Raw genomic sequence first — 57,671 nt, 5'->3', positions numbered from 1 at the left:
GTTTAAAATAGTTTTTTATTGATTGAAAAGTCATGTAATCGGCTTTTATCGTGACCATTTTATTGTATTTTATGAATGGGCTATCATTTTTAATTTTAGGTTAACATCTTAAAAAAAAGTTAGGAGATAATGAATAATGAAAATGTATCAAGTCGATGCCTTTAGTCAGCAGCTTTTTCAAGGTAATCCCGCTGCTGTACTTGTATTGGAACAATGGCTGGATGAACAGTTAATGCAGAAAATTGCTGCAGAAAATAATCTATCAGAAACAGCTTTTGTTAAAATACTTGATGCACAAAATTATGAAATTCGCTGGTTTACGCCAGTTAGTGAAATTGAGTTTTGTGGGCATGCGACGTTAGCCAGTGCATTTATCTTATTTCAAAAATTTACCGCTTTAAAAACCATTCATTTTCATAGCAAAAAATTGGGAATTTTTATTATTTCTCAGGCAGATGATGGCAAGATTTGTATGAATTTTCCAATTCGTAAGGCTGAAAAATTATCTGAATATCCTGAAATTCTGAATGAGGCATTAACGAAGCCCATCAAGGCAGTGTATCGCAATGCTCAGGCTTATATTTTGGAATATCAATCGGTTCAGGATGTTTTAGAGGAAACTCCGGATTTTAAAAAATTAGCAGAACTGGGAAATTTACGTACAGCAATTACAACTGCTGGTCTGGACGTTGCGATTACTGCTCAGGCACAACAATATGATTGTGTTTCCCGTTATTTCGCACCAGCATTAGGTATTGATGAAGATCCAGTGACAGGGTCAATTCATACGGCAATTGTGCCGATATGGGCTGAGAAATTAGGAAAATCTCAGTTAGTTGCTTATCAAGCTTCCCAACGTGGTGGTGCATTATTTTGTAAAATTCTTGATCAGGATCGCATTGAAATTGCTGGCTATGCATGTTTATTTTTTGAAGCAGATATTTTGTTACCCTGATGATCAATTAAGCGATTTTAATATGTATTTATTGAGATAAATGCGAGCTGCGATATTATTTTTCATAAATACAAGGGTTTTAAGTTGGTTTGTAAGTGTTCAGATAAATAATAATGGAAAGAATTATCATTTATTAGTAAGATGGTTACATATTTTAATCTATTTCATCGCAGTTATGTTATGGACTCTTTAACTCAACAAGCCGGTAAACGTTTCTGTCAGATTTATGCAGAGAATTACAATTGGTTAAGCCAATGGCTATATAGACATTTGAAGTCGAATATTCATCTGGAAGATATTGTACAGGATACTTTTTTAAAATTATTTATTTCTAATCAGGCACATTTGATTCGGGAACCTAGAGCTTATCTTGCTACGACAGCACGTTGTATCGTGGTTGATCAGGCAAGACATGCCATTGTTGAGAAAAAATATCTGGAGCATTTGCAGTATCTTCAGCAGGAGAATGTACAGAGTTCGCCGGAGCAAACCATCATGATCGTTGAGTTATTGCAAAGGATAACACTTGCTGTCAGTGATCTTGCTGAACGCCCACGATTATGTCTGTTATTATATTATCTGGATGGTATGTCACAGGAAAAAATCGCCCAGCATTTAAAAGTATCCAGACGTACTGTGCAGCTTGATTTGGTCAAAGCAATGGTACATTGTCACCAATGGATGATGCAGAATTAATTGATGTCAGGCTCAAACCATCAGCAACACAATAATCCTCTATCAGATACGGAGCTGATGGAGCAGGTTGCACTATGGTTATTAAAAATGCAAAGTATTGATTGTACTGCACAGGATCGACAAGAATTTCTAGACTGGCAGCAACAGAATCCACGGCATGTTGAAATGGTTAAGCAAATGCAGTCAACATTCCAGCCTTTTGAACAATTTAAACAACATACTATTTCACATCAAATTATTGAACAAGCAGTCGAACAAACTCAGCCAGATCATCTATTTAAAAAATCTCACAAAATTCTGTCTATAATATTTATCTGTATATTTACTGCTGTTATGGGATATTGGGCCAATACGCAATATTGGTTTGCGGATACTAAAAATCGTTATAATTCTTGGAATGAGCAGGTCTTACCAGATGATTCAGAGATCAAAATCAGTGGCCATACCGCCTATAACATTAAATTTAATCAACAACAGCGCGTTATTGAATTACTGGATGGTAATATTCTGGTTGATGTTGCAAAAGATGCGCAACGACCATTTATCATCGACACTGAATTTGCCCAGATCAAAGCATTAGGGACACGATTTATTGTACAACATCATGGTCAGGCAACGATTTTAACCATGTTACATTCCAGTACTGAAGTCACTACTACTTTGATAAATGGACAACAACAAATCGTCAAGGTTGATGCTGGTCAACAAATTATTATTGATTTACAAGGTATTCACCCTGTACAAAAAATTTCCATTCAACAGGCGGAAACGGCATGGCAACAGCACATGCTTGCAATTGATTTAATGCCATTGGATCAGGTACTGGCAATTTTGCAAAGTTATGATGATCGAACATTTAAATATGATGCTCAAGCATTAAATCACATTGAGGTTACTGCAATGTTGCCACTTGATGGCAGAGGATTAGTTTTACTGGAAAATAGTTTGCCGATTACAGTTGAAAAAGATTTTCTGGGAAGAACACTGATAAAAAATAAATAATTAAATAACAATTAATTAAAATAAATTTTACAAATATTTCTTATTTTGATTACGCAGTTTGCATTTTCATCCGACCTATAGAGAAACAAACAGCATCAATAAGTGTTATTGATATTTCAGTCTTCGATGTGGGGCAATGTGATGAAAAAGCAACAATCTTCTCAGAAAACACTATTAAAACCATTAGCGCTTTCTATTCATTTGGCAATTGGGGTAGGTGTATTACTTTCTACTCCAATTGCTATAGCAAATACGGTACAAGTTAAAAACTACCAGATTTCAGCCAGTTCACTTAATTTGGTACTTAACCAGTTTGCAGCACAGGCAGGGATAGCCATTGCAATGGATGGCAAACAATTATCCAAGATTCAAAGTGCTGGATTAAAAGGAAATTACTCAGTAGATGAGGGATTTGCTGAAATTTTACAAGGTACAAATTTACAGGCTCAAAAGCAAGCCACGGGTTATGTTATTACAATTAAAACAACACAAAGCCAAAAAAAGCCTGAACCAAAATATATAGGAGAATTAAAACAAATAGATGTCAATGCCAAAGGCAATTATCGTAATACTGATGGTGTTTCTATATTACCTGCAATTACTGTTCATGCTGCTCAAAATACCACAGAGGGTACAGGTTCTTATACTACAGGGAAAATGAATAGTGCGACCAAATTGAATTTGTCCATGAAAGAAACACCACAATCGGTCAGTATCCTGACCCGTTCGCAAATTGATGATCTAGGGCTAACAACGTTGGATGATGCGGTACAGAACATTACAGGATTGGTGACTCAGTCAGGTTATTACGTTGGTGATTCTGGCAGTTTTAGTGCACGTGGTTTTGCTATTTCCAATCTTAATGTGGATGGTTTAACACTGGATACAGGTGCCAATGGTACCTTCAATGCAGATAATGATTCTCTGGATATTTATGACCGTATCGAGGTCGTCCGTGGTGCTACCGGATTGACCACAGGGGCAGGAACACCATCAGCAACCATTAATCTGGTACGAAAACGGCCTACAACAGAAACACAAGGTACAGTTTCGATTAGTGCTGGAAGCTGGAATAACTATCGTGCTAGTGTTGATGTAGGTGGTGCATTAAATGCAGATAAAACCATTCGTGCCAGAGCAGTGGTTGCTGCACAGGACAAAGATCAATTCTATGACAATGCAGATGCCAGTAATTATCAGCTTTATGGCATTGTTGAAGCTGATCTCAGCAGTAATTTATTGGCAACATTGGGTGTTCACTATCGTAAAGTAGATAATAAGGGTGGAACTCAAAGTCTTCCAAATCATACTGATGGCAGTTTTTTTAATATTAGTCGAAAAACCAATTTATCCAATGATTTTGATTTCTGGAAACAGGAAGATTTAAGTATTTTTTCCGACTTGACCTATACTTTTGCCAATGACTGGAAACTAAAATTTGCAGGCAACTGGAAGCGACCTGAGCAGGATATTTTGTTTTCCACTCAAACCGGTAGTGGTAGTTTGTACGCCAATAATGCTGTTGGTGGCAGTCCATTTTATCAAAGTGTGCAGCATTACAAATTGGATAACAAAGCGGATAGCTATGAGCTAACACTGAATGGTGATTATAATTTATTTAACCGAAGTCATGAATTAATTGTGGGAGCGAACTATCGGGAAAAACATAATAAAAACTGGGGTGGCTGGTCTACGGATAGCTGGACCACGAGCGCTCCGACGGTTAACCCCTACGATTGGGATTCCTCAATTATTAGCAGACCTGATATTGATTTGACCAGATGGAATATTGATACCAAGACTAGACAAACTGGCTTATACACTGCAACCCGTTTGTCTGTGACCGATCATTTGAAATTTATTTTGGGTTCACGTTTTAACTGGTATAAAAGTGAAAATTTAAGAGCCCATACCAGCTATGATGAAAAAGGTGAAATTACCCCTTACGCTGGTGTGGTTTTTGATTTAAATCCACAACACTCAATCTATGCAAGCTGGACAGAAATCTTTGAGCCACAAAGTGATGTTGATCGTAATAGAAATCAGTTAAAACCGATTACTGGTACAAATTATGAATTGGGATTAAAAGGTGAGTATTTTGATGGTCAGTTAAATGCCAGTATTGCGACATTTTTGATTGAGCAACAAAATCGTGCAGTCAATGATTTATCAGGGCCAAATCCTTGTGCCGGTAGCACCAGCTATTGTAAACGTGCTTCCGGTGAAGTGGAAAGTAAAGGCTTTGAAACAGAAATCAGTGGTGCATTGACAGATCGCTGGCAAGTTACTGCCGGTTATACCTATGTAAAAACCAAATATTCTAAAGATGTTGATTCCACTATTGTTGGAACAATATTTAATCCAAGTTTACCTCGTCAACAATTTAAACTTTCCACCAGTTATCGTTTGCCTGGACAATGGGAAAAATTACGCATAGGCGGCAGTATTTATGCGCAAACTGCAACGCAAGCGACTGATAACGAATTGATTAAACAGGGTGGTTATGCATTGGTGTCATTAAATGGCGCTTATCAACTCAATTCAAATGTGGATATTCAGCTCAACATCAATAATCTGCTGGATAAAACTTATTACACAGGATTGGGTTGGGGCAGTGCCGGAACGGCTTATGGGACACCACGTAATGTTATGGCAACTTTGAAATATAGGTTTTAATAAGGTTGTATAAATAATAAATGCCGCTAATATCAGCGGCATTTATTATAGATCAGTGAATGACAGATAACATGAGATTGAGTTATTCAATTAAATCAATAGTTTTTGAATTTTATTGACATATGATCTCAGCTAATTTTGACATATAAGTTAAGACTTTTTAGAGTTTTTTGTCATATAAGTTAAGATTTTTTTACCATAGCCTGCTTCTAGCAGTTTTTTAACATCCTCTCGTTTAAATAACCTAACTGAGTAATTGTGATTGCCGTGAAGATATGGTTTGATCAATCCTCTAGAGACTAGATTAGTAATATGAGTTCTATGCATTCCAAGAATATCGTTAGCCTCTGATGCTGTACAAAAATCTTTGTGAATTTCTAAGACATGATCAACTTGCCTTTTTGGTAGTGATTGCCAATAACCTATATGTCGAAGTGTCAAATAGCCAGTCATGATCCAATTCTTCTGTAGTTGGTCAGCTGTGCAGTTGAGTGCTTTGAGTACATCATCTATATAGACAAAAGAAGGATCATTCTTTAATTGCAGTAATCTATCAATACTTCTTATTGGAATGCGGTATGGGCGCTCTTCAATATCGTCAATTAACAACCATTTGTATTTAATGAGTTGAGCTGTTTGAGCTGATGAAAGATTGAAAAGTTTAGCAGCGTCATTCAGATTAATGTAATCATTGTTATCGTTCTCTATTACAGTTCCTTTTTTCTTGCGCCCCAAATTGTTCTTGAAAGAGACTATATTCTCAATCGTAGATTTATCTATATGTTGAATGTCTTTTCTTGCATAAAAAGCAGGGTAAAGTTTATTGATATGGATTGGATCGATTTTTAAACTAGAAAGTTTATCTCTTAGTGTAAGTGGCGAAACGTCCAATTGTTTAGCAAGTGGACTTAAGAAAATATATTTTTCATTAAAATCATTGATGAAATCTTTATGAAGACAAAGCTGTGTATAATGATTGAGATACTTTTTGGTTGTTGGAATATTTGGAGTTTTAAGAAATAAACGTGTGTTTCTATTATTGATATCCAGTATTTTCATCATTTCAGGAATCGTGTAGTAATGATCGGATTCATCAGCTAGATGTGGTGGATGATGATATTCATATGTACCATTAATATTTCTTACTTCATTAATCAACCAGTCTTCAAGTATTTTGGCACTAAAACTATTTTTCTCATTATTTGCAAGCTGATCATGATATAGAATTCCTGCATTTAATCTTTTATGAAATGATGAAAAGCTGACTCCAAGTATATGTCTTGCTTCATTTTTATTGAATTTTTTATCAATGAGTTGTGGTGAAAATTGTTTATGATCCTCAAAGTGAGACAGGATCTTAGCCAATATATGCTCGAATTTAGACTTTTTTTGAAAAAAAGGAAGTAATTGAATACGAGGATGAGCATGAACTAGATTTTCTTCAATTTTCTCAATAAGGAAAGCTAAAAAACGTTTTTCATTTTTGAAATAATCATAAAATAGTCTCAAGATATAAGACTTATTCACATGGATGTTTAAGTTTGAAAAATACTCAAGTAGTGCGATCCATATGTCATAAAATATTTCTATAAAATTGTCATTATTAGAGTTTAGGTTGTCGAGAAACCAATGATTCGTATTGATATCATCTTGAGTTGATGATTCACTTTGATGTTCTCGAAGATCATAGCGACAATTAGTACATTCAAATAATGACCTACGATTTATTGATAATGGATCATGACAGTTTGGGCAGTTAATTGTTAAAGTAATTTTGTGTTCCAGACATATTGTTAAAGGATTTAATAACCAGTTTTTTCTCCAATAACCATTATTTTTTAAGCAGATTGGACAGAATTTATTTAAACCTAATGATAAGAGTTGAGGCTGAATTATTTGATTGTTATTCCACAAAAAATATTGAAATGTTGGAGGAGTCTTTCTAATTACTAGTTTCAACAAATCATCGGAAAAGTTTAAGTGTTCTATAACTTTTTTGAGTTTATTTTCATCAGTAAATATTGCTTCATAAGATAAGGTATAAATTGACATGCCAGTGCTATTTAACATCTGCTTTGGTGATTGGTAACCATTTACATAAGAAGCTCTAAGAAAAAATCCAGCTAAAAATTCATCTGAAAATGGAATTGGGGTATGTGTAAGTGTTGATTTTTTCATGATTTAAATAAATATTTCAGTAACTTGATTAGGGGTGAGTTGAAAAATATTTTTCAGAGTCGTTGGTTTATATAAGATGTTTTTCGAAGCATAGGCTTCATGAAAGTCGCTCATTGAGACAACTAGACGATTGTTATTCATTGTATTTAAGCAACTCTGATTTATAAGTTGCATAATATAGGCTTGGTAGACCATGTTATCAGCACATCGTTTTCAACTAATAAAAGAAATGGTTCTTTAAGAATATGTTTGATTTCGTTCATCTAAGTCACTTGATAAATTATTGAGGATTATAATCCTCTATTTGCGCATTATATCTAAAACAAAATTTGTAGTTAAGCATTCATATAAATTTATAGGGGCATTTGTTTGTTATCTGAGCATTCTGAGATTCTTTATTAATAGTATTTTTAGTTGTGGGCTGGACTATCACTTTGAAATTTATTAAATAATATTTAATGCCCTATGTCTAAGCTAACTATTAGTTTGCAAAGGTCAAATGAAAAGTAGACATTAAATGTGGTTATTGTTGGTTTAAGCTGGATATAATGTCTTTTATTGCTGATTTTTACTGAGAATTATATGAAGAAATCGTCAAGTCTTTTTATGATCGATGGCGTTGCTGAGTTACTTCAGCACGTTGGTGAGAATATTAAAATTGCTAGAACTCGTAGACGTATCACAATCCAAGAATTGGCGAATCGTGTGCATGTAGATGAGCGTACGATTAGTCGAATGGAAAAGGGCGATCCAAGTATAAATTTCAAAAATTTAGTGACGGTTCTAATTGTACTAAATATAGCTGATTCTGTAGTAGAACTAGTTCATCCAGATCATGATGAAGTTGGTAAGGCATTAGATATTCAAAAGTATCCTAAAAGGGTTCGGAGTCTTGATAAATTAAGTGATGATTTTTAGGCGGAATGGTGTCGGATGATTCAAATTTTTTATTTCTTAAAAGGGTTTAATACAAGAATAAATTAAATCTTAAAAAGTATAAATTCTACAATTTAAGTTTCTATGTGCTGAAAGTTTTAAATTTGATTTAAATGAGGATTATAAGCCGTGGATACTTAGTCCTCAAAAATGAATAGTTCTATTCTTTATGGGAATAGAACTTATGAACGATTTAGCACAAAAAATTGGACAAGCAATTAGGGTGTGTAGATCTGAGAAAAAGATTACCCAAGAAAAATTAGCCTTGCTGTGTAATATAGACCGTAGTTATCTTGGTCGAATTGAACGTGGTGAAGTGAATATTACTGTTCATAAGCTCTATGAAATTGCACATATCCTTGAAGTTGAACCACATGTTATTTTGCCGAAAGATTAAATAAGTGATGATTCTTTCTTTTAAAGCATTGATCCCATAATTAAGCATATTTATCTGAGTAGTGTAATTGGTATAGCCCCAATTTTCAGAGTATATTTATAATTAAATTATTCCAATTTCAAGGCTCTGCACGATATGTTAGAGTTCCCATATTATTGTTTTTATTAAATTTAAAAATAAATTTTTCTACTCTTTCATTTCATCTTTATCTATTTGCTGAACATACTGTGGCTGTTTGAATTTTGATATATCTAGTTGTTTGATTTGGCTTAGCAATGCTAAATATTCAGGTGAATTCAAAGCATTCTTAGTATCTTGACGTAAATCATCAATTTCTTGAGGTGTCATTTGATAGTCATCGGGAAATCTAGTCATAAACACAACTCCAAATTTAAAGATTATATGTTCAATTAACTAAAATAGAGGATTATAATCCTCTATTGTGCTAATCTTACTAAACTTAATAATATTAAAGATACCTGATTTTATATATGGTTGGAATTATCTAAATGAAAAATATAGATTTATTTGTAATTTTGAGTTTGTGTTTATCATTTGTAGGATGTGTAACAGCGAACTCGATTAAGCCCAGTGATGTAAAGGCTTATAAAACACCAAATGATTTAATAGCCGCTAAGTCTCTCAACGGTAAAGATGGAAATGGTAAAGAGTACTTATTTGAATCTTCTGTACCTGATGCTTTAATTCCTTATGTCTATATGAGTAATCTATGTGATACTCAAGATGGTCGTTTCTTTCAAGTGTCTAAGAGTCTGTTTCGTTATTTAAGAGGTACACGCATACCTGCTTTGAATAATCAACGCCTTATTTCAGCAACAGGTACATTTACATGTGAATCAAGAGCACCATGGAATGTATCCATTGAACCTGTCTTATCTCGTATTGGTGGAATGGGACAACCCTTAAACTTTGTAACCCTTAAAACAGCTGTTCTTTCTGATAATGAAGTACACAGCAATTTAACCGTATATCAGTCGAAGAAAAATATTGAAGAAAATAATAAAAAGCTGGCTGTTGAGAAACTCAAACTTGAACAACAGCGATTAAAAAATGACTATGAAAGAAATTTAGTGATCAATGCTCCTAAATCTAAGGATATTGGTCAAACGATTTGTAAAAATGCAGGATTGTCTGAATTTACTGGGACGATCGTTCTAGGGCAAGCCACATATCGTCAAGTTGATGGCTTGGTTATAGCTAGTTTAGAAGGTTTTTCAAATGATCATACCAATCTGAAAATCAATATTAAAGGCTGGTTGAATAATTTCAATCAAATCTCATCAGGGCTAAATGTTCTATATAAACAAACACCACTAGAGTCAGGGCGGGTTGTATGGGATGATAAGCAGGGTTGGTATAAGTGTACTTACTAAATAGTAACTAGGATTTGATGGGGTTTAAAATTTAGCTAATTAATTTGATGCTGCATAGTCAGTTTTTAAAGTTTTTCTTTGTTACTACTATTAAATCATTGATTAACTATCAAAACTTTGCAAAATTCTTTATTCTAATTATAAAGATCAAATATATGGCTTTAGAATGGATAAGAAGAAACTATCTGAGCGAGATATATGCAGTAAATTTATTAATCCTGCATTAGAACTAGCAGGATGGACTGCACATCAAATTCGTGAAGAGGTGACTTTTACCAATGGTCAAATCATGGTACGTGGAAAACTACATACTCGTGGTGAGCGTAAACGTGCTGATTATGTTCTTTACTACAAGAAAAATATTCCTTTAGCGATTATTGAAGCCAAAGATAATAATCATAGTCTGGGGGCTGGTATGCAGCAGGCTTTAGCCTATGCTGACTGTTTACAAGTGCCTTTTGTTTTTTCGAGTAATGGTGAAGGATTTTTATTTCATGACCAAACGGGTCTATTTGGAAAGGTGGAGCAAGAGTTAGGATTAGATGAATTTCCCCCCCCTGAGCGATTATGGAAGCTGTATGAGCAATATAATGGTTTGACTACCCCTGAATCAAAGCAAATAGTCGAATATCCATATTATGACGATGGCTCAGGACGTATACCTCGTTATTACCAAGTTAATGCAATTAATAAAACAATTGAAGCAATTGCGCGTGGGCAAAACCGCATTTTACTTGTAATGGCAACAGGTACAGGAAAAACCTATACAGCTTTTCAAATTATCTGGCGTCTATGGAAAGCTGGTGCGAAAAAACGGATTTTATTTTTAGCTGATAGAAATATTTTAGTCGACCAAACTAAAAATAAAGACTTTAAACCTTTTGGTCAGCACATGACTAAAATCTCTAAGCGTATGATTGATAAAAGCTATGAAATCTATTTGTCGCTTTATCAAGCAGTAACAGGTTCTGAAGAAGAAAAGAATATATACAAACAGTTTAGTCCAGAATTCTTTGACTTAATTGTGATTGATGAATGTCATCGAGGAAGTGCAAAAGAAGATTCAGCTTGGCGTGAGATTTTAGAATATTTTAGTTCAGCAACTCATGTGGGGTTAACAGCGACTCCAAAAGAAACCAAAGATACATCAAACATCACATATTTTGGTGATCCTGTTTATACCTATACGTTGAAACAAGGTATTCAAGATGGTTTCCTTGCACCTTATAAAGTTGTGCGTATCGATATAGATAAAGACCTACAAGGATGGCGACCAGAAAAAGGAAAGAAAGATCAACATGGCAATGAAATTACTGATCGTATCTATAATCTTAAAGATATGGATAAAGGGCTTGTTTTAAAGAATCGTACAGAACTTGTTGCCCAAAAAATTACAGAGTTTTTGATAAATACTGATCCTTATGCCAAGACAATTGTGTTCTGTGATGATATTGATCATGCAGAACGTATGCGGCAAGCTCTAGTAAATTTAAATCCCGAACGAATCAAAGAAAATCGTAAATTTGTCATGCGTATTACTGGTGATGATAAAGAAGGTAAAGCTGAACTAGACAATTTTATTAATCCTGAAGAACGCTATCCTGTCATAGCAACAACGTCTAAATTGATGACCACAGGCGTGGATTCAGAAACGTGTAAATTGATTGTGCTTGATCAGCATATTAAGTCAATGACTGAGTTTAAACAGATGATTGGTCGTGGTACGCGTATTAATGAAGAGTTTGGAAAAACTTGGTTTACGATTATGGATTTCAAAAAGGCGACAGAGCTTTTTAGTGATCCAGCTTTTGATGGTGAACCTGTTGTCATTTATGAACCTAAACCTGATGAACCTGTAGTACCACCAGATGAGCCAGATATTGAAGATGAAGGTGATGAGACAGATTATCCTGATGATGATTCAACAACAGGTGGTACTTCTGATGGTGACGATACTGGTGGGGGTGATGGCGAACCACCAAGAAAATTTTATGTAAATGATGTGGCTGTTAGTGTGATTGGGGAACGAGTTCAATTCTATGATAATGATGGAAAACTGGTTACTGAATCCTTAAAAGATTATACAAGGGAACATATCTTGAAAGATTATGAGTCCTTGGATGCTTTCTTGAGAAAGTGGAAAGGTGCTGATAAAAAATCTTTGATTATTGATGAGTTTAAGAAGCAAGGCGTGATTTTTGAAGCTTTAGAGGATGAGGTGGGTAAAGACTTTGATCCATTCGATATGGTTTGCCATATCGCTTTTGACCAGCCTGCTTTAACTAAAAAAGAACGTGCTAATAATGTACGAAAACGCAATTACTTTACGAAGTACAATGAGCAGGCACGTCAAGTATTGGATGCATTACTTGATAAGTATGCAGATCAAGGTATTGAGCCCATTGAAGATGTAAAGATTTTACAAATTCCTCCATTTAACCAAATGGGTTCAATCATTGAAATCATTCAGTCATTTGGATCGGTTGAAGCGTATACGAATGCTTTAAAAGAGTTAGGAGATCACTTATATGAGGATGCATCTTAATCACTTGATTGGTACAATTGCCGCCAAATTTTTAAGTTTAATGCAGTTGTAATATGAGCATTTCAGGAACAATTAAATCCATTCAAGATACCATGCGTGAAGATGTAGGCGTTGATGGTGATGTACAACGTCTTGGGCAGTTGGTTTGGATGTTGTTCCTTAAGGTTGTTGATGATCGAGAAAATGAACTTGCAACTTTAGCTTTATTGGAAGGACAAACTTTTCAATCTCCGATTCCTGAGAAATTTCGTTGGCGAAATTGGGCTGCCAATGATGAGGGAATGACTGGGGATGAACTGAAAGATTTTATTGATAATCAATTGTTCCCTGCATTACAAAATCTAGCCATTGAAAATGATGATCCTCGCACTCGTGTAGTGCAAAATGTATTTGCTGATGCATATAACTATATGAAATCAGGTGGTTTAATTCGAAAAATTATTAACCAAATTCAGAAAGGTTTTGATTTTAATAAATCCAAAGAACGTCATGCTTTTGGTGATATTTACGAACAGTTATTACGTGATTTACAAGCAGCGAAGAACTCAGGTGAGTTTTATACCCCACGTGCAGTCACAACTTTTATGGCGCAGATGATCGATCCTCAATTAGGTGAATCTGTGCTTGATCCTGCGTGTGGTACAGGTGGGTTCCTTACTTCTGCAATTGAACATAAGCGTGAAAACTATGTTCAAACTGCTGAAGATGAAAAGATATTACAAAATAGTATTTACGGAATTGAAAAGAAGCCTTTGCCGCATTTGCTATGTACAACCAATATGATTTTGCATGGTATTGATGTACCTGTACAAATCCGTAGAGATAATACTTTATCTTATCCTTTGATTTCATGGGGGACAGATAAACGTGTAGATGTAGTTCTGACCAATCCTCCATTTGGTGGTACTGAAGAACAAGGCATTGAAAAGAATTTTCCTTCAAAATTCCAGACGCGTGAAACTGCTGATTTATTTATGGTGTTGATTATTCAGCTTTTAAAAGCGCATGGTCGTGCAGCAGTAGTATTACCAGATGGCTTTATGTTTGGTGAAGGCATTAAAACTGCAATTAAAGAAAAATTAATGGCAGACTGTAATCTTCATACGATTATCCGTTTACCTAAGACAGTATTCGCTCCTTATACATCGATTAGTACCAATATTTTGTTCTTTACTAAAGGTAAGGAAACCGAAGAGGTATGGTTCTATGAACATCAATTGCCACAAGGTGTAAAAGCTTATAATAAAACTAAACCACTTCAGCTTAAGGAGTTCGACACTTTAAAAGCATGGTGGGGGAAAGAAAGTGATGGCTTTACAAGTCGTATAGAAAATGAACAGGCATGGAAAGTATCACTTCAAGATATTATTGGTCGCGGCTATAACCTTGATATAAAAAATCCGCATCAAGTTGAAGAGGATGTAAAAGACCCTGAACAGCTTTTGGCTAAATATGAGAGCCTTGAGAGTGAGGTTGCTAAAATTCGTCAGCAATTAAAAGCAATTTTAGATGAAGCTTTAGGTCAATAGTTCAGGATGAATAAAATGACAGATGTTAAAAAACTCATTACTGAGCATTTAGATATTTGGTTGACAGCAGAAACTGAAAAAAAGTCAGGACGTGGGCGGGGTTCAGGTTCAAATGATACGATTTATGGCATTCAGAAATTACGTCAATTAATTTTAGATTTGGCAATTTCAGGTAACTTAGTAAAAACTCATTCAATAACTAAATTTGAACAAGAGCCTTTAAACCTAAGTAAAAGTAATTCAAAAAAAATTGATACAAACTCTATTAAAGAAAAGCTTATAGATAATATATTTGAAATACCATCTGCTTGGGCTTGGGAAACCTTAGGAAATTTATTTTATTTTGAAAATGGCGATAGAGGCAAGAATTATCCCAATAAAGATTGCCTTGTTGAAATCGGAGTTCCGTTTGTCAATGCTGGTCATTTGAAAAATGATGGCATTGATACTCATGAGATGACATTTATCACTCAGGAAAAGTTTGATTCATTAAACAGTGGTAAATTTACAGGAGGTGATTTTTTATATTGTTTAAGAGGTTCACTTGGTAAGTATGTTGTTGTTCAAAAAGATTTGAAGGGTGCAATTGCATCATCGTTAGTCATATTAAGAGCTTATGATCCTAGCTTCATTGATTATATAAGCTTATATTTGCAATCTAATTTTGCAAAAAAACAGATCAAAATTTACGATAATGGTACCGCTCAGCCAAATTTATCATCAGCAGATTTAAGAAAATTTCTAGTTCCTATGCCATCTAAGGAAGAAAGAAAACTAATCGTTAACAAAGTTGATGAACTGATGCAACTTTGTGATCAACTTGAACAGCATCAAAATTTAAGCTCAGAAGCACATGATCAATTAGTTGATACGTTATTGAATGTTCTGACTAATTCATCTGATGTTGAAGAGTTCCAACAAAATTGGCGACGTATTTCAGAAAACTTTGATTTGTTATTTACCACTCAATACAGTGTCGAACAGCTAAAACAAACGATCTTGCAGTTGGCTGTAATGGGTAAGTTAGTAAAACAAGACCCAAATGATGAACCAGCAAGTGAATTGCTAGAACAAATTGCTGAAGAGAAATTGAAATTAGTAAAAGAAGGTAAAATTAAGAAATCTAAGCCTTTGCCTGAAATAACTGACGAAGAAAAGCCATATGAAGTTCCTCATAATTGGAATTGGGTTTATTTGAATAATATTGCCTATGTAGGAACTGGAGCTACACCTTCTCGTTCAAATCCTGAATATTGGAACCCGAAAGATTTAAACTGGTTATCGAGTGGTGAAACAGCAAATGATTTTGTTGAAAAAACTAACGAAATGGTTTCAGAATTAGCCTTAAAAGAAACCAATCTAACAATTTATCCTGTTGGATCATTAATTGTAGCTATGTACGGTCAAGGTAAAACTAGAGGGCAGGTTACAGAGTTAAACATTCCTGCTGCTACAAATCAAGCATGTGCTGGGATTATTCCTGTTTTAGAAGCATTAGAAAATAGAAGATATATCAAATTATTTTTTCAGAAAATTTATGATGAAATTCGTGAGATTGCAGAAGGTGGAGCACAACCAAACTTAAATTTGAATAAAATTCAACAAACAAAAATTCCTTTACCACCTATTAATGAGCAGAAACGGATTGTATCAAAAGTAAATCAACTCTTCTTTATTATTGAACAGTTTCAGGTTCTACAAAGTAAATTACGGAAAACTAAGCTTCATTTGGCTGATAGTTTAGTTATTAATGCATTGAATGATTCAAAAGATAATAATGAATCTGAAACAGAAGATAATATAATTCAGTTTGAAAAGCCAATTGAGGCTGTGAAGCAGTCGAATCAAAAAGTTACTGAGCAAATTGACTTATTTACATATGATAGTGTTGACGATGATTTGAAGCTTTTATCTTTAGCTGCTGAAATCACGTTTCAGTTGCATACAGAGCCAACTTTTGGTCATTTAAAACTGCAAAAGTTGATCTACTTATGCCAACAACTAAAACATATGGATTTGGCGGCTGACTTTAAACAACATGCCGCTGGTCCCTATGATCCAGTTATGGCTCGTTATTTAGATAAAGAGTTTAAAGATCGTGAGTGGTTTAGTTACGATCCTAAGCGAGATGTAAAATATAAACCTCTCACTAAGTGTAATGAACATAGATCAGCATTTAATAAGTATTTTGCTAAAGAAACATCAGATATTTATGCGCTAGTCGGACTTTTTAGAACAAGCAAGTCTGATCATATCGAAATAGTCGCAACACTATTTGCTTGTTGGTTACGTTTGTTAGAGAGAAAGTTATTTGTTACCGAAGAGCAGCTTCTGAAGGATTTTTATGCTTGGTCAAAAGAGAAAAAAGAATTTAGTCAAAATGAGGTATTGAATGGGTTGAAATGGATGAAACAGAATGCAGTTGTTCCACTTTAACTTAGTTAAAACTTTATAATTAATCTAAAGCACATTTATAAAAATGTGCTATTTTTTTATTATCAAACAAATCATTAGCTTAAAATCGGGGTATATGTGTCTAATCTTTCAAATAAAATAGAGGCATCTCATAAAACACTATATCAAGTACTAAATGAGCAAAAATATTCTGTTGATTATTTCCAAAGAGAATATTCTTGGCAGAAAATACATATCCAACAGCTTGTAACTGACTTAACGTCAGCTTTTTTAAATGAATATACGCAAGGTGATGCACGTAAAGATGTCCAAAATTATAATAGCTATTACTTAGGTCCGTTTGTTGTTTCAGCCTCTGAAGATGGTAGTTTAAGTATTATTGATGGACAACAGCGGCTAACTTCACTAACACTTTTCTTGATTTTTTTAAATCATTTTCAAAAAGATTTAAATGAGAATTTAACAATATCTTCTATGATTTTTTCTGAAAAATTTGGTGAGAAAACCTTTAATATTCAGGTTGATGAACGTCTAGCGTGTTTTAATGCTTTATTCGAGGATGGGAAGTTTACGGGTATTGATTCAGACGAGTCTTCTTTGAATATGGCTGCGAGATATGAAGATATTACTGAAGTCTTTCCAAACGAGATTACAACCTGTTTCGCTAACTTTATTGATTGGCTTAAAGAAAAAGTAATATTAGTTCAGATCACAGCTTATTCTGATGAAAATGCTTATACAATATTCGAGACGATGAATGATCGTGGTTTAAATTTAACTCCATCTGAGATGTTGAAAGGTTTTCTACTATCGAAATTTAGTGATAAAAATAAAAGAAAAAAAGCAGATGAATATTGGAAGTCTGAAATTCAAAACCTTAAATCTTTTGATAAAAATGAAGATCAAAAATTCTTTCAATCTTGGTTTCGGGCGCAATATGCCGACACAATTAGACAAGGTTCTGCGGGATCAAAAAATGAAGACTTTGAAAAAATTGGAACACGTTTTCACAGTTGGTTAAGAGATAATCCTGAAAAAGTTGATCTTAATAGTTCAGATACAGAATCTTATGAATCATTTGTAAATGTTAGATTCAAGTTTTTTCTAAAAGCATATTTAGTTATTTTAAATGCTCAAAAGAATTTAACTGAAGGTTTGGAACATGTCTTTTATATTCATAGATGGGGGATTGCACCCACTCTAAGTATTCCATTAATGTTAGCACCTTTAAAATTGACAGATGATATGACTGTCGTAAAACAAAAAATAGATTTAGTCGCTCGATATATAGAGACTTTTTCTGTTAGGCGCTCTCTCAATTTTAAATTGTTTTCGGCTACATCAATTCGTTACACAATGTATAGCCTAGTCAAAGAAATTAGACAGCAAGATTTTCAAGAGCTTAGAAAAATTCTTTCCGAAAAATTAGCTAAGATGGATCAAAAAATTGATGGAGTTCTTGGTTTTAGATTACATGGACAAAATTATAGATTTGTAAAATTTCTATTAACTAGAATTACTGTTTTTATTGAACAAATTTCAGGTATGCAAACTAATTTTGTTCAATATTATGAACCATCAAAAGGTAAACCATTTGAGGTTGAACATATTTGGGCAAATAAATATGAGCGCCATCAAGGAACTTTTGCTGATAAGCGTTCATTTGAAGATTATAGAAATCGTATAGGTGGCTTGATACTACTTCCAAATGGAACTAATCAATCATTTAGAGATATGTTTGTTCATGAAAAAATTCCTCATTATTTAAAAGAAAACCTTTTAGCACAGTCTCTAAATGAGGATGCATATATTAATAATCCAAATTTTACTAATGCTAAAAATGAATTCAAATTGAGTTTTCAATCTTACAAGGTTGAATTATTAAAAAGTCCTGATAATAAAGAGCTATTCGTTAAAGATTATCTTGATCAAAGACAAAGATTGTATTTAGAGATTTCAGAGAAAATTTGGGGTGATTTTTGGAAGTCAGATTCTCTAAATGAATTCCATACACCTAAGGATTTGTAATTATATTGCAATCTTAATTTTTTAATTCAAAAAAATAGAGCCTAATGGCTCTATTTTTTTGAATTAATGTAGTTGATGGGATTTGTAACAATCTCGTAATATATGTCAAAAATCTCGCATTATCTGTCATTCACTGAGATTTTAATAACTTACCAACTCAGCGCCCCGCCAGTTTGATAATCAGTCACACGGGTTTCAAAGAAGTTTTTCTCTTTGCGTAAATCCATCATTTCCGACATCCACTGGAATGGATTGTTTACACCCGGATATTGCTCTGGTAAACCAAGCTGTATTAGACGGCGATTACAGATAAATTTCAGGTACTCTTCCATCATGCTGGCATTCATACCTAATACACCACGAGGCATAGTGTCACGAGCATATTCAATTTCGAGTAAAGTTCCTTCCAGAATCATCTGAACGACTTCTTCCTGGAATTCTTTGCTCCATAGATGTGGATTTTCGATTTTGATCTGATTAATCATATCAATACCAAAATTCACATGCATAGATTCATCACGCAAGATATATTGGAATTGTTCTGCAACACCATTCATTTTATTGCGGCGTCCCATACTTAAAATCTGGCTAAAACCACAATAAAAGAAAATACCTTCAAGTACGCAGTAGAAGGCGATTAGGTTGCGTAATAAATCCTGATCGGTTTCAGGTGTGCCCGTACGAAAACTTGGATCACCCAAAGATTGCGTATATTTAAGTCCCCATGCTGCTTTACGGGCAACTGATGGAACTTCGCGATACATATTGAAGATTTCACCTTCATCCATACTTAATGATTCAATGCAATATTGATAAGCATGCGTGTGAATGGCTTCTTCAAAGGCCTGACGCAAGATATATTGGCGACATTCAGGGTTGGTGATAAGACGGTAAATTGCCAATACCAGATTATTTGCAACCAGTGAATCCGCAGTTGAGAAGAAACCAAGAGAACGTTTCACAATGACACGCTCATCATCAGTCAAGCCATTTTCAGACTTCCATAAAGCAATGTCATGATTCATGTTGATTTCTTGAGGCATCCAGTGGTTAGCACAACCATCCAGATATTTCTGCCAAGCCCATTCATATTTAAATGGAACCAGTTGATTGAGGTCTGCACGGCAGTTGATCATGGCTTTGTCATCGACTTGCACACGGCCAGCGCCCATTTCCAGTTCTTCTAAACCCGGAGCGATATCCAGATTGGCTAAGGATGCAGATGCTCGAGCCAACGGATCGGTTGAATCAGTTGCAATTCCTGCTGTTGATGGTTGATTGGGTTGAGCAGAGCCCACATTCTGCGTTTGTGATTCTGCATGAGATACCACTTGTGATGCAGACGCTTTTTGCGTTTGGACGGGCTCAGACTTCTGTGGCTGTGTAGATGGTTTCTGCTTATCATCTTCAAAATCGTCCCAGCTTAAGATTGACATATCATACTCTCTCTAGGTTACTTTAATAATAATTTTTTGATCGCTGAATGCTGTCATACAGCGAATCGGAGTAGTTTCATGACAAAACATAAAAGTTTTGCAGTTTGGGAGATAAGTTTTTGTAAATAGTCATTGAGGCGAAAACTTATCAGGATAGATCAACTTGATAACAAGTATGGTCAGTAGAGATCATTAAATGCTTAATGATCTCCAAAAGAAAATTATTGGCAAGCTTCGCAATCAGGATTGTCGATTGAGCAAGCTTGTGGTACTGGCGCAGCAGTTGTAAAACCCTCTTCAGAAGTTGCTGCTTGTGGTGCAGTGTCTACTTTCGTTGGCGCGGTAGTAGTAGATGGTGTAGCAACGGTGGTTTGTTTCACTGCATTTAATGCACCAGTATTAATGGTGGATTTTTCTGCAGATGTTGCACCTAAAGCTCGAAGATAATAAGTAGTTTTTAAGCCACGTAACCATGCCATTTTGTAGGTAATATCCAGTTTTTTACCATTTGCACCAGAAATATACAGGTTTAATGATTGTGCTTGATCCAGCCATTTTTGACGGCGTGATGCTGCATCAACAATCCAGCGTGGTTCAACTTCAAATGCTGTGGCAAAAATTGTTTTGATATCCTCAGGAATACGAGCAATCTTTTGGACAGAACCTTCATAGTGTTTTAAATCATTAACCATGACCACATCCCATAGGCCGCGAGCTTTTAATGCACGAACCAGATAAGGGTTAATCACAGTGAACTCACCAGAAAGGTTGGATTTTACGTATAAGTTCTGGAAGGTTGGTTCAATTGATTGTGATACACCACAGATATTTGAAATGGTTGCTGTTGGTGCAATCGCCATTACATTAGAGTTACGCATACCGTCTTTTTTAACTTTATTACGTAGGCTATCCCAATCCAGTGTTGTACTACGGTCAACATCAAACATGCCTTCAGGACGAGTTTTTGCAACATTATCCAGTGAATCAATCGGTAAAATACCTTGATCCCATAACGAGCCTTGATAAGACTCATAAGTGCCACGTTCCACAGCAAGGTCACTTGAAGTTTGAATGGCATGATAACTAATAACTTCCATCGAACGATCGGCAAAATTGACAGCTTCTGTTGAGCCATAGCCAATGTTTAGTTCGTATAGAGCATCCTGAAAACCCATGATTCCCATACCAACAGGGCGATGTTTCATGTTGGAATTACGTGCTTGAGGAACAGCATAATAGTTAATGTCGATGACGTTATCTAGCATACGTACCGCAGTTTTGATGGTGCGTTGTAACTTTTCTTCATCCAGTTTGCCATCATTAATATGGCGAACAAGGTTGATTGAACCAAGATTACATACCGCAATTTCATCTGCACTGGTATTAAGCGTAATTTCAGTACATAGGTTAGATGAATGAACGACACCAACGTGTTGTTGTGGAGAGCGTAGGTTGCATACATCTTTGAATGTGATCCATGGATGACCAGTTTCAAATAGCATGGAAAGCATTTTTCGCCATAAATCCTGAGCACGAACTTTTTTGTGCAGAATTTCTTTTTTCTCGGCTAATGCTTCATAGTGAGCATAACGTTCAGCAAAATCCAAACCAGTGAGATCATGTAAATCTGGCGCATCTGATGGGCTGAATAATGTCCAGTCGGCATTTTCCAATACACGTTGCATAAATAAATCAGGAACCCAGTTGGCTGTATTCATGTCATGTGTACGGCGACGGTCATCACCGGTGTTTTTTCGTAGTTCAAGGAATTCTTCAATGTCCAAATGCCACGTTTCAAGGTAGGCACATACCGCACCTTTGCGTTTACCACCCTGATTGACAGCAACGGCAGTATCATTTACTACTTTTAGAAAAGGAACAACACCCTGTGATTTACCATTTGTACCTTTAATATAAGAGTTTAAGGCACGTACAGGCGTCCAGTCATTTCCAAGACCACCTGCCCATTTGGACAGTAGGGCATTATCACGAATGGCACTATAAATACCATATAGATCATCCGGTACGGTGGTTAAATAGCAACTAGACAATTGTGGACGTAATGTGCCTGAATTAAATAACGTTGGTGTTGATGCCATATAATCAAAGCTGGACAATAAGTTATAAAATTCGATGGCGCGTGTTTCACGGTCTTTTTCATTAATTGCCAGTCCCATTGCCACACGCATAAAGAATAATTGTGGCAGTTCAAAGCGAACACCATCTTTATGAATGAAATAACGGTCATACAGTGTTTGTAAACCAAGATAAGTAAATTGATTTGAACGTTCAGGCTTGATGGCTGTGGCAAGTTGTTCAAGATCAAATTTTAATAATTCTGGATCTAGTAAATCACAATCAACACCTTTTTGCAGAAATGCTGGTAATGCATCATTTTCAAGCGTGTCTTCTGCCAAATCTAAAAATGCTAAACCTTCCTGAACCAAATTGTTGCGTAATAGCCGTGCGGTTACATAAGAGTAATTAGGTTCGTGTTCGATACGAGTACGCGTTGCCATCATCATGGTTGTTGCGATGTCGGACTCATTTACACCGTTATATAAATTTTTTACGGTTTCTTCAACAATTGCATTGGTGTCAATACCTTCCAGATCTTCACCTGCTTTTTCAATGGTCTGGCGTAATGCAGTCAGATCAAGTGGTTTTAACTCTCCATTGGCATCAGTAATCTGCAATGTTGGATGATGATTTTCATTACGTTCAGAACGTTCAGCAGCACGTTTTTCACGATAAATCACATAAGCGCGCGCAACTTTTTGTTCACCAGTACGCATAAGCGCCAATTCAACCTGATCCTGAATTTCTTCAATATGAATTGTTCCACCAGAAGGTAAGCGGCGCTTGAATGTATTTAATACCATTTCGGTTAATTCTGAAATACGATCATGGATTCTACTGGAATCATGACTTTGTTGCCCTTCAACAGCCAAAAATGCTTTACCGATCGCAACCGATATTTTTTCAGCATTAAATTCCGCAACATCTCCAGTACGTTTGATGACACGTATTTCACCCGGGGTGGTGTTAAGTACACTCATGACGGCACTGCTCCATTATCATTGAGTTTTATAGTGAAACTTAAACTATAAATACTATAAATTGTGTTTGGTTTATGATTGAGGCACAAGATAAGGGATTTTTTATCATCATTCAATATTGACATTTGCCAAGTTTGTGTTTCGGCAAACCAAATGATTTAGATTCCAATACTTAGCGGTCAAAAAATTTTTTAGCTAAAAAGTGTCAAAAATTTGCAATGCGCTAGGGTAGCAAAACTAGCGAAATTTACTTATAGATAACTATGTGGATAAACTTGAAAAAATTGCATTTTGGTCAAAATACTGATGCTGAAGTTGCTATATCATGTAAAAAAATAGAGGTTTGTATGTTCATTTATATGCGAATAACTACAATAAAGAAACAAAACTAGGCAGAGTGTAGTTATTTAGTGAATAGGCACTTGTTTACAATGTAAACGAGTGTATATTGATGAGGAACATAGCTGATCTATCTACTTAATTTTTAATTAGATAGAGATAGAAAATCACAATGAATTAGAGGTTAGGACAAATGACGCAAGAAGAAAAATTGCCAAAGATTTTGATTGTTGAGGATGATGAGCGTCTAGCAACACTGACACAGGAATACCTAATCCGCAATGGTTTGGAAGTTGGGGTCGAAACAGATGGGAATCGTGCGATTCGCCGTATTATCAGTGAGCAGCCAGATCTGGTGGTTCTTGATGTGATGTTACCCGGTGCAGATGGATTAACTGTTTGTCGTGAAGTACGTTCGCAATACCAACATCCGATTTTGATGTTAACTGCACGGACTGAAGATATGGATCAGGTTTTAGGTCTGGAAATGGGTGCAGATGACTACGTTGCCAAGCCTGTACAGCCACGTGTTTTGTTGGCACGTATTCGTGCATTGTTGCGTCGTACAGATAAAACTGCTGAAGAAGAAGTATCGCAGCGCATCGAATTTGATGACTTGGTGATTGATAATGGTGGGCGCTCAGTGACCCTTGATGGTGAACTGGTTGATTTTACCAGTGCAGAATACGATTTATTGTGGTTACTTGCTTCCAATGCAGGGCGTATCCTGTCAAGAGAAGATATTTTCGAACGTTTACGTGGCATTGAATACGATGGTCAGGATCGTTCTATTGATGTTCGTATTTCACGTATCCGTCCAAAAATTGGTGATGATCCTGAGAATCCGAAGCGTATCAAAACTGTTCGCAGTAAAGGGTATTTGTTCGTAAAAGAATCTAATCATCTTTAACCATACATTATTGATTAAATAGGAAACGCATGTGTCACCTTTAAAACACAGTATTTTCTTTAGAATTTATGCTGGCTTGGTTGCATTGGTGGCGCTGGTTGCGGTATTGGCCTATTTCATTGTGCAGCTTATTAATTATCAGCGTGCCCAAGATTATCGAGAAGTTATGGCGGATGGCGTTGCTCATGTGATTTCACAAGTCGTTGCTAGACAGCCAACACAACAAAGCCAGCAAGACTGGTTAATGGATGTATCCAGAATACTCGAATTGCCTTTGGATATTGTAAAAGAAGATAAGCTTGATTTATCCCGTAGTGAAAGAAATCGATTGCAGGCAGATCATGCTATTGTTCGTTATAATGCTGAAGCTGCGGTCGGGGATGTTTATGTTCAGGTCGATGGTATGCCAAAATCATTTTTGCATATTCGAGTCGATAAACTGTCAGAAGTACAGATTAAAATGATTCCGATTCTGATTCTGGAGGATCTGGTCTACTATCCCGGCAATGAAGAACAACGCTTAAAAGAATTACAACCTTATTTTCCTTATCCGATTGCTTTTCGTAATTTATCAGATCTTAAGCTAGATATGGATCAGATTAGTCGATTACGCACAGATAAAACCCAGACTATTTTACTCTATCGTGATAGTGCAACTATGCAAGGCACAACGATTTCAGCAGTATCTGCTTATACGAATACGCCGAATAAAGTCTTGGTGCTGGGGCCTGTACCAGTTTTTAACTGGATGCCGTTCAGACTGGTTGCTGGAGTAACATTATTTAGTTTATTTATGCTGAGTTTAGGGGTGTATTTTTTACTACGCCCTTTACAACATAAAATTGGAAAGGTACGTTTGGCACTAAATCAGGTGCGTAAAGGAAATCTTGATACTCGTGTTGCTGTACAAGGTAGTGATGAAATAGCCAATCTTAGTCTAAGTTTCAATATGATGACTGAGCATATACAGCGTTTGATTGAAGCACAGCGAGAACTAACCCGTGCGGTATCACATGAATTGCGTACTCCAGTAGCTCGTATTCGTTTTGGCATGGAAATGCTGGCAGAAACAGATGACTATGATAGTCGTATCAAGCAAACCGAAATGATTGATAAGGATATTGAAGCATTAAACAGTCTGATTGATGAAATCATGACTTATGCCAAATTGGAGCAGGGCACACCATCATTACATTTTGAGCCGGTTTCAATACGAAATGTACTTGAACAGGTCATTAAAGAAACAGAAGTGATTAAAGGTGACAAAAAAATTACCAGTATGTTGCCAGCCGAAGAAACTCAGGTTATTGCAGAATATCGTTATTTGCATCGAGTGGTACAAAATTTTGTGGTAAACGCTTTGCGGCATAGTGATGGTACTGTGCATATCAGCGGTGGTATTAGAAATAATCAGGCTTATGTGTGTGTAGAGGATGATGGTGCTGGGATTCCAGAAAAAGATCGTGAAAAAGTTTTTGAGGCATTTGCCCGACTGGATGATAGTCGTACCCGAGCGTCAGGCGATAAAGGAGGGTATGGGCTAGGATTGTCGATTGTAAGTCGTATTGCTTACTGGTTTGGTGGTAAAGTTCAGGTAGACGACAGTCCAAGTTTAGGTGGTGCCAGATTTACTATGTTATGGCCAATTTCCCAAAATCAAGCGCAAAGAATTGACAAAAAGAAGCATCATGAATAAAAAGAAAGAAGGAAAATTATGAATTAATTTTCCTTCTTTTTGTATGGAGTCAAATTAACATTAATTACTCATAAAGGGTTGGATCGGGTGCGTGAAGTTCAGCACCGTATTTTATTGCATTAACCGTTGCCTCATTAAAAATGAATTCAATTTGATTGCTTTCAGCATTAATGCGGTATTGCTCAATAAGTTTTTGCTGTGGATCATCACCTGCATAATAATTGTCGGCAATATTTAAAATACCATCTAGATTGGCAGTAGATGCTGCTAGGTCTTGTCCAAAGGTCTCATAAATGGTAGCTAGAGCAAATGAATGCCTTGAATCAGTAATTACACCAGATTGAATTTTGCCTTGTAAAAAATTAATCAATGCCTGTGCAAAGAAAAAGTAATTTGGTTTATTGGTAAAATTTACAGACATTATTGTTTTCCTCATATGTATGTTTGTTTCTAGATTAAAAAATATAGATTTTATAAATAATGTGAAAGCTGCTTTTTGTAACCTATAGTGTAAATTCAGCAACAATAATTTAGAGTGGCATGTGAACTTTAAATAAATTTAAAATTTGATTATTTAATATGCAAATAAAAGGGATATAAAAAAAATATGTATTAAATTTTTACAATGAGATAAATCAGAGGTATTTTGTTTGCTAATTGTAATAAGTTATTGAAAATAAGATATAAAAAAATTTATTTGTTTGATAATGTATCTTATTTTCATTCCATAGTGATTTTGTTTGGAAATATTGCTGCGAAAGTATAAGTATGACCGCTAGAAAGCTGAATCTAAAATCAGTACAATAGTCTGGATTTTTATATGTATTTGGTGTGTTTTCTAGGCCAGATATACTCAATTCTTACATTTTGAAAGGCCTGCTAGGAGTTATCCCCGCATGAGTGCCATTACTCCATACGATTGGGCGATTATCGCCTTTGTAATTGGTGTCGCATTTCTATGCGTCTTTATGTTGACCGTTCCGCTCCTGTTAGGAGGGAAGTCATGGGGACGTGCAAAGCAAGAACAATTTGAGTCAGGTATTGTGGGTGCAGGTGGTGCACGTATTCGCCTGTCTGCAAAGTTCTATCTTGTGGCAATTTTCTTCGTGGTATTTGATATCGAAGCGCTTTATTTATATGCTTGGTCAACTTCTGTACGTGAAGCTGGCTGGTTCGGTTTTACGACTGTTGCAATTTTTATCATCGATCTATTAATTGGTCTGGTTTATGCGGTTGCAGTTGGTGCATTAAACTGGGCGCCTTATGATAAACGAAAAGCTGCTGGTATTGCAGCAAAAGTGGGTTCGCCAAATATGGATATTGCGGAAATTACCCGTTTTAATTCAATTGATGAACTTGTTATAGATCCTACAGGTAAGGTTCCGGCACAATCAGCCGGTAAGCGTCCTCAGGCTACGTCATCTAATTTTAAGGAGTAATACGGGATGAAATATACACTAACCCGTGCGAATCCTGATGCGGATCAATATCCTCTCCAAGAGCGTCAAGTCGTAAATGATCCTCTTGAAGAGGAAGTGAATAAAAGTATTTTTCTAACCAAGTTAGAAGATGTTTTGCATACCGCAGTCAACTGGGGTCGTAAAAACTCAGTCTGGCCTTTTAACTTTGGTACATCATGCTGCTACGTGGAGTATGCAACCACATTGACAGGTGTGCATGATATGTCGCGTTTTGGCGCAGAGGTTATTCGTGCATCACCACGTCAGGCAGATTTGATGATTGTTGCCGGGACGTGTTTTGTGAAAATGGCTCCAGTAATTCAGCGTTTGTATGAGCAGATGCTTGAACCAAAATGGGTAATTTCCATGGGGGCATGTGCAAACTCTGGCGGTATGTACGATATTTATTCTGTTGTTCAGGGTGTGGATAAAATTATTCCTGTTGATGTGTACATCCCAGGCTGCCCACCACGTCCAGAAGCATTGATTCAGGCGTTATTATTGCTACAGGATCAGATTCAACTGGAACGCCGTCCATTATCAGCAGTTATTGGCGATGATTTACAACCTGTATATAAGCCAAAAATGATGCCTGAACGGGATCGTAAAAATGCACAGCGTATTGCAGTGAAAAATTTACGTTCCATGGATGAAATCAAGTAATTGGACTGACAAAACTTCTCCCAACCTTTAGGAATAAAGAAGGTGATAAAGGGAGTAAAATAAATATTGTCAATTTAGCGAACCGAATTTTTTTAAAAATAGGAAGCCAAGCCAATGGCTGAAACTGAAATTGCTATGCCAGATACGGCGGAAGTTGATACGCGTCCAGCATTTGCAATCGTAGAAGAGCTCAAAACTAAATTTGGAGATAACTTCTATGTGCAAGCAACGTTCGATAGCTTTCCAACGGTCTGGGTTGAGCGCTCCCGTATTTATGAAGTCTTGATGTTTTTGCGTACAGTGTCACGTCCATACGTGATGCTGTTTGACTTGTCTGCAATGGATGAGCGTTTGCGTACCCATCGTGAAGGATTGCCGGCTTCGGACTTTACTGTGTTTTATCATTTATTATCACTTGAACGTAACTCTGATATTCGTATCAAAGTTGCTTTAAATGATGATGATCTCTCTATCCCAACAGCAACAAGTATTTGGCCAAATGCTAACTGGTACGAACGTGAAGCTTACGACATGTTTGGTATCAATTTTGAAGGGCATCCAATGTTGCGCCGTATCTTGTTGCCAACATATTGGGAAGGTCATCCACTACGTAAAGAATATTCAGCACGTGCAACTGAATATACACCGTATATGCAAAATCAGGCAAAACAGGATTTTGAGCAGGAACATCTGCGTTTTGTACCGGAAGATTGGGGCTTAAAACGTGGAAATAAAGACGAAGACTTTATGTTCCTGAACTTGGGGCCTAACCACCCGTCTGCGCATGGTGCATTCCGTGTCATTTTGCAATTGGATGGTGAGGAAGTCATGGACTGTGTCCCTGATATTGGTTATCACCATCGTGGTGTGGAAAAAATGGCTGAACGTCAGACATGGCATTCATTTATTCCGTATACCGATCGTGTTGATTATTTGGGTGGTTGCGCACAGAACATGCCATATTTGCTTGCAGTAGAGCAAATGGCCGGGATTACTGTTCCAGATCGTGCGCAATGTATTCGGGTAATGTTATGTGAATTATTCCGTATCAACAACCACTTGCTTTATATCGGTACGGCAATTCAGGATACAGGAGGGATGACACCTGTATTTTATATGTTCGCTGACCGTCAAAAAATCTATGATGCGATTGAGGCCATTACCGGTTTCCGTATGCATCCGGCATGGTTTCGTATCGGTGGTACAGCACATGACTTACCAAATAACTGGCAGCATTTGATTAAGGAAATTCTGGACTGGATGCCAAAACGTCTGGACGAATACCATAAAGCTGCATTGAAAAACTCAGTCTTTGTTGGACGTACTCGCAATGTTGCACAATACGATGCAAAATCTGCATTGGCATGGGGTGTAACGGGTACAGGTTTACGTGCGACAGGCATTGATTTTGATGTACGTAAATATCGCCCGTATAGTGGTTATGAAAATTACGATTTTGAAGTGCCAGTAGAGTATGAAGGTGATGCATACGCACGTGTTATGGTGCATTTCCATGAAATTCGTGAATCTCTAAAAATTGTCAAACAGTGTCTGGATAATATGCCTTCTGGTCCTTATAAAGCGGATCATCCATTGGCAGTTCCACCACCGAAAGATAAAACCTTACAAGATATCGAAACGCTAATTACACACTTCCTGAGCGTATCATGGGGTCCGGTAATGCCAGCGGGTGAATCATCATTTATGGCAGAAGTGGTTAAAGGTGCAAGTACTTATTATGTAACTTCGGATAAGGCAACGATGAGTTATCGTACCCGTATCCGTACACCAACATTTACCCACTTACAGCAAATTCCTTCAGTGATTAATGGCAGTCTGGTTTCTGACTTGATCATTTATTTGGCGACCATTGATGTGGTTATGGCAGACGTGGATCGCTAGGGGTAACACATTATGATGATTTTGACTGATAAAAAACCACGTGTAAATGTCGAAGGGATTTTGACTCATGAAGAGATTCATGAAATCAAACATCATATCGGACATTATCCTGATCCACGTGCTGCATCTTTGGATGCATTAAAATGTGTACAGCGCCGTAACGGCTGGGTAGATGATGCACAATTGAATGCCATTGCCCAATTGTTAACAATTAGCGTAGCAGATCTTGAAGGTGTGGCGACATTTTATAACCGTATCTATCGCCGTCCTGTAGGTCGTCACGTTATTCTGTTGTGTGACTCAATTGCCTGTTTCCTTATGGGTGCAGAAACACTAGCGGAAGCATTTCAGCGTGAACTGGGTATTCAGTATGGCCAGACGACAACTGATGGACGTTTTACCTTATTGCCAATTTGTTGTTTGGGGAATTGCGATAAAGGTCCTACATTAATGATTGATGAAGATACTCATGGATTAGTTGAAGTATCTTCAGTCAAACAGTTATTGGAGAAGTATGTATGAATACTGAACCAAAACCAATTTATGGCGACGGTAATCCGGAAACACATCCCTTAACCTGGCGTCTAAGTCGTAAAGAACATCTTCGTGATATCAATGATTATGAAGAATTAGATGGTTATGCCGGTTTGAAAAAAGCCATTACCATGAAGCCGGCTGAAGTATTGGACGTTGTGAAAGCTGCGACTGTCAAAGGCCGTGGTGGTGCAGGTTTTCCAGCTGGAATTAAATGGTCGCTGATGGCACCGAATGACGGTGGTCCACGTTACTTAATTTGTAATTCCGATGAAATGGAACCGGGTACGTTTAAAGACCGCTTGCTCAATGAAAAACTGCCACATCAGTTGATTGAAGGTATGTTGATTGCAGCATATACCCTTGAAGCAACCCATGGTTATATTTTTATCCGTGGTGAATATATTGAGGCTGCACAGTGGTTAAATGAAGCACTGGAGCAAGCTCGTGCCAAAGGGTATCTCGGGGAAAATATTCTCGATACAGGCTGGAATTTTGAGCTGTATGTACATACTGGTGCAGGCCGCTATATCTGTGGTGAAGAAACTGCGTTAATTAATTCGCTTGAAGGTCGTCGTGCCAATCCTCGAACCAAACCACCATTTCCTCAGGTGGCAGGGGCATGGGGTCGTCCAACAATTGTGAATAATGTAGAAACTTTCAATAATTTACCTGCAATTTTATTGCGTGGTCCAGAATGGTATATCGGTCTTTCTGAAGGAAAGTCCAAAGATCCTGGTACCAAAATATATGGCGCATCAGGTAAAGTAAAATTTCCGGGATTATGGGAATTACCATTTGGTACAACTGCTCGTGAAGTGATTGAAGAACATGCCGGTGGTATGCGTGATGGTCTGAAACTTAAAGCATGGTTACCGGGTGGTGCATCAACTGACTTTTTGCCTGCTGATACCATTGATTTGCCAATGGATGCAGAAACTATTATGAAAGCCGGTTCTCGTTTGGGGACTTGCTTGTTGATGGTCGTTGATGAAACACAATGTATGGTTTCCGCAGTACGTAATCTGGAAGAGTTTTTTGCACGTGAATCATGTGGTTGGTGTACACCATGCCGTGATGGTTTACCTTGGGCTGTTAAAGCTCTGAAAGCCTTGGAAAATGGTGAAGGTAAACTGGAAGATGTACAGCATCTTCAGGAACTAACCCGTAAATTATGGATCGGTAAAACCTTCTGTGCCCATGCACCAGGTGCTATGGAACCTTTAATGGGTGCACTCAAACATTTTCGTAGCGAGTTTGAAGCAAAAGCGACTGATCGTCCTGTTGCTCAAACCAGCCACGTAGAACAAGCTTAAGGGACTCGACTATGGCTACAATTCATGTCGATGGAAAACAATATGAGGTCAATGGCTCAGAGAATCTGCTACAGGTATGTTTATCTCTGGGAATTGATATTCCTTACTTTTGTTGGCATCCATCCTTAGGTTCAGTTGGTTCTTGTCGTCAATGTGCTGTTAAACAATACGCAAATCCTGAAGATACGCGTGGACGTTTAGTCATGTCATGTATGACACCTGCTTCTGACAATACCTATATTTCTATTGAAGATCAGGAAGCGAAAGATTTTCGTGAATCTATTGTAGAGTTGTTAATGACCAATCACCCACACGACTGTCCAGTCTGTGAAGAGGGTGGTCATTGTCATTTACAAGATATGACGGTGATGACACAACATGACCGCCGTCGTTATCGTTTTACCAAGCGTACTCATCATAATCAGGAATTGGGTTCATTCATTGCACATGAAATGAACCGTTGTATTGCATGTTATCGTTGTGTTCGCTATTACAAAGATTATGCCGGTGGTACAGATTTTGGCGTCTATGCCAATGCATCACGCGTTTATTTTGGCCGCCCGCAATCTGGTACGCTGGAGTCAGAGTTCTCTGGTAATTTGACTGAAGTTTGTCCGACTGGGGTGTTTACCGATAAAACCCATTCTGAGCGTTATAACCGTAAATGGGACATGCAGTATGCGCCAAGTGTGTGTCAGGGCTGTTCATCAGGTTGTAATATTTCTCCGGGCGAACGCTATGGTGAATTACGCCGTGTAGAAAACCGTTTTAATGGCGAAGTGAATCAATACTTCCTATGTGATAAAGGGCGTTTTGGCACAGGATATGTTAATCGTGCCGATCGTCCACGTCAGCCACAATTACGTAATGGTGTGAGTGTTACGGCAATTTCTGTAGATCAGGCACTTGATCGTGTCATTGCCAGCTTAAACGGCAAGAAAGTGTTGGGTATTGGCTCTCCTCGTGCCAGTCTCGAATCTAACTATGCTTTACGCGAGTTAGTGGGGAACGAGCATTTTTCTACAGGAATGAATCAAAAAGAGCAGTCCTTGGTTGAGTTAGCCGCAGATATTATGCAAACCGAAGGGATTTATAATCCAGGAATGCGTGAAGTTGAAAGCTATGATGCTGTGTTAATTCTAGGTGAAGATTTAACCCAAACTGCACCACGTATGGCATTATCTGTACGTCAGGCAGCAAAAAATAAAGCCAAACAAATGGCAGCGGACAAACGCACTCAGGACTGGCTAGCTGAACCTGTACAACGTATTGCCCAGCATGCCAAGTCCCCAGTATATATTCTGGCAGCAACCCAAACACGATTGTCTGATATTGCCGAAGCAGAAGTTATTGCTTCACCAAATGATATTGCTCGTTTAGGTTTTGCCGTTGCAGCCGTGCTGAAAGGTGAAGCAATTCTAGGTTTGGCCGATGATGCCAAAGCTTTTGCCGAAACAATGGCAAATACACTAAAAGCAGCGAAAAAACCATTGGTTATTTCTGGAACCAGCTTACAAGATCCAGCTATTATGGAAGCTGCTGCGGCAGTTGCTCAGGCGCTAGGTGAAACAGCAGGTTTAACCTTGACTGTTCCTGAAGTCAATTCTATGGGGTTGGCATTATTTGGTGGTTTAAGTCTGGAACAGGCGTTTGCACAAGATTATGAAACAATTCTTATTGTGGAAAACGACCTATTCCGCCGATTACCGGCTGTGCAGGTACAGGCCGCTTTGGATAAAGCTAATCAAGTGATTGTTCTCGATCATGCGGAAACAGCAACAGTGCAAGCTGCTGACTATGTATTATCTGCTGCAAGTTTTGCAGAAGGTGATGGTACGGTTGTCAGTCAAGAGGGCCGTGCACAACGTTTCTATCAGGTTTATGATCCGAGTTATTACAAACCGGAATACGTGATCAAAGAATCATGGCGCTGGTTACATGCTATTGACACCGGCTTAAAAGGCAAAGAAATCTCATGGACTTTATTGGATCATGTGATTGAAGATGTTGTTCGCAATGTTCCTCAATTACAAGCCATTGAAGATGTTGCTCCAAATGCAGATTATCGTATTCATGGTTTAAAAATTGCTCGTGAACCGCGCCGTTATTCTGGTCGTACTGCAATGCGTGCACCGATTTCTGTACATGAACCAAAACAACCTATTGATGTTGACTCAGCATTAACCTTCTCTATGGAAGGTTATGTTGGCCCACAAAAAGAATCTTCATTGATTCCATTTGCTTGGGCACCAGGTTGGAACTCACCACAATCATGGAACAAATATCAGGATGAAGTTGGTGGGCACCTTAAAGGTGGCGACTCTGGTGTGCGTTTATTTGACCGTCTGGTAAAACGTCCAGCACGAACTTATGTTGCACCACACGCTATTGTAGCTAATCCTGATACATATCGTCTGGTGCCGATGCATCATATTTTTGCTTCAGGTGAATTCACAGTGAAAACTCCTGCAATGCAATCCCGTATCCCAGAAGCTGCTTTTGCAGTGGGCGAACAGGATGCAGCTCGTTTGAATGTAAAAGATGGTCAGCATATTTGTGTTCAAGCTGGAGATACAACAGTTAATCTGCCAGTACAGGTCATTGAATATTTACCAGCAGGGTATATTGGTTATCCGGTAGGATTAGCACCAACAATTTCTCTGGCTGAACCAGTTGCTATCTCAGTTGAAGCGCAAGCGGTAGGAGTGTAAATTATGAATGAAGCATTACGCGCACTACCAAACTGGGCAGCAAACTGGCCAATCGCTTACAGCGTGATCCAAGCTATCGTAATTTTGTTGGTTGTGGTTCTGGCAGCAGCGTATATGTCATTTATCGAGCGACGGTTGCTCGGTTTATGGCAGGATCGTTATGGTCCAAACCGTGTAGGCCCTTTCGGGATGTTCCAGATTGTTGCAGACATGCTTAAAATCATGTTTAAGGAAGACTGGACACCAAAATTTGCCGATAAACTGATTTTCCGTATGGCACCAGCAATTGCAATGGCAACTGCTGTTATGTCTTTTCTGGTCATTCCGATCAGCCCTACAATGGGCGTAGCTGATTTGAATATTGGTCTATTGTTCTTTATGGCAATGGCTGGTATTGCGGTTTATGCTGTGCTATTTGGTGGTTGGGCATCCAACAACAAATATGCCTTACTGGGTGCATTGCGTTCTTCTGCACAAACGATTTCTTATGAAGTGTTTCTAGGAATTTCGTTGATGGGTGTGGTTGCATTGGCTGGTTCATTCAACATGCGTGAAATTGTTGAAGCACAAAAAGAAATCTGGTTTATCGTGCCACAATTTTTTGGCTTCCTGATTTTTGTGGTTGCAGGTGTTGCAGTGACTCACCGTCATCCATTTGACCAACCTGAAGCAGAACAGGAATTATCGGAAGGTTATCACGTTGAATATGGCGGAATGAAATGGGGCATGTTCTTCGTTGCTGAATATGTCAATATTATTTTGATCTCAGCATTGATTGTGACATTGTTTTTTGGTGGCTGGTTAGCACCATTTAATCTGAATATTTCATTTATTCCACCTGCATTCTGGTTCATCATCAAAACCATGTTTTTTATGATGATGTTCATTTTGGCGCGTGCTTCATTGATGCGACCACGTTATGACCAGGTGATGAACTTTGGTTGGAAAATTTGTTTACCGCTAGCATTGGTTAACCTTCTGGTAACTGGTGCGTTGATTCTGATGAATCAGGCCTAGGACAGCAGGGAGAATAGAATGTATAAATTTCTGGCTGGTGTTGGGTCAATCGTTCGTACCTTATGGATGGTCTTTACCCACGCTACACGTAAACGTGACACCATCATGTATCCGGAAACGCCGGCTGAACAAATTGTTCCGCCACGTTATCGTGGTCGTATTGTATTAACTCGTGATCCTGATGGTGAAGAGCGCTGTGTTGCTTGTAACCTGTGTGCTGTCGCTTGTCCGGTAGGTTGTATTTCATTACAAAAAGCCGAAAAAGAAGATGGACGTTGGTATCCTGAATTTTTCCGTATTAACTTCTCACGTTGCATTTTTTGTGGAATGTGTGAAGAAGCCTGTCCAACCACGGCAATTCAGTTAACGCCTGATTTTGAATTGGGTGAATACGTGCGTCAGGATCTGGTTTATGAAAAAGAAAACCTGCTGATTTCTGGGCCAGGTAAATATCCTGATTATAACTTCTACCGTGTAACAGGTATGGCTGTGGCAGGAAAAGAGAAAGGTCAGGCACAACGAGAAAGTGCACCGATCGATACACGGAGCTTATTACCATGATGTGGCCATTTTATTTAATGGCACTGGTCGCCATTATTTCAACGATACGTGTGATTACAAATTCTAATCCTGTTCATGCCTTACTTAGCTTGATTGTTTCACTTCTGGCAGTTGCGGGGATTTTCTTTATTGTTGGGGCACCTTTTGCTGGTGCGCTGGAAATTATTGTCTATGCGGGTGCGATCATGGTGTTGTTCGTATTCGTGGTGATGATGTTAAATTTAGGCTCACATACTGTAGCACAGGAAAAAGCATGGTTAACCTCATCAACATGGGCATGGCCGGCAGCAATGAGCTTTATTCTGGGACTGACACTTGTATGGATGTTAAGTTATTCGCAAGTTGATGCCACACTCGGACAACAGCTTGTGACGCCAAAAGAAGTGGGCACAAGTTTATTTACCAAGTATTTATTATTGGTTGAAGTTGCGGCAATGTTGTTATTGGGTGCCATAGTCGCTGCTTATCATTTAGGTAAGCGTGGCTTGGGTGAAGAGAGCGAACAAGACAAGGAGCAAGACTAATGGGTCAAATTCCTTTGGATCACGGCTTAATTCTTGCGACGATTCTTTTCGCCCTTGGATTTTGTGGTGTGATGGTACGCCGTAATGTGTTGTTCATTCTGATGAGCCTTGAGGTGATGATGAATGCAGCAGCACTTGCATTTGTATTGGCAGGTAGTGTTTGGGGACAACCAGACGGGCAAGTGATGTTTATCTTTATTTTGACACTTGCAGCAGCAGAAGCCTGTATTGGTTTGGCAATTGTGCTTCAATTTTATCACCGCTTCCATCACTTGGATGTGGATGCAGCTAGAGAGATGCGCGGATGAGTTATTTATATTTAACAATTCTATTCCCGCTAATCGGTTTTATTATTTTGGCGGCAGGCCGTGACAGGCTTTCTGAAAATGTTGCAGCCATTATTGGTGTGGGTGCTGTCGGTTTATCTGCATTAACCACTTTGTATGCTGGTCTTGATTTTTATCAGCAAGGTGGTATGGCCTATAACCAAAATCTCTGGACGTGGTTTAATGTGGGTGGTTTTGCACCGCAGATTGGTTTACATCTGGATGGTTTGTCATTATTGATGACAGGCATGGTAACTGGTGTCGGTTTTTTAATTCATATTTTTGCCTCATGGTATATGCGTGGCGATGAATATGGTTATGCGCGTTTCTTCTCCTATTTTAACCTGTTTGTTGCCAGTATGCTGGTATTGGTACTGGGTGATAACTTAGCGTTATTATTTTTGGGCTGGGAAGGTGTAGGTTTATGCTCATACCTGTTGATTGGTTATTATTATGTAAATCCAGCCAATGGTTGGGCGGCCATTAAAGCCTTTACTGTAACTCGTGTTGGTGATGTATTCTTATTAATTGCCTTATTCCTGTTATATCAGCAGTTTGGTACGCTTGATACAGTTTATATTGTAGAAAATGCGCATGTGGTATTAACGGACAGTAACCTTGCTTTCTGGACAGCACTGATGTTGTTCCTTGGGGCAGCAGGTAAGTCAGCACAAATTCCATTACAAACATGGTTAGCTGATGCGATGGCAGGTCCAACACCTGTATCCGCATTGATTCACGCTGCAACAATGGTAACTGCCGGGGTGTATTTAACATCGCGTACCTATACCGTATTTGAGATGGCACCTCAGGTGTTACAATTTATCTCGATTACAGGGGCAGTGACTTTACTGGTTGCAGGTTTTGCTGCACTGGTTCAAACCGATATCAAACGTGTCTTGGCTTATTCAACCATGAGTCAGCTCGGTTATATGTTTATGGCGGTTGGTGCTGAAGCTTATCAGGCTGGTTTATTCCACATGTTGACGCATGCTTTCTTTAAAGCATTATTATTCTTGTCTTCAGGCGCTGTAATCATTGCTTGTCACCATGAACAAAACATCTTTAAGATGGGTGGATTATGGAAGAAAATTCCATTTGTATTTGCCTGTTTTGTTGTTGGTGGCGGAGCCTTGGCGGCATTACCGTTTATCACTGTGGGTTATTTCTCCAAAGATGCGATTTTAGGTGCAGTATATGCACATGGCCAGATTGCAAATTTACCATTATATAACTGCTTATACTGGACAGGTGTTGCAGGGGCATTCCTGACATCTATCTACACTTTCCGTTTAATTTGGCTGGTATTCTTTGGTCAAGAAAAAACTCATGCACATCCAATTAAAGGTGTAACTTATTGGGGGCCATTGTCCATCCTGCTGGTTTTATCTACAGGTGTGGGTGCCTTATTAAAAGCACCAGTAGAAAAATTACTGACATCTGCACAAATTCCCGTATTTGCGATTCCAGAAAGCCTTGAGCATGCTGTGCATGGTGCAGAACATACTGCAGTAGGCATTGCATTAGGTGGCCTAGTGATTGGCGTGATTTTGTTTGCTTTTGCTTATAATGCAGTCAAAACAATTGCCAACACTGGATTTGGTGCTGGTATATCACACATCTGGCGGACAGCCTTTGGTTTTGATGCACTGTATAACATTGTTTTTGTTAAACCATTTTTATTACTGGCACGTTTGTTAGGACGTGATCCTGTTGATGGTTTGTGGTTACTGGTGCCTGCACTTGTAAAAGGTGGTCATAAATTTACCAGCTATCGTCAAACAGGTTTACTACGTGAATACGCTTCGAGTATTGGATTAGGTGTTGTGGTCTTGTTGATCGTCTTAATCATTACTCAGGTGGGGGTATAAGATGGATAACAATTTACTTCTTCCCGCACTGATTCTGGTTCCTTTTATTGCTGGATTTTTGTGTTGGATTGCAGATAAAGCAGGTTCAAATCTTCCAAAATGGATTGCCCTGATTGGTATGGTAATTACTTTAGGATTAACATTAATCCTTTGGCAAAGTGGTAATTATCAATTTGATCCTCAAGGTCAGGTGCCTGAATGGGCAGCACAATTTCAGGTGAACTGGATTCCAACTTTTGGGATCAGTATCCATTTGGCAATTGATGGTATGTCAATGCTGATGGTGGCATTAACAGCGTTACTGGGTGTGATGGCTGTTGGTTGTTCATGGTCAGAAATTCAAAAGAATGAAGGTTTCTTTTTTCTGAATCTATTGTGGAGTTTAGGCGCAGTTATTGGTGTATTTATCGCCATCGATATGTTCCTGTTCTTCTTCTTTTGGGAAATGATGCTGGTTCCGATTTACTTCCTGATCGCACTTTGGGGGCACAAAGGTTCTAACGGTCGTTCACGTGTTTATGCAGCAACCAAGTTCTTTATTTATACTCAGGTTGCCGGATTAATCATGCTGGTTGGTATTTTGGCACTTGTCATTATCAACTATACGCAACAATTACAGATTAATCCTGATAATGCCCGTTTAAGTTTTGATTATATGGACTTATTGGGGACGCAGATTCCACATGGTTTAGATTATGCCTTGATGCTGTGTTTCTTTATTGGTTTTGCTGTCAAATTACCAGTATTTCCTTTACATGGCTGGCTACCAGATGCGCATGCACAGGCACCAACCGCTGGTTCTGTGGATTTGGCCGGGATCCTGATCAAAACTGCAGCTTACGGTTTAATTCGTTTTACTATTCCATTCTTCCCTGAAGCATCTGCTGAATTTGCAAACATTGCCATTATTCTCGGTTTAATTGGTATTTTTTACGGGGCATGGTGTGCATATCAGCAAACCGATATGAAACGTTTGTTGGCTTATACCTCGATTTCTCACATGGGTTTTGTGTTACTGGCAATCTATGCAGGTAATATTTTGACTTATCAGGGCTTGATGGTCATGATGTTGGCTCATGGTTTATCTTCTGCCGCATTGTTTATTATGTGTGGCCAGATTTATGAGCGTTTACATACCCGTGATATGCGTTTGATGGGGGGTATTCGTGGTCAGTTCCGTTATCTGCCATTCTTCCTGATGTTCTTTATTGCTGCATTGGTCGGCATTCCAGGTTTAGGTAACTTTATTGGTGAATTCCTGATTTTGATGGGTTCTTATGCACGTTATCCTGTTTTCACGATTATTGCTGCGGTCAGTTTGGTATTTGCAGGTTTATACGGTTTGATTCTGATTCATCGTTCATTATTCGGTGAGCCAAATAAAGAACAGGCGCAACATTATCAACAGCCTTTAAAAGATTTATCGGCACGTGAGATTGGTATTTTAATGCTTGCCGTTGTTGGTTTGGTATGGCTAGGTTTATATCCACAAACTATTCTTGATATTTCAAATTCAAGTATGAGTTGGATCGTGAACAGTTACTTACCTCAAATCCATAGCGTGGTTGATCCTGCTGCTGTTCAACTTAACCCATCGGAGATCCAATAAGCCATGAACTTCACAATTTCATTTTCGGAGCTAATGCTTTTAGCACCTGTGATGATCGTGGCCTTAACAGCGATCATTGCGATGTTACTGGTAGCGCTCAAGCGTAATCATACGATGGTAGCAACACTTAGTGTGATTGGTTTAAACCTTGCTGCTTTACTGATTGTGCGTAATTTGTGGTTGGGTCTTCCACCTGGCAACATCATGGGTTTATTTACTGTTGATCAGTTTGCCAATATGTATATGCTGATGATTCTAGTATCAGCACTGGCTTGCTGTACTTTGTCACATGCTTATATTGATAGTTTCAAAGATAATCGTGAAGAGTTATATATCCTGTTGCTGGCTTCAGTAACAGGGGCGATGTTAATGGTGTCTAGTACACATTATGCTTCTTTCTTTATCGCTTTAGAAACCATGTCTATTCCTGTATATGGCATGCTTGCCTATACTTATCAACGTGAAAAATCACTTGAAGCTGGGGTTAAATATCTGGTCCTATCTGCAACTGCTTCTGCAATGTTGTTAATGGGTCTGGCATACGTGTATGCCTACACTGGCGAAATGTCATTTATGGAATCTGCATTAAAGATTGTGCATACCTTAAATGAGCCATTGGTGGTGATTGGATTGGCATTGGTGGTATTTGCTAGCGCATTCAAATTATCTATGGCGCCATTTCATAAATGGACACCTGATGTTTATCAAGGTGCGCCAACACCAATGGCAACATTTCTTGCGACTGTCGCCAAAGTGGCAATGCTTGGTTTGTTTTTACGTTATGTCTTAACATCAGGTACGTTGGTGCTAGATGGTATGATGACTGTACTTACAGTTATCGCTGTATTGTCGATTGTGTGTGGTAACTTATTGGCAGTAACACAGGTTAATTTAAAACGTATTCTAGCATATTCATCTATTGCCCATTTTGGTTATCTGCTAGTTGCTTTGATCAGCACGGATGTATCAAGTGTGAGTACAATTACTGTATACATTGCAACTTATGTACTGACAACAATTGGTGCTTTTGGTGCAGTATCTTTAATGTCTAGTCCATACAACAATCTGGATGAAGCCGAAAGTCTGGCAGATTATCGTGGTTTATTCTGGCGCCGCCCAATCTTGACTGCAACACTGACTGTGATGATGTTATCGTTGGCAGGTATTCCATTGACTGCTGGTTTTATTGCTAAATTTGTGGTGGTCATGGCCGCAGTTGCTGGCGCACACTGGTTCCTTGCAGCAATGGTCATTGTGGGTAGTGGTATTGGTTTATACTATTATTTACGTGTAATGGTAATTATGTATTTGACACCACCGGAAACCCCGCGTATTGATGCACAGCATAATTGGGGACAAACTGCGGGCGGTATTATGGTATTGTTGGCAGCGCTATTGGTTCTGGTTTTGGGTGTTTATCCGCAGCCATTATTAGACTTTGCAGCAGCTGCATCAATTTCTGTTGTACGTTAATTAGATTTTATTTTAAAAAAGACTCTGCCTGTGCAGAGTCTTTTTTATATAGCTATAGTATTTTCAGTATCAAATGAACTAAATACAGCTTACTTTATAAAATTAGACTAATTTAATTTAAAAATAAATTTAGAAAAACATGCATTTAGTCAAATCTTCATTAAAGATAGCAATCATAATAAATTCCTTAATTCACGGGAAGTATCCTGAAGTAATGGTAAAATATAATCAACCATATAGGCTTTGGTAATCCGTCCTGTTGGTGCAACAATATTCAGGGCAGCAATGACCTTAAGAGATGAATTAAATATTGGTACGGCAAGCGCATGCACCCCCAGTTCATGTTCTTCAGCAGAATAGCACCAACCTTGTTCTAGAATCTGCTGTAACAGATTTAAAAAATCCTGATTATGCTTATAGGTATATTTAGTTAAACGCTGTAATGGATATTTATCTAGCCAGTCTAACCTTTCTTGTTCAGGTAAATGTGCTAATAATACTTTACCAGCAGAAGTTGCATGAGCCGGCAAGCGATTCCCCAGATGTAATCCATAAGGATTAACCCGATCAGTTTGTTGGTGTGCTGCACTACGCGCAATGGTGATGGCTTCAAAACCATCTAGTACCATTACCGAATAAATTTGTGATGTTTGATTAGTTAATAAGTTTAATAAAGATTGTGAAATTTTCGGTAAATAGGCAGCACCCAGATACGCACCTGAAAATTTTAAAACTTTGGGGGTTAAATAAAAAAAATGCCCATCTGATTCAAGATAGCCTAAATATTCTAACGTTAATAAATGACGGCGGGCAGCGGCGCGGGTTAAACCAGTACGTTCAGCTGCCATAGAAATATTCATACGATGTCGATCTGTACCAAAACTATCCAGAATAGCCATACCCTTGGCAATCCCTGCGATAAAGTCTTCATGGCGAATAGTTTTTCTATTGTCCGGATTTTGAAGTCGTTTTTTTTCAATCATATACGACAATCCTGTGTTAAATAAAGATAGAACAGCAGCAATTTAATGCAAATTTACTGAATAAAGAATTGTTCGATAGTCGTATTAGTTTACTATTAATCGAACATAAAAGAAAAAAATCACTGGTAAATTAATTGAAATTTATCAAAAATGCAGCAAAGGGAATGTAAAGTAAAATAGTTGGAATTGCTATCGTCATTTAAACCTACAATTTAGCTTTGATCTCCCCGATTCTGGAAATGTTTTGCAGTGGAGCAGAAAATGATCAACAAAATCACCTCATTAACAGGTGCATTATCACAGATTCAGGATGGTGCAACGATCCTGATCGGTGGCTTTGGTTCAGCAGGGCAGCCCGCTGAATTGATTGATGGGCTAATCGAACTTGGCCGAAAAGACCTGACCATCGTTAGTAATAACGCTGGTAATGGAGATTACGGTTTGGCGAAATTATTGTCCACTGGTGCTGTGAAAAAGATTTTATGTTCGTTTCCACGTCAGGCTGATTCCTACATTTTTGATGAATTATATCGTAGTGGAAAAATTGAACTTGAGGTCGTTCCTCAAGGTAATCTGGCATGTCGTATTCAAGCTGCTGGTATGGGATTAGGAGCAGTTTATACACCAACTGGATTTGGTACAGTGTTGGCGGAAGGCAAAGAAACTCGTGAAATTGAAGGGAAACATTACGTACTGGAATATCCAATTCATGCAGATATTGCTTTAATCAAAGCTTATAAAGGTGATCGTTGGGGTAATCTGATTTATCGTAAATCAGCCCGTAATTTTGGCCCAATTATGGCGATGGCAGCCAAATGTAGTATTGCCCAGGTATCGCAAGTGGTCGATCTGGGAGATCTTGATCCGGAAGAAGTGATAACACCGGGTATTTTTGTAAAACACGTGGTAAAGGTTTAAAAAATCGGGAGAGCAAAAATGAGCTATCAAAAATTAAGCCGTGATCAAATTGCTGCACGTGTTGCCAAGGATATTCCAGAAGGTAGTTATGTCAATTTAGGGATTGGTCTGCCAACCCGAATCGCTAATTATTTATCCAAAGATAAGGAAGTGTTCTTACATTCTGAAAATGGAGTATTGGCTTTTGGTCCCCCCCCTAACAAAGGGGAAGAGGACCCTGAATTAATCAATGCAGGAAAGGAATATGTGACGTTACAGTCAGGTGGATGTTTCTTCCATCATGGTGATTCTTTTGCCATGATGAGAGGTGGACATTTGGACATTGCTGTACTTGGTGCTTTTCAAATTGCCGAAAATGGTGATCTGGCCAATTGGCATACTGGTGCCAAAGATGCCATTCCATCAGTAGGTGGTGCAATGGATTTGGCAGTTGGTGCCAAAAAAGTTTATATCACTACAGAACATGTGACCAAACAAGGTGATTTTAAAATTGTTGAACAATTGACTTATCCTGCGACAGGGTTGCAATGTGTAGATCGTATCTATACCGATTTGTGCATTATTGATGTCACGGAAAATGGTTTAAAGGTCATAGAAATGGTTCAAGGATTAAGTTTTGAACAATTGCAAAATTTAACCGGTGCCAGATTGATGGATGCTACATAAAACACCTTATTAATGGAAAATAAAGGATAAAAAGGACATGAGTAACGCTTATATTATTGATGCAATTCGTACGCCATTTGGGCGTTATGCAGGTGGAATTGCTGGTGTGCGTACAGATGATTTAGGTGCAATTCCAATTCAGGCTTTAATGCAGCGCCATCCTGATATTGACTGGACGAAAGTGGATGATGTGATTTATGGCTGTGCTAATCAGGCTGGTGAGGATAATCGTAATGTTGCCCGTATGTCTGCTTTACTGGCAGGGATGCCTGATCAAGTTCCTGCAACCACAGTCAATCGCTTATGCGGTTCGTCACTGGACGCTATTGCCATTGCTGCGCGAGCGATTAAAGCAGGCGAAGCAACCCTGATTGTAGCGGGTGGTGTTGAAAGTATGAGCCGTGCACCCTATGTGATGGGTAAGGCTGAAACAGCATTTGGCCGTAGTCAGAAAATTGAAGATACAACAATGGGTTGGCGCTTTATTAATCCCAAGCTAAAACAATTGTATGGTGTTGATACCATGCCACAAACAGCAGAAAACGTGGCTGAACAGTTTAATGTAAGTCGGGAAGATCAGGATCAATTTGCATTGCGAAGTCAGCAACGTACTGCTGTAGCACAAAGTAATGGTTTTTTTGAAAAAGAAATTATTCCAGTAGCAATTGCCCAAAAAAAAGGTGATGCGATTATTGTCGATCAGGATGAGCATCCACGTGCATCGACCACACTGGAAACTTTGTCCCGATTAAAACCGGTAGTGAAAGCTGATGGTACGGTAACTGCCGGTAACGCATCTGGCATTAATGATGGTGCCGCTGCATTATTAATTGCTTCCGATGAAGCAGTACAACGATATCATCTAACCCCTCGTGCCAAAATTGTTGCAGCGACTACAATCGGTATAGAGCCACGTATTATGGGTTTTGCGCCAGCGCCAGCAATTAAGAAATTATTAAAATTTGCCAATCTGAATTTGGATCAGATGGATGTGATTGAACTAAATGAGGCTTTTGCTGCTCAGGCATTGGCATGTACACGTGATCTGGGATTAGCTGATGATGACACGCGTGTTAATCCAAATGGTGGTGCGATTGCTTTGGGGCATCCACTAGGCGCATCAGGTGCACGACTGGTTATCACTGCATTAAATCAACTGGAAAAAGTTCAGGGGAAATATGCTTTATGCTCAATGTGTATCGGTGTTGGACAAGGTATTGCTTTGATTATTGAGAGAGTCTGACCATGAGCCAGCTATACGCCAGCCTGTTTTATCAGCCTGAAGTTACTGAAATTTTTAGTGATACCAGCATGCTGGGTTATATGATTCAGGCGGAAGCAGCTTTGGCGCAGGCGCAGGCGCAGGTGGGTGTAATTCCGCACGCTGTAGCGGCAGTTATCACTCAGGTGGCAAAACAAGGTGTAGACGTTCTGGATCAAGACAGTCTGGCAGTCGCTGCTGGTCTAGCTGGAAATATTGCTATTCCATTTGTAAAGCAATGGACGGCTGCAGTTCAGTCTGTTGATACGGATGCTGCCCGTTATGTACATTGGGGCGCAACCAGTCAGGATATCATTGATACAGCGACCATCTTACAATGCCGTGCTGCACTTGAAATTATTGAACAACATTTACAACAAAGTTATCAGATTGCCTTGCATCAGGCAGAGCAATATCGTGATCAGGTGATGATCGGACGTACATGGTTACAACAGGCTTTACCTATCACACTCGGCCATAAATTTGCCCGTTGGGCAAGTGCTTTGGGACGAGATTTGCAACGTATAACACAATTAAAATCTCGTGTGCTTACTATACAACTAGGTGGTGCTGTTGGTTCGCTAGCATCTTTGCTAGATCAAGGTTCTTCAGTGGTTACTGCATTTGCACGACAATTAGATCTGAATGAACCAGCATGCACATGGCATGGTGAACGTGATCGTGTTGTTGAATTGGCTGCTACACTGGCCATTATTGTTGGTAATTTGGGAAAAATGGCACGAGATTGGTCATTGATGATGCAAACTGAAATTGCCGAACTTTTTGAGCCTGATGCAAAAGGTCGTGGTGGATCTTCTACTATGCCACACAAGCGTAACCCAGTGGCAGCAGCATCAGTATTGGCAGCAGCCAATCGAGTACCGGCATTGATGTGTAGTGTGTACCAAAGCATGGTACAAGAGCATGAACGTAGTTTGGGAGGATGGCATGCAGAATGGCTGTCCATTCCTGAAATTTTTCAGTTGTGCGCTGGTGCTTTAATACGAACAGAAGAAGTATTGTCGGGCTTACAGGTTAATGTCGATGCGATACAACGTAATCTTGATATGACGCAGGGTTTGATTATGGCAGAAGCAGTAATGATGGCTTTGGCACCAGAAATCGGACGTTTGAATGCACATCACTTGATTGAAACAGCTTGTCAACAAGCCATACAACAACAACGTCATTTACAAGATGTTGTACAGGAATTGGATGAGATCAAAAAGATTTTTTCCAAAGAAAAAATTGAGGAAATTTTTAGACCTACAACATATCTGGGTAATATTCAAGCACAGATAGATGCAGTTCTAGCTGAGGCAAAAGGAGTGGCAAAGTGAGTATCACGATTACCAATCGCCAAGGGAAAAAATTATCTGTAGCGACTTATGGTCAACCTAGCCATCCGGCAATTGTGTTTTCCAATTCGCTAGGAACAGATAAAAATATGTGGGCTGAGCAGATTGCAGCATTAAAAGATCAGTATTTTATCATTAGTTATGACACCCGTGGTCATGGAGAAAGTGATGTTATCTCAGCAACAACCTTAAAAAATCTGGGTGAGGATGTACTAGATATTCTAGATACTTTACAGGTTGAGCATGCCCATTTTTGTGGTATTTCGATGGGGGGTATTACTGGATTGTGGCTTGGAATTTATACGCCATTACGTTTTTATAGCATTACTGTTGCAAACTCTGCAGCAAAAATCGGCACAACTGCCGCATGGAATTCTCGTGCAGACAGTGTTGAACAAAATGGTTTACAGGATATTGCTAAAAGTACACATACCCGCTGGTTCAGCGAACAGTTTGATTATGAAAATAGTGTGTTGGCACAACGGACTATTCAATCTTTAAGAGATACTTCTCTACAGGGTTATGCTAATGCCTGTCGTGCTTTGGCAAATGCTGATGTCAGTGAACAGTTATCTCAAATGAACCTTCCGGTTCTGATTATTGCCGGAGCAATGGATCCAGTGACAACAATTACGGATGCAACATTTATGCAGCAACGCATCGTTGATAGCCAGTTGGTGCTAATCAATGCATCGCATCTTTCCAATATCGAACAATCTGAAAAGTTTACTCAGGTGTTAAAGGGATTTATTGAGTCGATTTAAACGGCCATAACAATCTAAATTAATATTGCCTCAAGGAGATGAAAATGGCGGCTCAGGATAGTTTTTTGCCTAATAAAAGTATTGATGCACAGGCAGTGATCAATAATGCACCTTTAAGTGCCTATCAATGGATGATTGCAGGAATATGTTTTTTAATTGTTTTTCTAGATGGTATTGATACTGCTGCCATGGCATTTATTGGACCAGCTTTGGCACAAGATTGGGGTGTCGACCGTTCACAATTAGGCCCTGTTATGAGTGCGGCTTTGGGCGGCATGATTATTGGTGCATTGGTATCAGGACCTTCAGCAGATCGTTTTGGCCGAAAAATTATTTTAACTGTTTCCATGCTAATTTTTGGCGGATTTACTGTGGCATCGGCTTATGCCAATGATCTGGATACATTGGTGATGCTACGGTTTTTGACTGGAATTGGTTTGGGTGCAGCAATGCCGAATGCCACCACATTATTTTCGGAATATTGTCCTGATCGTGTGCGTTCATTATTGGTGACCTGTATGTTTTGTGGCTATAACCTTGGTATGGCCACAGGTGGCTTTCTCAGTAGCTGGTTAATTCCGACATTTGGCTGGCATAGTTTATTTTTGGTCGGAGGCTGGGCACCATTGGTTCTGGCTATAGGTGTGATTGTATTTTTGCCTGAATCCTATCGTTACCTCATCGTAAAAGGTAAAGATCAAGATAAAGTTAAAAGTATTTTAACCCGTATTTCCGCTAAGGACATACAAGGTGCAACAGAGTTCCACGTTCCTGAAGAAAAAAAAGAAGCGAATCAGAAAAATATTTTTGGCCTGATATTTTCAGCACGTTATGCCAAAGGTACTTTGTTGCTGTGGTTCACCTATTTTATGGGTTTGGTGATGATTTACTTATTGACTAGCTGGTTGCCAACTTTAATGCGTGAAACCGGTGCCTCTATGGAACGTGCAGCATTTATTGGTGGTTTATTTCAGTTTGGTGGTGTACTCAGTGCCTTATTTGTTGGTTGGGCTATGGATCGCTTTAATCCCAATAAAGTGATTGCAGGTTTTTATTTTGCAGCAGGTATTTTTGCCGTAATTGTTGGGCAAAGTCTCGGTAATTCGACTCTACTGGCAATTTTTATTCTGTGTGCAGGTATTGCTGTTAATGGCGCACAATCATCCATGCCTGTTTTATCCGCAAGATTTTATCCAACACAATGTCGTGCAACTGGTGTGGCATGGATGTCTGGTATTGGTCGTTTTGGCGCAGTATTTGGTGCATGGATTGGTGCGGTGTTACTTGGAAATCATTGGTCTTTTACCATGATTTTGAGCATGTTGCTGATTCCTGCCTTATGTGCCGCAGTGGCAGTATTTCTGAAATCTATGGTTGCACATACAGATGCAACCTAACAATAGGACGATGACACATGAATGATGAAGAACGTTATCAACAGGGCATTAAAGTTCGTAAGGAGGTTTTGGGTGGGGCACATGTTAATCGTTCCATTGAAAACTTAAACGATTTTAATTCGGATTTTCAAAATTTTATCAGTCGTTATGCATGGGGGGAGGTTTGGTCACGTCCCGGGCTACCTCGCCATACCCGCAGTTTGGTAACCATCGCCATGTTGTTGGCTATGGGACGTGAAGATGAACTACGAATGCATATTCGGGCCTGTTTTAACAATGGCGTAACCAAGGATGAATTAAAAGAGTTATTTTTGCATTGTGCTTTATATGCCGGATTGCCAGCAGCCAATGCTGCCATTCATTTGGCAGAAGATGTTTTTAAGGATCTGGGAATTTAAGGGGTTGTAATACACCAGATTGGATTTTTTAATGTCTAAGGAGAGATAAAGATGTCTCAGATTTTGTTAGGAACCTATGCGCAGCGTAATACTGATGATCATCCACCCGCTTATACACCAGGATATAAAACCAGTGTATTACGTTCGCCTAAAAATGCCTTGATTGCGATTGCTGAAACTTTAACAGAAGTGACAGCACCGCATTTTAGTGCAGATCATTTCGGTGCTAAAGATAATGATTTGATTCTTAATTATGCCAAAGATGGCTTACCAATTGGCGAACGAGTGATTGTACATGGCTATGTCCGTGATCAGTTTGGTCGTCCGGTAAAAAATGCTTTGCTGGAAGTTTGGCAAGCGAATGCATCCGGGCGCTATCGTCACCCGAATGATACTTATATTGGTGCGATGGATCCAAATTTTGGCGGTTGTGGAAGAATGCTGACAGACCAAAATGGTTATTATGTTTTTCGTACCATTAAGCCGGGACCATATCCTTGGCGTAACCGCATTAATGAATGGCGTCCTGCGCATATTCATTTTTCATTAATTGCTGATGGTTGGGCACAACGACTCATTTCACAGTTTTACTTTGAAGGGGATACGTTGATTGATAGCTGTCCAATTATCCAAACCATTCCGAGTGAAGAACAACGTCGTGCCTTGATTGCGCTCGAAGACAAAAGCAATTTTATTGAAGCTGATAGCCGTTGTTACCGTTTTGATATTACTTTACGTGGTCGCCGGGCAACTTATTTTGAAAACGATTTGACCTAAGGAAGGGAGGCAACAATGAATAACTGGAATTTTCAGGAATTACATGAAACCCCATCACAAACTGGTGGACCGTATGTTCATATTGGCTTGTTACCGCAACAGGCGGAAATTGAAGTCTTTGAATATAATTATGACAATAATTTGTTAAAGAATAATCCACAAGGCGAACGTATTCGCCTGGAGGGTCAGGTATTTGATGGCCTTGGCTTGCCTTTACGGGATGTTCTACTGGAAATATGGCAAGCAGATACCAATGGAGTTTATCCGGATCAAACCAATCCCAACTTTCAGGGCTGGGGACGTACAGGTGCAGATTTCACCAGCGGATTCTGGAGTTTTAATACCATTAAGCCTGGTGCAGTACCGGGGCGTAAAGGTAGCATGCAGGCACCTCATATTGCCTTGGTGATTTTTGCACGTGGTATCAATATTGGTTTGAATACCCGTATTTATTTTGAAGACGAAAAAACAGCGAATGCTCAGGATCCTATTCTCAATAGTATAGAATGGGCGCCACGCCGTCAGACCCTAATTGCCAAACGTGAAGAACGGGATGGTGAAATTATTTATCGTTTCGATGTTCGGATTCAGGGCGAAAATGAAACGGTTTTCTTTGATATTTAAATGATTGATTAAAGCTGTATTTAGACCATAAATGCAGCTTTGGTAAGGAAAGCTTTAAGATGATCGCAAAAAAAATAGCTTTATATGGTCTGGTTGTTATGAGTGCTTTGGGATACGGCAATATTAGTAGTGCTGAGAGCAAATTACCTACGAGTTATCATGTGAAAAATGTGCAGATCGGTCAATTACCAGTCAAAACAATTGTTCCTATTACTGGGCCAAGCTATGCAGATGCTTTGCATCAGGCGGAACAATATGCACAAACAGATGCAATTGACCTGATTGAACTTCGACTGGATTTGTTGGATTTTTATCAGGATTCAAGCAAATTACTAGCATATACCCAGCAAATTAATCAACGCCTGAGAACCAAACCAATTATTGCCACCATTCGTACACATCATGAAGGTGGAAAATTTATAGGTACGGATCAAGCTTATGCAAAACTTTATCAACAACTTATTAAGCAAAAGTCTATACAAATTATTGATGTAGAAATGTTCCGTGATCAGAACATCGTCAAACAATTGGTACATGATGCACATCAGGCTGGCATTCTGGTGGTGATGTCTAACCATGATTTTCAGAAAACACCTGATCAACAGGAAATTACCAAACGTTTGTTACAACAAGATGCTCTAGGTGCTGACATTTTAAAGATTGCAGTTATGCCGCAATCGAAGGCAGATGTATTGACATTGATGAATGCAACTTTTGTGGTGAGTCAGCAATCTAGCAAACCATTATTGACCATGTCCATGGGGCAGCTTGGCACAATTACACGCGTTGCCACAGCCAGTATTGGTGGTAGTCTAAGCTTTGGTATGCTTGGACAAGCCTCTGCACCAGGACAAATTGAAGTCAGTAAACTCAAGGATATTTTAAATACATTACAACCTACTCCGTAGAAACAAATATGTATTAAAGAAGGAACTTTAATGAATAAATTTTTTTTTAAAACCGTAATAGGTTCAGCAATGATGGTAGGCGGATTTGCGACAGCTTTTGCACAAACTTATATTGTCGACCGTTATCAGGATGATCAACAACAAGGATCTTTACGCTGGGCAATTGAACAGGCCAACCGTCAGCCACAGCAGCAAAGTACCATTCAAATTCATGCTGTTGGTCAGGCACCCTATGTAATTAAACTGAACTCACAATTACCAGCCATTAAAGCTCCAGTAACAATTGAAGGCATGCAATGGGCAAAAAATGGTGAGTTTATTCGTATTGATGGTTCTGGTTATATTCGGGGAGAAGGTGCAAAAGCCTGTCCTGGTGCAATTGCAGGACAGTATGGTACTAATGTACGAACGACAAGTTTACCGGGATTTATCTTACAGGATGTGAATGGTGTAACCATTCGTGGTCTGGATATTCATCATTTTTGTATTGGTGTATTGATTAATCGTTCTAGCAATAACTTGATTACACACAATCGGGTATCCAATAATTATGGTGGATCTGGTGTAATGATTACGGGGGATGATGGACAGGGTAATCCAACATCAACCACAACCAACAATAACAAGGTGATTGATAATCTATTTATTGACAATGGTGATGGCTTGGAACTTACTCGTGGTGCAGCTTTTAATCTTGTGGCCAATAACTATTTTACTTCTACTAAAGAAAATCCGGAGCCTTCACAGGGAATCGAAATTTTATGGGGTAACGACAATGCTATTATTGGCAATAAATTTGAAAATTATTCAGATGGATTACAAATTAACTGGGGCAAGCGGAATTATATTGCCTATAACGAATTGAGTAAAAATTCCATCGGATTCAATCTGACTGGTGATGGCAATATTTTGGACAGCAATAAAATCCATGATAACCGTATTGGGATTGCCATTCGTTCAGAGAAAGAAGCCAATGCACGAATTACGTTGACTAAAAATCAGATCTGGAATAATGCAAAAAACATCAAACGCTGTGAAGCAGGAGGTTCCTGTGTTGAGAATCAACGCTTAGGCGCAATTGTGTTTGCTGTTCCAGCATTGGAACATGTGGGATTTGTTGGTTCTCGAGGTGGTGGTGTAGAGATTCCTCTAGAAAAACAGCAAAAAACCTGTAGTACTGAAGGACAGGGAGATTGCAATGCAATTCCTAACCAAAATATTCGTCCACCTGTATTAAGTTTACGAGGTAGTATTGTGCAAATCCATATTTCAGGGCAGCCACAACAAAATTATCATGTGGAAATTTTTGCAAATGATGTACGTCAGGGAAATGAAGCACAAAAGTATCTGGGCACAGTCAAGGTTAGTACTGATGCACAAGGGAAAGGCTTAGTGCAGTGGCGAGCAACAGTGGCAAAAGGAGCATTAACGGCAACAGTCACAGATTATCTGGGGGCAACATCAGAATTGAGTCAACCCTTAAAATTACATTAATGCAAGCAATAAAAAGATTATAGGCAGTTGAATGCCTTGTATATGAGTTTAAAAGGTAATCCACATGAAGAAAACATTACTGACAATGGCGATATTGGGCAGTACATTACTGCTTAGCTCTGAAGTTATGGCAAATGAGCCTTGGTCACAAGATCGGCAATGGTTACTGGGTGACTGGAACGGTAAACGTCAGCAGCTTGAAGATCTGGGTTATAGATTTAATTTGAGTATCATGAATCAGACGGCAACCATACTCGATGGTGGTAAAAGTAATCATCAAACCCGAAATGCAAATCAGCTTGGCTTGGGTGTGAACTTTGATCTTTCCAAAATTGCCGACTGGAAAAATACGACTGCTGCATTGACCATTACCAAACGTGATGGACGTAATCTGGCTTCAGATATTGGTATGAATGGCAGCCCAACAGAAATTTATGGTCGTGGAAATATTTGGCGTTTAACACAAGCCTGGATTAAAAGTGGTTTTATCGACAATACTTTGCAAATTAAAATTGGGCGTATGGGGATGTCAGAGGACTTTAATGGTTCTCATTGTGAATTTCAGAGCCTGATTTTATGTGGAGGGCAGGTTGGTAAAAGTCAGGGTGATGTTTGGTATAACGGTCCGGTAAGTGGTTGGGCGATGAATGCCAAATATCACTTTTCGCCAGAATGGAGCATTGCAGCAGGGGTTTATGAAAATAATCCTGAGAACTTGCGTACAGATAAAAAAGCCAATTTTAATCTGGACACCAGTGCAGGAAAAGGCGTATTAGTTCCAGTAGAATTGGCATGGAAAACGCAAAGAATGAATGGATTGACTGGTGAATATAAACTCGGTGGTTTTTATACTACCCACGATTATGCCAATGTTGATGATAGCAATGCTACAGATCCTAAGCGTGCAGTTTGGTTGAATATGCAACAACAATTAACCGTAAATAATACAAACCCTAAGGGTGGTTTGTATGCTGCGATCAATTTGGTCTTCAATGATACTTCCACCACAAGCAATGTATCAAGTACACAACAAATTGTACTCTGGTATAAAGCACCGTTTACATCTCGTCCCAATGATCAGATTGGTTTTGGGATGGGGCGTTATCAGTTTAATGACAAAGTTGCAAGCAATACGGATCGTGATGCAGAAACAGATGTTGAATTAAACTATGTTTATCAGTATTCACCTGCATTGATGATTCGACCAAATTTGCAATATGTCAATAAACCAAATGGACTGTCAACAATTGATAATGCATGGGTCGCAGGCATTTCTGTTGGATTAAAGTTTTAAATAAAATTGCAGAAATTTTCTCAAATTTAAACGAATTTTAATTGTGGTTGCTTAGTCTATTACGGAGCCACCACTCATTTTTTATTAACATGATGCGTTTTGGGTAATCTTGATATTGAGTGGAATTTAATGCCATTCTAAATTACCCATTTTGACATTGCAGGTGGAGCTGAATGTATGATTGACTCACAAACCAGATCAGGCACTTTATTTAAAATCTGGTGTTTTATTCTTGGATTGGCACTCCTTATTACTGGTCTGTTTTTTCTGGTTGGTGGTGTCAAACTCGTCAGCCTCGGTGGATCTTGGTATTTTTTGATTGCAGGATTACTGATCACACTTTCATCCCTGTTTATTTTTAGAAAAAAAATATTTGGTGTCTGGCTTTATCTTTTCGCCTTCATCAGTACGGTCATTTGGGCATTGTGTGATGTGGGTTTGGAATTCTGGCCATTACATTCACGTCTAATGTTTCCAGCTGGTTTGTTTGCTGCAATTTTATTTACATTGCCATCAATTCGTAAATATCAGTTTCAGACACCTAGATGGTCTGTAGCTTCGTATGCTGTGGCTGGACTAACTGTTTTGGCAATGCTTGGCGGCTTGTATGGCATGTTTATTCCGCATCCAACAGTTGAAGCTAATGGACAAGAGTTGCCATTGCTTCCAGTTACCGCAGCAACCAAACAGATGAATTGGGAACATTATGGTAATGATGCCGGCGGTAGTCGTTTTGCTGCACTTGATCAAATTAATCGGAATAACGTAAAAGATTTGAAAGTGGCTTGGACTTATCGTACTGGCGACTTTACTACAGGTTCAGGAAATGGTGCAGAAGACCAACAAACTCCTTTACAAGTAGGTGATAAAGTTTTTTTGTGTACGCCACATAATAATGTTATTGCATTAGATGTAGATACAGGTAAGGAATTGTGGAAGGCCGAAGTAAATTCACACGCAGATGCATGGGAACGTTGTCGTGGAGTTGCTTATGTTGATACGACTAAAGCAGTTATCCAACCCACATTCGGCGGTTCAACACCAGTGACATCGATTACGCCAAGTGTGAATTGTCCACGCCGTGTCTATACCAATACGCCAGATGGCCGTTTGATTGCATTTAATGCCGATAATGGCAAAAAATGTGAAGATTTTGGTGAAAATGGAACAGTCAATTTGCTGAAAGGTTTAGGAGAAGGTACACAGGCTCCGCGTTTTGAGGTTACTTCTGCACCAACCGTTGCTGGTTCTGTATTGGTGATTGGTAGTCGAATTGCCGATAATTTTCAGGCAGATATGCCAGGTGGTGTGATTCGTGCCTATGATGTGATTAATGGACAATTGCGCTGGGTATTTGATCCACGCAATCCTGATCCAAACTACCAGTTAAAGCCGGGTGAAACTTATAAGCGTAGTAGTGCTAACTCATGGGCTGCCATGTCTTATGATCCAAAAATGAATACAGTATTTCTTCCAATGGGAAGTTCATCTGTTGATGTCTGGGGAGGTAATCGTCAGCCACTGGATCATAAATATAATTCATCTGTTTTGGCATTAGATGCAACCACAGGCAAAGAAAAATGGGTATATCAAACGGTTCATAATGATCTTTGGGACTTTGACCTACCTATGCAGCCAAGTCTGGTGGATTTTCCCATGAAAGATGGTTCAACTAGGCCGGCAGTCGTAATTGGGACTAAATCTGGTCAATTTTTTGTCTTGGATCGTGTTACAGGTAAACCATTAACACAAGTGATTGAACAATCTGTAAAAGCGGCAGATATTCCAGATGAGCAATATTCCAAAACGCAACCACGTTCTGTAGAAATGCCACAAATTGGAAATCAGACTTTAACTGAATCAGATATGTGGGGTGCAACACCATTTGACCAACTCATGTGCCGAATCAGTTTTAAATCCATGCGTTATGAGGGTTTATTTACTGCACCGGGAACAGATGTTTCCTTGAGTTTTCCGGGTTCTTTGGGAGGAATGAACTGGGGATCCATGGCATTTGACCCAACACATCGTTATCTATTCGTTAATGACATGCGTTTGGGCTTATGGATTCAATTAATTAAACAGACACCAGAGGATATTAAGGCTCAAGCCAATGGCGGTGAATCTGTAAATACCGGAATGGGTGCAGTTCCAATGAAAGGTACGCCATATAAAGTAAATAAAAACCGCTTTATGTCGGCATTAGGCATTCCTTGCCAAAAACCGCCATTTGGAACAATGACAGCCATTGATATGAAAACTCGTCAGATTGCATGGCAAATTCCACTAGGAACAGTACAGGACACCGGTCCATCTGGTATTAAAATGAAAATTCATGCACCGATTGGTATGCCAACAATTGGTGGTCCAATGGCAACGCAGGGCGGTCTGGTATTTTTTGCAGCGACACAGGATTATTACCTGCGAGCTTTTGATAGTTCAACAGGTAGAGAATTATGGAAAGGTCGTTTACCGGTAGGAAGTCAGGGAACACCAATCAGCTATGTATCACCTAAATCTGGTAAACAATTTGTGGTGATCTCAGCTGGTGGCGCACGACAATCTACAGATCATGGAGATTATGTGGTGGCATACGCACTACAAAAATAATTCAAAACTTTTTTATCTGAAAAGCATCTCATCCGTGAGATGCTTTTTTATATAAACACTG

Annotated in this window: 45 protein-coding genes; 39 read left to right on the top strand and 6 right to left on the bottom strand. The window is 38.6% G+C overall.

Features of this window, described 5'->3' with window-relative positions; translation table 11 throughout:
- Positions 1-136 precede the first annotated feature (136 nt).
- From F4V57_RS05935 to F4V57_RS05920, 4 genes are all read left to right on the top strand, one after another.
- The gene (locus tag F4V57_RS05935) at positions 137-955 is read left to right on the top strand and encodes a PhzF family phenazine biosynthesis protein (protein ID WP_070068997.1); all 819 of its coding nucleotides are present in this window, start codon (positions 137-139) and stop codon (positions 953-955) included.
- Between the two features lie 180 nt (positions 956-1,135).
- Positions 1,136-1,651 (top strand): sigma-70 family RNA polymerase sigma factor, encoded by a 516-nt coding sequence (locus F4V57_RS05930; RefSeq protein ID WP_070069039.1) that lies wholly within the window; start codon positions 1,136-1,138, stop codon positions 1,649-1,651.
- 3 nt (positions 1,652-1,654) lie between these two features.
- Positions 1,655-2,653 carry a FecR family protein gene (locus tag F4V57_RS05925; RefSeq protein ID WP_070068996.1) on the top strand — a complete coding sequence of 333 codons (999 nt, stop codon included), beginning with the start codon at positions 1,655-1,657 and terminating at the stop codon, positions 2,651-2,653.
- Between the two features lie 141 nt (positions 2,654-2,794).
- Positions 2,795-5,329, top strand: a complete 2,535-nt coding sequence (locus tag F4V57_RS05920) for a TonB-dependent siderophore receptor (RefSeq protein WP_070068995.1) — start codon at positions 2,795-2,797, stop codon at positions 5,327-5,329.
- Between the two features lie 150 nt (positions 5,330-5,479).
- On the opposite strand, the gene F4V57_RS05915 is transcribed toward F4V57_RS05920, so the two are convergent.
- Complete coding sequence (locus tag F4V57_RS05915; RefSeq protein ID WP_070068994.1) at positions 5,480-7,507, bottom strand: TniQ family protein; 2,028 nt, start codon at positions 7,505-7,507, stop codon at positions 5,480-5,482.
- Positions 7,508-8,089: 582 nt separating this feature from the next.
- Between F4V57_RS05915 and F4V57_RS05910 the strand changes: the two genes are divergently transcribed.
- Together F4V57_RS05910 and F4V57_RS05905 are read left to right on the top strand one after the other, a co-directional pair.
- Positions 8,090-8,425: a helix-turn-helix domain-containing protein gene (locus F4V57_RS05910; protein ID WP_070068993.1), complete on the top strand. Its 336-nt coding sequence runs from the start codon at positions 8,090-8,092 to the stop codon at positions 8,423-8,425.
- A 202-nt stretch (positions 8,426-8,627) separates the two neighbouring features.
- A complete protein-coding gene (locus tag F4V57_RS05905; RefSeq protein WP_070069038.1) occupies positions 8,628-8,840 on the top strand; it encodes a helix-turn-helix domain-containing protein in 213 nt (70 codons plus the stop codon).
- Between the two features lie 186 nt (positions 8,841-9,026).
- Here F4V57_RS05905 and F4V57_RS05900 read toward each other — a convergent pair whose 3' ends face one another.
- Entirely contained in the window at positions 9,027-9,215 is a 189-nt protein-coding gene (locus F4V57_RS05900; RefSeq protein WP_070068992.1) for a hypothetical protein, read from the bottom strand.
- Positions 9,216-9,349: 134 nt separating this feature from the next.
- Between F4V57_RS05900 and F4V57_RS05895 the strand changes: the two genes are divergently transcribed.
- The 5 genes from F4V57_RS05895 to F4V57_RS05875 all read left to right on the top strand — a co-directional run bounded on the left by F4V57_RS05895 (position 9,350) and on the right by F4V57_RS05875 (position 18,751).
- Positions 9,350-10,234, top strand: coding sequence for a hypothetical protein (locus F4V57_RS05895; protein ID WP_070068991.1), 885 nt, complete (start codon positions 9,350-9,352; stop codon positions 10,232-10,234).
- 166 nt (positions 10,235-10,400) lie between these two features.
- Positions 10,401-12,779 carry an EcoAI/FtnUII family type I restriction enzme subunit R gene (hsdR, locus tag F4V57_RS05890; RefSeq protein ID WP_070068990.1) on the top strand — a complete coding sequence of 793 codons (2,379 nt, stop codon included), beginning with the start codon at positions 10,401-10,403 and terminating at the stop codon, positions 12,777-12,779.
- Between the two features lie 53 nt (positions 12,780-12,832).
- Complete coding sequence (locus F4V57_RS05885; RefSeq protein ID WP_070068989.1) at positions 12,833-14,308, top strand: type I restriction-modification system subunit M; 1,476 nt, start codon at positions 12,833-12,835, stop codon at positions 14,306-14,308.
- Positions 14,309-14,323: 15 nt separating this feature from the next.
- A complete protein-coding gene (locus F4V57_RS05880; protein WP_070068988.1) occupies positions 14,324-16,744 on the top strand; it encodes a restriction endonuclease subunit S in 2,421 nt (806 codons plus the stop codon).
- A gap of 96 nt (positions 16,745-16,840) precedes the next feature.
- Positions 16,841-18,751 (top strand): DUF262 domain-containing protein, encoded by a 1,911-nt coding sequence (locus tag F4V57_RS05875; RefSeq protein WP_070068987.1) that lies wholly within the window; start codon positions 16,841-16,843, stop codon positions 18,749-18,751.
- A 149-nt stretch (positions 18,752-18,900) separates the two neighbouring features.
- Here the strand turns inward: F4V57_RS05875 and F4V57_RS05870 are convergent, their stop codons facing one another.
- Positions 18,901-20,187, bottom strand: coding sequence for a ribonucleotide-diphosphate reductase subunit beta (locus F4V57_RS05870; RefSeq protein ID WP_070068986.1), 1,287 nt, complete (start codon positions 20,185-20,187; stop codon positions 18,901-18,903).
- Positions 20,188-20,408: 221 nt separating this feature from the next.
- Positions 20,409-23,246: a ribonucleoside-diphosphate reductase subunit alpha gene (locus F4V57_RS05865; protein ID WP_070068985.1), complete on the bottom strand. Its 2,838-nt coding sequence runs from the start codon at positions 23,244-23,246 to the stop codon at positions 20,409-20,411.
- Positions 23,247-23,778: 532 nt separating this feature from the next.
- Here F4V57_RS05865 and F4V57_RS05860 point away from each other — a divergent pair.
- Both F4V57_RS05860 and F4V57_RS05855 read left to right on the top strand, forming a co-directional pair.
- Complete coding sequence (locus F4V57_RS05860) at positions 23,779-24,495, top strand: response regulator (RefSeq protein WP_070068984.1); 717 nt, start codon at positions 23,779-23,781, stop codon at positions 24,493-24,495.
- A 31-nt stretch (positions 24,496-24,526) separates the two neighbouring features.
- On the top strand, positions 24,527-26,191 hold the full coding sequence (locus F4V57_RS05855) for an ATP-binding protein (protein ID WP_070068983.1): 1,665 nt from the start codon (positions 24,527-24,529) through the stop codon (positions 26,189-26,191).
- 64 nt (positions 26,192-26,255) lie between these two features.
- Here F4V57_RS05855 and F4V57_RS05850 read toward each other — a convergent pair whose 3' ends face one another.
- A complete protein-coding gene (locus F4V57_RS05850) occupies positions 26,256-26,612 on the bottom strand; it encodes a hypothetical protein (RefSeq protein WP_070068982.1) in 357 nt (118 codons plus the stop codon).
- Between the two features lie 475 nt (positions 26,613-27,087).
- Here F4V57_RS05850 and ndhC point away from each other — a divergent pair, with 475 nt between their 5' ends.
- The 13 genes from ndhC (at position 27,088) to nuoN (ending at position 42,158) form a co-directional block, all read left to right on the top strand.
- Positions 27,088-27,630, top strand: coding sequence for an NADH-quinone oxidoreductase subunit A (ndhC, locus tag F4V57_RS05845; protein WP_070069219.1), 543 nt, complete (start codon positions 27,088-27,090; stop codon positions 27,628-27,630).
- A gap of 6 nt (positions 27,631-27,636) precedes the next feature.
- Entirely contained in the window at positions 27,637-28,314 is a 678-nt protein-coding gene (locus F4V57_RS05840) for a NuoB/complex I 20 kDa subunit family protein (RefSeq protein ID WP_070069218.1), read from the top strand.
- Positions 28,315-28,428: 114 nt separating this feature from the next.
- A complete protein-coding gene (nuoC, locus tag F4V57_RS05835) occupies positions 28,429-30,216 on the top strand; it encodes an NADH-quinone oxidoreductase subunit C/D (RefSeq protein WP_070069217.1) in 1,788 nt (595 codons plus the stop codon).
- A gap of 12 nt (positions 30,217-30,228) precedes the next feature.
- Entirely contained in the window at positions 30,229-30,738 is a 510-nt protein-coding gene (gene nuoE, locus F4V57_RS05830) for an NADH-quinone oxidoreductase subunit NuoE (RefSeq protein WP_070069216.1), read from the top strand.
- Positions 30,735-32,066: an NADH-quinone oxidoreductase subunit NuoF gene (gene nuoF, locus F4V57_RS05825; protein ID WP_070069215.1), complete on the top strand. Its 1,332-nt coding sequence runs from the start codon at positions 30,735-30,737 to the stop codon at positions 32,064-32,066. Before nuoE ends, nuoF begins: the two co-directional genes overlap by 4 nt.
- An 11-nt stretch (positions 32,067-32,077) precedes the next feature.
- The gene (gene nuoG / locus F4V57_RS05820) at positions 32,078-34,777 is read left to right on the top strand and encodes an NADH-quinone oxidoreductase subunit NuoG (protein ID WP_070069214.1); all 2,700 of its coding nucleotides are present in this window, start codon (positions 32,078-32,080) and stop codon (positions 34,775-34,777) included.
- A 3-nt stretch (positions 34,778-34,780) separates the two neighbouring features.
- Positions 34,781-35,794: an NADH-quinone oxidoreductase subunit NuoH gene (gene nuoH / locus F4V57_RS05815; RefSeq protein WP_070069213.1), complete on the top strand. Its 1,014-nt coding sequence runs from the start codon at positions 34,781-34,783 to the stop codon at positions 35,792-35,794.
- An 18-nt stretch (positions 35,795-35,812) separates the two neighbouring features.
- A complete protein-coding gene (gene nuoI, locus F4V57_RS05810; RefSeq protein ID WP_070069212.1) occupies positions 35,813-36,355 on the top strand; it encodes an NADH-quinone oxidoreductase subunit NuoI in 543 nt (180 codons plus the stop codon).
- Positions 36,355-36,879: an NADH-quinone oxidoreductase subunit J gene (gene nuoJ / locus F4V57_RS05805; RefSeq protein WP_171257524.1), complete on the top strand. Its 525-nt coding sequence runs from the start codon at positions 36,355-36,357 to the stop codon at positions 36,877-36,879. The genes nuoI and nuoJ overlap by 1 nt, the downstream gene beginning before the upstream one ends.
- Positions 36,879-37,187 carry an NADH-quinone oxidoreductase subunit NuoK gene (gene nuoK, locus F4V57_RS05800; RefSeq protein ID WP_070069210.1) on the top strand — a complete coding sequence of 103 codons (309 nt, stop codon included), beginning with the start codon at positions 36,879-36,881 and terminating at the stop codon, positions 37,185-37,187. The genes nuoJ and nuoK overlap by 1 nt, the downstream gene beginning before the upstream one ends.
- Positions 37,184-39,076, top strand: a complete 1,893-nt coding sequence (gene nuoL, locus F4V57_RS05795) for an NADH-quinone oxidoreductase subunit L (RefSeq protein WP_070069209.1) — start codon at positions 37,184-37,186, stop codon at positions 39,074-39,076. The genes nuoK and nuoL overlap by 4 nt, the downstream gene beginning before the upstream one ends.
- Before the next feature lies 1 nt (position 39,077).
- On the top strand, positions 39,078-40,685 hold the full coding sequence (gene nuoM, locus F4V57_RS05790; RefSeq protein ID WP_070069208.1) for an NADH-quinone oxidoreductase subunit M: 1,608 nt from the start codon (positions 39,078-39,080) through the stop codon (positions 40,683-40,685).
- 3 nt (positions 40,686-40,688) lie between these two features.
- Positions 40,689-42,158 carry an NADH-quinone oxidoreductase subunit NuoN gene (gene nuoN / locus F4V57_RS05785; RefSeq protein ID WP_070069207.1) on the top strand — a complete coding sequence of 490 codons (1,470 nt, stop codon included), beginning with the start codon at positions 40,689-40,691 and terminating at the stop codon, positions 42,156-42,158.
- 173 nt (positions 42,159-42,331) lie between these two features.
- Here the strand turns inward: nuoN and pcaU are convergent, their stop codons facing one another.
- Positions 42,332-43,141, bottom strand: a complete 810-nt coding sequence (gene pcaU, locus F4V57_RS05780; protein WP_070069206.1) for an IclR family transcriptional regulator PcaU — start codon at positions 43,139-43,141, stop codon at positions 42,332-42,334.
- A gap of 261 nt (positions 43,142-43,402) precedes the next feature.
- On the opposite strand from pcaU, the gene F4V57_RS05775 reads away from it, so the two are divergent.
- From F4V57_RS05775 to F4V57_RS05715, 13 genes are all read left to right on the top strand, one after another.
- A complete protein-coding gene (locus tag F4V57_RS05775; protein ID WP_070069205.1) occupies positions 43,403-44,059 on the top strand; it encodes a 3-oxoacid CoA-transferase subunit A in 657 nt (218 codons plus the stop codon).
- 18 nt (positions 44,060-44,077) lie between these two features.
- Positions 44,078-44,725 (top strand): 3-oxoacid CoA-transferase subunit B, encoded by a 648-nt coding sequence (locus F4V57_RS05770; protein WP_070069204.1) that lies wholly within the window; start codon positions 44,078-44,080, stop codon positions 44,723-44,725.
- 37 nt (positions 44,726-44,762) lie between these two features.
- On the top strand, positions 44,763-45,968 hold the full coding sequence (gene pcaF / locus F4V57_RS05765; RefSeq protein ID WP_070069203.1) for a 3-oxoadipyl-CoA thiolase: 1,206 nt from the start codon (positions 44,763-44,765) through the stop codon (positions 45,966-45,968).
- 2 nt (positions 45,969-45,970) lie between these two features.
- Positions 45,971-47,326 carry a 3-carboxy-cis,cis-muconate cycloisomerase gene (gene pcaB / locus F4V57_RS05760; protein WP_070069202.1) on the top strand — a complete coding sequence of 452 codons (1,356 nt, stop codon included), beginning with the start codon at positions 45,971-45,973 and terminating at the stop codon, positions 47,324-47,326.
- Positions 47,323-48,108, top strand: a complete 786-nt coding sequence (locus tag F4V57_RS05755; protein WP_070069201.1) for an alpha/beta fold hydrolase — start codon at positions 47,323-47,325, stop codon at positions 48,106-48,108. The genes pcaB and F4V57_RS05755 overlap by 4 nt, the downstream gene beginning before the upstream one ends.
- Positions 48,109-48,152: 44 nt before the next feature.
- On the top strand, positions 48,153-49,505 hold the full coding sequence (locus F4V57_RS05750) for an MFS transporter (RefSeq protein ID WP_070069200.1): 1,353 nt from the start codon (positions 48,153-48,155) through the stop codon (positions 49,503-49,505).
- A 17-nt stretch (positions 49,506-49,522) separates the two neighbouring features.
- On the top strand, positions 49,523-49,903 hold the full coding sequence (pcaC, locus tag F4V57_RS05745; protein ID WP_070069199.1) for a 4-carboxymuconolactone decarboxylase: 381 nt from the start codon (positions 49,523-49,525) through the stop codon (positions 49,901-49,903).
- A gap of 51 nt (positions 49,904-49,954) precedes the next feature.
- Positions 49,955-50,680, top strand: coding sequence for a protocatechuate 3,4-dioxygenase subunit beta (pcaH, locus tag F4V57_RS05740; protein ID WP_070069198.1), 726 nt, complete (start codon positions 49,955-49,957; stop codon positions 50,678-50,680).
- A 15-nt stretch (positions 50,681-50,695) separates the two neighbouring features.
- Positions 50,696-51,304: a protocatechuate 3,4-dioxygenase subunit alpha gene (gene pcaG / locus F4V57_RS05735; RefSeq protein WP_070069197.1), complete on the top strand. Its 609-nt coding sequence runs from the start codon at positions 50,696-50,698 to the stop codon at positions 51,302-51,304.
- Positions 51,305-51,363: 59 nt separating this feature from the next.
- Positions 51,364-52,212, top strand: a complete 849-nt coding sequence (gene aroD / locus F4V57_RS05730; protein WP_070069196.1) for a type I 3-dehydroquinate dehydratase — start codon at positions 51,364-51,366, stop codon at positions 52,210-52,212.
- 30 nt (positions 52,213-52,242) lie between these two features.
- The gene (locus tag F4V57_RS05725) at positions 52,243-53,706 is read left to right on the top strand and encodes a NosD domain-containing protein (RefSeq protein ID WP_070069195.1); all 1,464 of its coding nucleotides are present in this window, start codon (positions 52,243-52,245) and stop codon (positions 53,704-53,706) included.
- 64 nt (positions 53,707-53,770) lie between these two features.
- Entirely contained in the window at positions 53,771-55,000 is a 1,230-nt protein-coding gene (locus tag F4V57_RS05720) for a carbohydrate porin (RefSeq protein ID WP_070069194.1), read from the top strand.
- Positions 55,001-55,177: 177 nt separating this feature from the next.
- The gene (locus F4V57_RS05715; RefSeq protein WP_070069193.1) at positions 55,178-57,610 is read left to right on the top strand and encodes a glucose/quinate/shikimate family membrane-bound PQQ-dependent dehydrogenase; all 2,433 of its coding nucleotides are present in this window, start codon (positions 55,178-55,180) and stop codon (positions 57,608-57,610) included.
- Positions 57,611-57,671 lie beyond the last annotated feature (61 nt).

The organism is Acinetobacter qingfengensis, assembly GCF_008693185.1.
Taxonomy (GTDB): Bacteria; Pseudomonadota; Gammaproteobacteria; order Pseudomonadales; family Moraxellaceae; genus Acinetobacter; species Acinetobacter qingfengensis.
Note: the sequence above shows the minus strand (reverse complement) of the source record. Positions and strands in the feature narration are given on the sequence as shown.

Bases quoted from the DNA above. Each gene is read 5' to 3' on its own strand.
- F4V57_RS05935 (WP_070068997.1), top strand. From the start codon at position 137: ATGAAAATGTATCAAGTCGATGCCTTTAGTCAGCAGCTTTTTCAAGGT.
- F4V57_RS05930 (WP_070069039.1), top strand. From the start codon at position 1,136: ATGGACTCTTTAACTCAACAAGCCGGTAAACGTTTCTGTCAGATTTAT.
- F4V57_RS05925 (WP_070068996.1), top strand. From the start codon at position 1,655: ATGTCAGGCTCAAACCATCAGCAACACAATAATCCTCTATCAGATACG.
- F4V57_RS05920 (WP_070068995.1), top strand. From the start codon at position 2,795: ATGAAAAAGCAACAATCTTCTCAGAAAACACTATTAAAACCATTAGCG.
- F4V57_RS05915 (WP_070068994.1), bottom strand. From the start codon at position 7,507: ATGAAAAAATCAACACTTACACATACCCCAATTCCATTTTCAGATGAA.
- F4V57_RS05910 (WP_070068993.1), top strand. From the start codon at position 8,090: ATGAAGAAATCGTCAAGTCTTTTTATGATCGATGGCGTTGCTGAGTTA.
- F4V57_RS05905 (WP_070069038.1), top strand. From the start codon at position 8,628: ATGAACGATTTAGCACAAAAAATTGGACAAGCAATTAGGGTGTGTAGA.
- F4V57_RS05900 (WP_070068992.1), bottom strand. From the start codon at position 9,215: ATGACTAGATTTCCCGATGACTATCAAATGACACCTCAAGAAATTGAT.
- F4V57_RS05895 (WP_070068991.1), top strand. From the start codon at position 9,350: ATGAAAAATATAGATTTATTTGTAATTTTGAGTTTGTGTTTATCATTT.
- hsdR (WP_070068990.1), top strand. From the start codon at position 10,401: ATGGATAAGAAGAAACTATCTGAGCGAGATATATGCAGTAAATTTATT.
- F4V57_RS05885 (WP_070068989.1), top strand. From the start codon at position 12,833: ATGAGCATTTCAGGAACAATTAAATCCATTCAAGATACCATGCGTGAA.
- F4V57_RS05880 (WP_070068988.1), top strand. From the start codon at position 14,324: ATGACAGATGTTAAAAAACTCATTACTGAGCATTTAGATATTTGGTTG.
- F4V57_RS05870 (WP_070068986.1), bottom strand. From the start codon at position 20,187: ATGTCAATCTTAAGCTGGGACGATTTTGAAGATGATAAGCAGAAACCA.
- F4V57_RS05865 (WP_070068985.1), bottom strand. From the start codon at position 23,246: ATGAGTGTACTTAACACCACCCCGGGTGAAATACGTGTCATCAAACGT.
- F4V57_RS05860 (WP_070068984.1), top strand. From the start codon at position 23,779: ATGACGCAAGAAGAAAAATTGCCAAAGATTTTGATTGTTGAGGATGAT.
- F4V57_RS05850 (WP_070068982.1), bottom strand. From the start codon at position 26,612: ATGTCTGTAAATTTTACCAATAAACCAAATTACTTTTTCTTTGCACAG.
- ndhC (WP_070069219.1), top strand. From the start codon at position 27,088: ATGAGTGCCATTACTCCATACGATTGGGCGATTATCGCCTTTGTAATT.
- F4V57_RS05840 (WP_070069218.1), top strand. From the start codon at position 27,637: ATGAAATATACACTAACCCGTGCGAATCCTGATGCGGATCAATATCCT.
- nuoC (WP_070069217.1), top strand. From the start codon at position 28,429: ATGGCTGAAACTGAAATTGCTATGCCAGATACGGCGGAAGTTGATACG.
- nuoE (WP_070069216.1), top strand. From the start codon at position 30,229: ATGATGATTTTGACTGATAAAAAACCACGTGTAAATGTCGAAGGGATT.
- nuoF (WP_070069215.1), top strand. From the start codon at position 30,735: ATGAATACTGAACCAAAACCAATTTATGGCGACGGTAATCCGGAAACA.
- nuoG (WP_070069214.1), top strand. From the start codon at position 32,078: ATGGCTACAATTCATGTCGATGGAAAACAATATGAGGTCAATGGCTCA.
- nuoH (WP_070069213.1), top strand. From the start codon at position 34,781: ATGAATGAAGCATTACGCGCACTACCAAACTGGGCAGCAAACTGGCCA.
- nuoI (WP_070069212.1), top strand. From the start codon at position 35,813: ATGTATAAATTTCTGGCTGGTGTTGGGTCAATCGTTCGTACCTTATGG.
- nuoJ (WP_171257524.1), top strand. From the start codon at position 36,355: ATGTGGCCATTTTATTTAATGGCACTGGTCGCCATTATTTCAACGATA.
- nuoK (WP_070069210.1), top strand. From the start codon at position 36,879: ATGGGTCAAATTCCTTTGGATCACGGCTTAATTCTTGCGACGATTCTT.
- nuoL (WP_070069209.1), top strand. From the start codon at position 37,184: ATGAGTTATTTATATTTAACAATTCTATTCCCGCTAATCGGTTTTATT.
- nuoM (WP_070069208.1), top strand. From the start codon at position 39,078: ATGGATAACAATTTACTTCTTCCCGCACTGATTCTGGTTCCTTTTATT.
- nuoN (WP_070069207.1), top strand. From the start codon at position 40,689: ATGAACTTCACAATTTCATTTTCGGAGCTAATGCTTTTAGCACCTGTG.
- pcaU (WP_070069206.1), bottom strand. From the start codon at position 43,141: ATGATTGAAAAAAAACGACTTCAAAATCCGGACAATAGAAAAACTATT.
- F4V57_RS05775 (WP_070069205.1), top strand. From the start codon at position 43,403: ATGATCAACAAAATCACCTCATTAACAGGTGCATTATCACAGATTCAG.
- F4V57_RS05770 (WP_070069204.1), top strand. From the start codon at position 44,078: ATGAGCTATCAAAAATTAAGCCGTGATCAAATTGCTGCACGTGTTGCC.
- pcaF (WP_070069203.1), top strand. From the start codon at position 44,763: ATGAGTAACGCTTATATTATTGATGCAATTCGTACGCCATTTGGGCGT.
- pcaB (WP_070069202.1), top strand. From the start codon at position 45,971: ATGAGCCAGCTATACGCCAGCCTGTTTTATCAGCCTGAAGTTACTGAA.
- F4V57_RS05750 (WP_070069200.1), top strand. From the start codon at position 48,153: ATGGCGGCTCAGGATAGTTTTTTGCCTAATAAAAGTATTGATGCACAG.
- pcaC (WP_070069199.1), top strand. From the start codon at position 49,523: ATGAATGATGAAGAACGTTATCAACAGGGCATTAAAGTTCGTAAGGAG.
- pcaH (WP_070069198.1), top strand. From the start codon at position 49,955: ATGTCTCAGATTTTGTTAGGAACCTATGCGCAGCGTAATACTGATGAT.
- pcaG (WP_070069197.1), top strand. From the start codon at position 50,696: ATGAATAACTGGAATTTTCAGGAATTACATGAAACCCCATCACAAACT.
- aroD (WP_070069196.1), top strand. From the start codon at position 51,364: ATGATCGCAAAAAAAATAGCTTTATATGGTCTGGTTGTTATGAGTGCT.
- F4V57_RS05725 (WP_070069195.1), top strand. From the start codon at position 52,243: ATGAATAAATTTTTTTTTAAAACCGTAATAGGTTCAGCAATGATGGTA.
- F4V57_RS05720 (WP_070069194.1), top strand. From the start codon at position 53,771: ATGAAGAAAACATTACTGACAATGGCGATATTGGGCAGTACATTACTG.
- F4V57_RS05715 (WP_070069193.1), top strand. From the start codon at position 55,178: ATGATTGACTCACAAACCAGATCAGGCACTTTATTTAAAATCTGGTGT.